Genomic DNA, 57671 nt, shown 5'->3' on the forward strand with positions numbered 1-57671 from the left:
CGTCCATCTTTCCCAGATCCAGAAATGGACTCTAACTCTGCAATAGATATATTTTCTTCTTTGGCTATGTTTTTAACTAGTGGTGAATAAAAAGAATCACTATCTGAAAAATTAACCGTTTCTGAAACTTGGGTGATTTCTTTTTCTACTTGGCTCGCTGCCGCTTTAACTTCTGGTGTAGAAGGAGCTGGTGTTTGTTCTGCTTTCGCGGAAGCGGAATCACCACTATCTTCACCTTCAGTTTCAATAATAGCTATAGTTTGCCCTACTTGAACGACATCATCTACTTGAAATAAGATCTCAACCAGTTTTCCGTCCACCTCGCTAGGCACTTCACTATCTACCTTATCTGTGGCGATTTCTAACACAGGTTCATCCATTTCTATGGTGTCGCCTACATTTTTAAGCCATGAAGTAATGGTAGCCTCTGCCACCGATTCTCCCATTTTAGGTAATTTAAGTTCAAATTTTGCCATAACTATTTAGGTACTATAACGTTTTCTATTATTTTGCAAAAATAAGAATTATAGACTTTACAATTGCCATAACAACATCTATATAGGAATATTTTAAGAATCAGTGATTAATATTTTATTGATTCTTAATTTTCTATACATATTTTATTTCACCGCGACTTGCGCTACTGTCACTGCCTATGTAAAAATCTCTATTTGGTGATAAAAATCGATGTTTCAAATCTTCAGTCTGCACCATAAAACCTATTATCTCTTGTATCGTGAGTGTCTTTATATCCCATAAAAAAGTAGAATCTCCAAAAGGACAATCCCAAACTTCAGCATGCTTCACTCTTTCGATTTTTAATGGCAAATCCAAGTCTTTGTCCTCCGTAACCAGATATAAATAATTGAGTTCTTTCGCCTTGTTTGCTAGCTTCTGCTTAGGTTTTACAGCAACCATTCCTTTAATCATCAAATCAATCGCCTTTTTCTCTAATGCAGATTGTTTGAAATACTTTTCGTAGAATAATCCCATAGCACCATAAAATCGCTCTAAATAAATTTTATCTTTAATGGTGCTTTCACCTTTAAAATGAATGACTTTTTGATCGCCTAAATAATAATTTTTATAGCCTTTTTGTAATGCGGTATAACTCAAATCGATGTCTTCACCGTACATAAAATACCGCTCGTCAAAACCACCACAATCTTCATAAACCTCTTTCTTACAAAACATAAAAGCACCAACTAGTATATCTACTTTTCCTCTATCGTTTTGACCTACCTCTTTGTAATAATAGTTGCGATCATTGCCTAGCATTTTTTGTCGTGCAACTTTAGGCGTAGGAATATGACGTTTACTTTCCGGGAGGAATTTCCCAGTACCATCGATGAGTTGAGTTCCCAGAAATCCTAGTTGAGGTTGCGCTTTCCCTTCGACAAGCTCAGGGCGGCGCGCGAAAGAAAGACATTCTTCAAACACCTCTTCTCCTACTATCGTATCAGGATTTAATATGCAAATAAACTCACCTTTTGCTTGCGCTACAGCAAGATTATTTCCCTTAGAAAAGCCATAATTTTCTTCATGCGCGATTACCTGTACTTGATCCCTAAAAACAAAATGAAGCATTTGTAAACTAGAATCGGTTGAATTATTGTCGGCTACAATAACTTCTGCATCTATATTTCTCGTTGCTCTTAAAACGCTGTAAATGCACAACTCTAAAAAAGCTGCTGCGTTGTAGTTAAGTATGATGATGGAGAGTTTCATTTATGGAACTCCATGTGATTATTGAAATTGAGTGATATGATAGCTTTCAAATTCATTGGAATTAATGATTATTCAAATACAGTAAAATAGCAGGAGCCACAAGAATGCTTTTATGGGGTTTCTCAAAAAACTGTGTAGCAAAGTCATAGTTTATCATCAAATTGATATTGATTAATTCATCCGATAATTCTTTAGTATATAAGTCTACTGTTTTTGCATAGTAATCTAGACGTTCAGATAACTGAAATTTAAGCTTTGTTTGATCCTTAAATTCAGGGACAATAATGTTTTGAGCTTCATCATAATAATTTAGCAATTCAATCGAAACTAATACTTTTTGAGCATTAATAAATACTTCATAGGGTTTTAAATCAATATCAATTTTATTTTTAGCGCCTTTTTCTAATATCATTGTTGGACTTTCAAATAACTCTTCAGTAAAGTTCAACTTTTGAAACTCCATAAAATTTCCTATTTCTTCCACAGCATAAAATCTAATTTTATATGTAGTTCTATGCATTACTTTATCTACATAAAAACCAACTTTACTAATATTAGAACCTTTTGAGTTGGTAAGATTAAATAACAAACCATATTTTGCGTCTTTACTCAATGCTCTTGACCTCCTTTTTAAAAATCTAGATCTTTCTCCTAAAATTGATATACCCTTACGTTGATTTGTAATTACGATCTCGTCCATTTCAAAAATGGACCTCTTCATATACACTACCTTATTCAATTCTTCTTTCTTGAAACCTATTGTTTCAAAATTCTTTTTTTCAAAAGAAATAGAATCAAAATCGACGCTTACTGGCAAGGATGATATGCCATCTTTACTTGTGGTATTTTTGAAGACAAATTCATTTTTTTTGTAAAGATTATAATTCACTTTTTCAATAAATTCCAGTGTACCACTGTCGATCGTTATAAATGAAGTCACTTTAGAAGAAACTAGTCCATGTGACAAAAAGAAGAAAAAAATAAATGCCTTATTCATTAATAGTAAATATAAAATTATTTAGGGATAATTGTATAATAATCATCTCAACTTGCAACATAATTTTTTTAAACTATCATCAATAAATTACCATGAATTCGACCTAATGTCATAAATAAATTCATGACCTTCAAATATTAACAAAATTGTCAATTCAAACGCAGTTGTGACTATTTGTAGATTTACTATATTTTCTCGTTTTCGACTGCGCTCAAACTGACCACTCAACTCTTTATTTATTATCTTATTGATCCATATTCAAATACGGACTTTTCTACATCAAACTCACATTAAATTAAAAAATTTTCAAGCCTAAGCCTTAACTTTTGAGCGAGTTCTCATAGGGAACACGATGTAAAATACTTCTTCCTAGTGTTACCTCATCGGCAAATTCCAACTCGTCTCCTACGGCTATTCCTCTCGCGATGGTTGATGTATTCACTTCTAGTCCATCGAGTTGTTTGAAAATATAGAAGTTGGTCGTATCGCCTTCTATTGTAGGACTAAGAGCAAAAATAATCTCTGTAACACCTTTATTTTTCACACGATCTACTAGTGATCTTACTTTTAAATCTTGTGGACCTATTCCATCCATCGGGCTAATTTTTCCACCTAAAACATGGTAGAGACCTCGATATTGGCTGGTATTTTCTATAGCCATGACATCACGTATATCTTCTACAACACAAACAATGGACTGATCGCGATTAAGACTGGAGCAAATTTCACAAATTTCTACATCGCTCACATTGTGGCAATTTTTACAAAAATTAAGATCATGACGCATTTTGAGCAATGCATCACTTAACAAGTCCGTATTTTGTTCTGGCTGTCGCATTAAATGTAACACCAGTCGCAAAGCAGTACGCTTTCCTATTCCAGGTAATTGCGATACTTGATTAACGGCTTCTTCTAAGATTTTTGAGGAGAAATTCATTACCTAAAATTATTCTGCTAGATGAATCATTGCAAAAACCGCATAATTAATCATGTCTTGATAATTGGCATCGATTCCTTCAGAAACTAGCGTGGCTCCTTCGTTGTCTTCTATTTGTTTAACGCGCAGTAGTTTTTGCAGAATCAAATCAGTTAAAGAACTTACGCGCATGTCTCTCCACGCTTCACCATAATCATGGTTTTTATCCATCATAAGCTGCTTTGTTACAGCAACATGATGATCGTATTGCTCGAGAGATACTTCTAAAGTTAAATCTGGCTGTTCTACCACACCTTTATCTAGTTGAATAAGCGCCATAATGGAATAATTGATAATTCCTATAAATTCACTTTCTTGTCCTTCATCTACTTTGGATTCAGAAAGAGTTTGTAATCCTCTAATGCGTTGAGCTTTTATAAAAATCTGGTCGGTAAGTGATGGCAATCTTAAAATGCGCCATGCGCTACCGTAATCTTTCATTTTTTTTGAAAACAAATCACGACATTGTGAGATAACGGCATCGTATTGCTGGCTAGTTTGGGACATGCGTAGTACAAATTTTGTGTAAATTTCGCATTTAAAACTCAATTAACCATATTTCATGGCGACTATAAATTGCGCAGGTACACTTATCGATCTTTCTACGCCTCATGTAATGGGCATTATAAACTGCACACCAGACTCTTTTTATGATGGAGGCAAGCTCAAAAATGATGCTGCAATCTTGAACCAAGTAGAGAAAATGCTGGACGACGGAGCTACTTTTATAGACGTAGGTGGCTATAGTTCGCGTCCAGATGGTACTGATATTTCTGTTGAAGAAGAACTTTCTCGAGTACTTCCGGTTCTTGATTTGATTACAGCTCGATTTGATATTAAAGGTTTGTCTTGTGACAGCTTTCGCGAAAGCGTAATAAAAAAAGCTATTAGCCACGGTGCAACCATTGTGAATGATATAAGCGCTGGTCATTTATCTGAAGACATGCTACAAATTGTTGGAAATTTTCAAATCCCTTACATCATGATGCATATGCGTGGTACTCCACAAACAATGAAATCCATGACCGATTATGATGATATGATTTTAGAAATTAATTATTATTTTTCTGAACGTATTGCTGCGGCAAGATCTTATGGAATCAATGATATTATTATTGATCCAGGATTTGGGTTTGCAAAAACTCGAGAACAAAATTTTGAATTGCTCTCAAATCTTAATTTACTACAAGCTCATAATGTTCCTATTCTAGCAGGTGTATCTCGTAAATCCATGATTTATAAAACTTTAAACACTACTGCTCAACAAGCGCTAAATGGTACCACAGCTTTAAACATGGTGAGTTTAATGAATGGCGCAAAGATCTTACGCGTTCATGATGTGAAAGAGGCAATGGAAACTATCAAGCTATTTAAGGAGTTAACAATAAATTAATTCTATTTTTACTACATGGAATTACCTGGATTTAGAATAATTGATTTAATAGACATTTTACTGGTTGCTGCGGTAGTTTTTTATCTGTACCGATTAGTAAAAGGAACTGCTGCTCTTAATATTTTTATAGGTATTTTTATTATATATCTTATTTACCAGCTTACCGTTTTTATGAAAATGGAGATGTTGAGTCAGGCTTTAGGCGCTGTTACAGGAGCTGGTGTAGTTGCACTTATTGTAGTTTTTCAGCAAGAAATTAGGCGGTTTTTATTGATGCTCGGCTCTACTCAATTCACTTCTAGAAAACGTTTTTTAAAACAATTGCGCATTTTTCAAGAAGAGAAAGATACTAACGACATCGTAGTCGATGAGATTGTAAAAGCTTGTAAAAAGATGAGTGCGACAAAAACTGGAGCTCTCATAGGAATTAAACGAGATGGATCCCTAGATTTCATTAAGAACACAGGTGATGAGCAGGATATTCTAGTTAACTCTTCTATTATTCAAAGTATCTTTTATAAAAACAGCACCTTACATGACGGCGCCATGATTGTGGAAGGGAACAAAATAACTGCTACAAGAGTTATTTTACCATTATCAGAAAACAGAAAAATACCTCAACGCTTTGGGTTGCGACATCGAGCTGCTTTAGGTTTAACCGAAAGAAGTAGTGCTATTGCCATTATAGTAAGTGAGGAGACAGGACAAATATCACTGGTTCAAGAAGGAGCTTTTGAAACCTACTCAGACACCAAAGAGCTGGTCAAAAAAATTAAATCATTACTCGCCTGATGGAACGACACTGTAAGAATTGTAGTAAAATGCTATATGCAAGACAAAACTTTTGTTCTAATTGCGGCTCTAAATGGGTGGATTATAGGTTAACACCTAAAAGGATCGTGACGGAAGTTTCCAATCGATATCTAGGAACGGATAATGTGTTTCTCGTTACACTTATTGCCTTATTAAAATATCCAGAAGATGTAATTGATGGTTATATCAAAGGACAGCGTAAAAAATATGTCAACCCAGCTAGCTTTTATCTAATTAGCTTGACTTTAATAGGTTTACAAATCTTTATTTTGAAACATATTGCTCCAGATACCTTAGGTTTTGGTGATTTGAAAGATGCTGAATCAGTACAAACATACGTTGGTTATTTCTACGATTATATAGGGTTATTTACTACTTTTTTTATTCCCGCTTATGCTCTTACTGGTTATTTGGTTTTTATTGATACTAGAAAATATAACTTTTCAGAACATCTGGTCTTTTGTATTTACATATTTGGGTTTATAAATATTTTGACATTTCTACTCACTCCACTAGTCATAGGATTTACTATTGACTATCAAGTGATATCCTTGATAATAACACCACTTACCATTGTTCAATTTGCATGGTACTATAAAAGATGTTTTCAATTAAACCTCGGGCAAATCGTTTTGAAAACATTGATTGCAATGATTGTATTTCAAATTATATCTGTTATATACTTAATATTTTTTGTGGTAATTATTATAGGACTTACTTTTTTAATACGGCCAGAACTACTTAAATCAATTACAATCGATTAGGACAATGGAAAGAAATTGTAAAAACTGTAACGAACTTATTTATGCTGGAAAAAATCATTGTGCAAATTGCGGTTGTAAATGGATTGAGAATCGCATTACTATGCGGCAAGTAGGCAATGATTTTGCCGACATGTACCTAGGTTTTGACACAAAGTTTGTGAGAACATTTGTGGACTTATTCAAAAAGCCAGAGGCCGTAATTTTAGGTTATATGAACGGCCGCCGTGTGAACTATATGGATGCTGTACGTTATATTTTATTATCACTTTTTGTTACTGGTATTTACACCTTTGTTCTTAAACAAACAGGTGCCATTGATAAAATAATTGACAGTCAGGCAGCAGCAACAATGGAAGCCTATATGGACATGGGAATGCCTGAACAGCAAGCCATAGAGAGTACTGCACAAGCTCAGAAATTTACCCAGCAAATTTTTGAATTCCAAGGGTTCTTTTTGCTTTTGACAATTCCGCTGCTTGCTTTTGCTGCTAGATTAACTTTTTGGGGGAAAAGATATTTTAATTTTACAGAGCAAATCGTATTTTATTTATATACATATAGTCATTTTGTGATGGCTACTACACCTATAACAATTCTACTTGTTTTCTTTGCACCAGATTATTTTTCTTACTTGGGGTTTGTAACGTTTCCTTTATTATACTTGTACAATGCTTATTGTTATAAGAAATGCTTTAACTTAAATAACGCCACGATTATCACAAAAACATTGGTCTCCATATTTATTATTATAGGAGTTTTTATTGCTTCAGGAATATTAATTGGAATCGTTGGAATTATAGTCGGACTTATTCTCAAAGCAACTGGTGTACTTTAATTCTCGCTTTTAATTGGTATGAAGAAGCATATTTAATAAATCGAAATACACAACCATGGTTAGAAACTGTAAAAACTGTAACGAGCTTATTTATGCAGGTAAGACACATTGTGCCAGCTGTGGTTGTAAATGGATTGAGAATCGCATTACTATGCGGCAAGTAGGTCACGATTTTGCCGACATGTATATAGGATTAGACACTAAATTTGTACGTACTTTTCTAGATTTATTTAGACGTCCTGAAGCAGTTATTCTTGGCTATATGAATGGGCGTCGTGTGAACTACATGGATGCTGTACGTTATATTTTATTATCACTTTTTGTTACTGGAATATATATGTTCATTATGAAAAATAGTGGCGCAATGGATGAATACCTTGCAAACACTTTGGAGCAATATTCTGGAACTGCTTATAATACACTAAATAAAGAACAGCTAGAAAGGCAACTGAGAGTTGTTAATAAAGTCATGGATTATCAGAGTTTGATAGTATTCTTGACAATTCCAATACTTGCCTTGGCAGGTCGTATCACTTTCTGGGGAAAACGCTATTTCAATTATACGGAACAGTTAGTATTCTATATGTATACTTATTCACAAATAATTATTCTCACTACCCCAATAAGTCTAATATTACTTTGGGTTTCACCAGAATTATTTACGTATTGGTCTTACGTGACTTATCCTGCAATGTTTTTGTATAATGCCTATTGTTACAAAAGATGTTTTAAACTAGATTTATCTTCAACTATTCTTAAATCTCTAGTTGGTTTTATTACAATATTAATATTGTTAGTGCTATCAGTAATACTATCAGTATTACTAGGGTTTATAGGAGCTTTAATCGCTGATAAATTAGGCTATGATGTAAAAGGTTTCTTTGAAACTAATTTTGGATAATTTAAGCTACCTCTTGCTGCAAGAATTGAACCTCATAAAGGTTTTTATAGTAACCGTTTTCCTTTTCAAGGAGCTCATTGTGTGTTCCCATTTCTACTATTTCTCCAGCGTCCATAACGATTATTTTATCGGCTTTTTTAATGGTAGCAAGTCTGTGTGCAATAACTATGGAGGTACGGCCTTCAGTGATGATATCAGTAGCATCTTGAATCAATTGTTCACTATAAGCATCTACAGAGCTAGTCGCTTCATCAAGAATCAAAATACTAGGGTTAGAAACATAAGCTCTTAAAAACGCAATTAACTGGCGTTGACCAGAGCTCAACATCACTCCTCTTTCCTTCACGTTGTATTGGTATCCGTTAGGTAAGGTCATGATAAATTTATGAACGCCTATTTTCTTTGCCGCGTCTATTACATCTGCCTCCGAAATATCAGGATTTTGAAGTGTTATGTTGTTGAGAATAGTATCTGCAAACAAGAAAACATCTTGTAGCACCACTGCTATTTGTGATCGAAGAGATGAAAGTTGGTACGCTTTCGCGGAAGCGGAATCAATCAAAATCTCTCCACTATTAATTTCATAAAAACGTGACAACAGATTTATAATCGTAGATTTTCCAGCTCCAGTTGCACCTACAATAGCGACGGTTTCTCCCGCTTGAACTTCAAAACTCAAGTTTTTTAAAACCAACTCATTCTCTACGTAACCAAAATCTACATTTTTAAATTCAATGATACCTTTTAAATCTGCTGCGATCAATTCACCTTGATCTTCTATTTGCGACTCTGTATCTATAATTCCAAAAACACGGTTTGCAGCAACCATTCCCATTTGTAGGGTATTGAATTTATCTGCAATCTGGCGTAATGGTCTGAAGAGTTTTTGAGACAAATCAATAAACATGACTATAGTACCAATTGGTACTACTAATTCTGAATTTTGAGTTCCTATATTCATTACAACTCCTATATAAACGATCAGACCTATGGTAATGCTAGAAGCCATTTCTGCAATCGGGAAGAAAATCGAGTTGTACCAAACCGTTTTTACCCAAGCATTTCTATGCTTGTCATTAATTTCTTTAAATTGCTCATATTCAATCTTTTCTCGATTAAAAATCTGCACGATTTTCATGCCTGTAACACGCTCTTGAACAAATGAATTAAGATTACTTACTTGTGTACGCACTTCTTCAAAGGCTACTTTCATGGCCTTTTGAAAAACACGCGTAGCGTAAAGAATAAATGGCATGACAATAAGAGCTATTAAGGTCAGCTTCCAGCTTGAGACCGCCATAAAGCCTAAAACAACTAACATTTTCAACAGATCAGAAATAATCACAAAAAGACCTTGAGAAAAAATACTTGCAATGGTTTCTATATCACTCACTGCTCTGGTTACTAATTTACCTACAGCACTTTTATCAAAGTATTGCATCTTGAAACCCATCATGTGTTTGAAGAGTTTGATACGTAAATCGCGTATTACTTGCTGCCCTAACCAGTTAGCATAATAAATAAAACTGAGTTGTAATAATACATCTGCAACGAGTACAGCTACCATCAGGACTATCACTCCTACAAAACCTCCATATTCAATTCCTAGAATAGTTTGAGAACCATTGAAATCCTGAGGCACGATATGATTATCAATTGCTACTTTAATCAAATACGGCATCCCAATGGCGACTACAGCAATCAAAATGGCGCTCAAAGCAACAAAGTAATAAGTTAGTTTATAAGGCTTTGTATAAGAAAGCAATCTCTTAAAAAGAGACATATTAAATGCATTACCTGTAGTTGAAGCCATATTTATTTAAGTAAATGTGCGATACTAGATCGCAATTCTTCTTCTTTTTGTGTACCGATGACGTACTGTTTATCAGCTATTTTAATGTGAAGTCCTTTAGAACCACCTACATTATAAACGGTTCCATAACTGGTCCAGATCCTGATGCCCCAGCCGCCTACAAAACCATAATCTATTACTTGAGCACTGGTCATATCTTTCCAGTAAAAGTCTTTTTTGACAAATGGAAAATAGCGCATCTGAATTTTTTCTTCAGTAATACGAGTACTTAATTTTAACGTCAAAAATAAAACCAAAATCCCTACAGCTGTTATAGTTAATATAACTTTATCAACTGTCAACTGATTTTTCAATGGTTCTGAATAATCAAAGGTTGATGCTGCTACAATTACTAGACCTATTACAATAATCCACAGCCACCATTGCTGGAACTTTTGAGACTCTTGAAAAAGTACTTTTGACTTCATAAGAAAAGCTCCTTAGGATATTCAATTTTAGTTAAAAACAAACCTGAGGCAGCTGCGCTAGCTCCTGCCTGACCTCTATCCTTGGAAGCAATGATATCATGCATACTTTCTACAGTCCTTTTACCGTAACCTATTTCTAACAAAGTCCCCACAATCGCTCGTACCATATTACGTAGAAAGCGATTTGCAGTAATATGAAATATGACTTTGTGATCTTTATATTCAAATCTGGCTTCAGTAAGATCACAAATAAATGTTTTTACATCTGTATTTACTCTAGAGAAAGATTCAAAATCTTTGTAATCTAGCAATATAGAAGCGGCTTGTTCCATTAATTTAAAATCTGGTTTTCTAAAAAGCACATAAGCTTGATTTACTTGAAAAGGATCAGGTCTTAGTAAAAAATGGTATTCATAGGAACGCTTTGTAGCATGAAAGCGCGCGTGTGCAGTTTCTTGTACTGGCCTGATATCATAAATAGCGATGTCTTTTGGGATCCAGCGGTTCAACCTATAAATTAAATGCTCGAGATCTAGTTCGCCATCATAATTAAAATGAGCCACCATAAAAGCCGCATGTACTCCGGTATCAGTTCTTCCTGCTCCTTGAATACGTATGTTCTCGCGTAGCATTTTTTTTAGCCCATCTTCTATTACCTCTTGAACAGAAATGCTTTGAGGTTGTTTTTGCCAGCCGTGATATTTAGTACCATCATAAGCCAATTCCATAAAATAACGTGAAGTTTCTTGCATTGGAACAAAGATAAGAGGAATGAATTTGAAATCGAACTCGAACTTAAATTTTCAAAAAAGATGAAAGACGAATATTCAAAGTTGCGGATTTAAGCCCGCAACTTTGAATATTATGATGACAGTCAAAAAGTCGGTAGTCATAGGTCACAAGAGTTCTCGAAGAGAACGCGAGCAGTCGGTCGTCAAAAACTGAAGGACTCAGAGACTCAAAAACTAAAAGACTAACCAACTATCTTTGCAAAATGAAAATATTACTTCTTTCAGACACTCATAGTCACATGGATGATTTCATCCTTAAATATGTCCAACAAGCCGATGAAGTGTGGCATGCTGGCGATATAGGCGATCTTAAAGTTACAGATCAAATTGCAGCTCTTAAACCCTTGCGAGGCGTTTGGGGAAATATAGACGACGATAACGCAAGAATGCAGTTTCCAGAGCACAATCGGTTTACCTGTGAAGGAATGGATATATGGATCACGCACATAGGCGGTTATCCTGGCCGATACAACCAGCGTGTACGACCAGAAATATATGACAATGCGCCTGATATTTTTATTTGTGGACACTCACATATTCTCAAAGTGGTCAACGATAAAAAGATCAATTGCCTGCACATGAATCCAGGTGCTATAGGTATGCATGGATTTCACCAAAAACGCACGATGTTGCGATTTGAGATTAATGATGGTAAGATTAGTAATCTAGAAGTTATTGAAAAGGACCGTAAATAATTATCATTAATAAAGTTCATATATGATCTCTTAATTCAAATTTCTGGTTGTTATCAAAAAAGTGGTGAAATAAAATCCGCTTTCGCGAAAGCGAGAAAAAAAGAAAAACTTCCTTAAAAAACAAAATCCTGCAAGGTGGCGCCTTGCAGGATTTCTCACTAATATTACTAAGATTTTTGCGTTTATCGTAATCTATCTGCAGATTTTACGAGTTGTTCATCCTTTCTTATTGCCTTGTTAGCCAAGACGATTAAAACGATAGATAGGATAGGAATGAACATCCCAATGCCTTTCTCAGAAACCGCCGTTTCTCCAGACATCATTAGCGATTGATATACATAAACTCCTAGTATAAAAAGGTTTAATAACAAATTTAATCTGTTAACCACAGTTTGCAACTGTCTATTCTTATATAAGAATATCGCAATTAACGATAAAACTGCACTTAAAACAAATATACCATAATACAAGCTACTATCCATTCCCACAAACTCATTTCCTTCTCCATCTATATAGAACTCCACGATCCATATAAGGACTCCAGAGACCAATGCAGCGATAAATAAATATATAGTTTGAATACGTTGTATCATATATGCTATTTTACAAAAGCAAAGCAAAAATATAACAATAGCTGCAAAAAGAACAACAGATATTAATTTTTTAGTGTATAATTGCAGTGCATAACAGAGTAACTTACTCTTTATAGGTTACCTAGCAGTTCAAAATTTTTCTCATAATTTTTGAACTTTAAATTTCCCCTGAAAACAAATTATACATTTACTAAAGTTATATGTTTCAAATAGCTGATTTAAAATCAAAAAAACTTCCTGAATTACAGGAAATCGCAAAAGGTCTTAATGTTCCTAAAATTAAATCATTACGCAAACTAGACCTGGTCTATAAAATACTAGACCTGCAAGCAGAAAATCCAGAGGTTGTAAAAAGTCTCGATATAGAAGCTACTCCAGAAACGGATAAAAAAGAGGCTCCTGTAAAAAAAGTAGCTCCTAAAAAACTTGCGGCAAAAAAGGAAAGAAAACCTAGAGCTCCTAAAAAAGAAACTTCAAAAGAATCAAAATCTGATGAGAAAGATGATTTTGTAATTACCGAAGAAACATTAAAAGGACGCAAAGACCCTAGTAGGCCTAATCCTAGACCTAGAAAAGAAAAGAAATCTTCTAAAAGCAAATCAAAGGATCAAACAGATTCTCAAAAAGACGCCCCAAAGGAGACTACTGATTCCAAAGATAATTCTAGCAACGACAGTTCAGATAAAAACGACAACCGTAACAGCCGTCAAAAAAATACACGCAGCAACAGTAATCAGGCAAACGTTCCTAAAGGAAACAAAGACACGCGCAACCGTTACCGCGATCCTGATTTTGAATTTGATGGAATCATAGAAAGTGAAGGTGTTCTTGATATGATGCCAGATGGATATGGTTTCTTGCGCAGTAGTGATTACAATTATCTAGCCAGTCCTGATGATATCTACGTATCACAATCGCAAATAAGACTTTTCGGTCTTAAAACTGGTGATACAGTTCTAGGTATGGTACGTCCTCCTAAAGAAGGAGAAAAGTACTTCCCATTAATTAAGATTTCTCAAATTAATGGTCTGGACCCTAAAGTAGTGCGTGATCGTGTTTCTTTTGAGCACCTTACACCTCTTTTCCCAGAAGAAAAATTTGACCTTGCTGGTAGACGTGCTAGTATTTCTACACGAGTGATGGATCTTTTTGCCCCTATAGGAAAAGGACAGCGTGGGATGATAGTAGCACAACCTAAAACAGGTAAAACCATGCTACTTAAAGATATTGCAAACGCGATAGCAGCAAATAACCCTGAAGTATATCAGCTTATCTTACTAATAGACGAGAGACCGGAAGAAGTAACAGATATGCAACGCAATGTAGACGGTGAGGTAATTGCCTCTACATTTGATAAAGAAGCACATGACCATGTAAAAGTGGCTAACATTGTTCTAGAAAAAGCAAAACGTATGGTAGAATGTGGTCACGATGTTGTGATTTTACTAGACTCGATTACACGTCTTGCTCGTGCTTATAATACAGTTCAACCTGCAAGTGGTAAAGTACTTTCTGGTGGTGTAGATGCAAATGCTTTACATAAACCTAAACGTTTCTTTGGTGCGGCTCGTAATATTGAAGGTGGTGGATCTTTATCTATCATCGCAACAGCATTGACAGAAACTGGTTCTAAAATGGACGAGGTAATTTTTGAAGAATTTAAAGGAACAGGTAACATGGAGCTTCAACTGGATAGAAATATATCTAACCGTCGTGTGTTCCCTGCTATTGATCTTACTTCTTCATCTACACGTCGTGATGATTTATTGCTAGACGAGAAAACAATGAAATTCATGTGGATTTTACGCAAGTATCTGGCTGACATGAATCCTGTGGAAGCAATGGAGTTCATTTCTCAAAAGATCAAGCAAACTCGTAATAACGAAGAATTTCTTGCTACGATTAACGATGATTAAATTTATATGATACTTTAAAAGCCTCTATCTCATGAGGCTTTTAATGATATCGCTTTCGCGAAAGCGGATGCTCAACAATTTATAATACCATACGAACTCATTAGAACCTAAGTATTTCTTATCAACTGGAAGTAATTCCTAACAATAAAGACCACAATTCTAAGTTCAACATAACGTCACATTTTTAAAAATGAATTTTTTTCTAATACCATTATTTCTGATTATAAGTTATAGTACTATAGCTCAGGAAACCGATAGTGTAAAAAGTATCGACGCCCAATTTGAAACATTAATTACCGAATCAAATAATTTTAAAGAATTTAAAGTTATCAAACAACGGTCGATTAATGAACTACGTAGAAACACTAATGAGCATTTAGATCAATTAAATGATAAAATAAGCTCGTTAGAAAATTCTATAGCGACTAAGGACGGCCGCATTGCCTCTTTAGAACAAGAATTGCAAGAAACTAATGCTAGTCTAACTGGAGTAAATGCCGAAAAGGATTCCATGAATTTTTTCGGAATTCAAACTAATAAAAGTGTCTATAATACCGTCGTTTGGTCCATTGTAGGAGTTTTAGGTTTTCTTTTTGTGTTGATGAGTATGCGTTTTAAAAGCAGTAATTCTACTACTAAAGCTGCTCAAAAACAATTACAATCTACCGAAGAAGAGTTAGAGGAACTAAGACGTAAATCTATTGAAAAAGAGCAAAAATTAGGACGACAACTTCAAGACGAAAGAAATAAGTTATCTAAGTTAAAAAGCGACAAATAGATTTTTATTGTGAACAAATGAGATAGCGATGGTCTTCAGGATTATCGCTTTTTTTGTTCACTCCTTTTTCACTCTAAATACAAAATCGTTAAACATATCTCAACTCACAATTTTTTAAGAAGTTCTAGTTGACATCAGTGCTATATTAAAAGAAAATAATATCAATGGAAACTATAAAAACTGAGAAATACTTAAACGACTTACTAGAAAAAACCTATGATGCGCAACGTGGTTATGCAAATGCTGCAGAAGTCACTGAGCATGTGCAGTTAAAAAGATGGCTAGCACAACAAGGTGCAAGACGCACAGAATTTGCTGCCTCTTTATCTGGGGAAATTAAGAATATGAACAAGGAACCAGATAATGATGGATCAATGAAAGGAGATTTACACAGGAGCTGGATGAATATTAAAGCTGCGTTAAGTCTCAATACAGATGAAGCGATTCTAGAAGAATGTATAACTGGAGAAAAAGCTGCTGTAGAAGAATACAATGAGGTATTAGAACATAAATCTGAATTACCACAAACAGTTGTATCTATCTTAGAGGCACAAAAAGACGAAATTAAATCTACCTTAAACCAGGTAAAATCACTGGAAGATATTGCAGAATTTAAAGACCTGTAATTTTATATAACAGAATTTGAAAACCGCCTCAATGGCGGTTTTTTTATTGCCTAATATTCTTGAATGCTTTGAATACCTTGTAAGATTAACTATTATATTTACATCGATCATACTTAATAAATAACTTTGTATATGAAACTATCTAACCTTATGACAGCGTTTTTTATCGCTTTTATATTTATCTCTTGTAACGACCTATCTAAAGATGATGCTACAACAGATACTGAATCCAATGCTATCTCGATTCCGTTTGAAAAACATACCTTAGAAAACGGCCTTACTGTAATTTTTCATGAAGACAAGTCCGATCCTGTCGTAGCTGTTGCATTAACTGCTCATGTAGGAAGTGCTAGAGAAAAGGAAGGAAAAACTGGCTTTGCTCACTTATTTGAACACCTATTATTTCTAGAATCAGAAAACCTAGGGAAAGGTGGACTTGACGCAATGAGTGCTAGAATTGGAGGTTCAGGAGCAAATGGTTCTACAAGTCGTGATGTTACCAACTATTATCAAACGGTTCCTAAAGATGCATTAGAAAAAATGATTTGGGCGGAAGCAGATAAACTAGGATATTTTATCAATACCGTTACTGAACCAGTTCTTGCTAAAGAGAAGCAAGTAGTAAAAAATGAAAAGAGACAAAGTGTTGACAACAATGCTTATGGTCACGAATCTTATGTTGTAGGGAAGAATTTGTATCCAGAAGAACATCCTTACAATTGGCAAGTAATAGGCTCGTTAGAAGATCTTCAAAATGCATCGCTTCAAGATGTCAAAGATTTTTATAAAGACTGGTACACTCCTAACAACGCAGTTCTAACCATTGCTGGAGATTTTGACAAAGCTCAAGCTTTAGAATGGGTAAAGAAATACTTTGGTGAAATCAAAAGAGGTAAGGAAGTCGATAAACCTTCTATAGAAGCAGTTGTACTTAAAGATTCAAAATATTTGTATCATGAAGATAACTTTGCTCAAACTCCTAGATTGAGTTTTACATGGCCTACAGTTCCTAATTATCATGAAGATTCTTATGCTTTAGAAGTATTAGGTAATTATTTAAGTAGAGGTAAAAAAGCTCCTTTAAATCAAATTGTAGTTGAAAAAGACAGAGTAGCAGATCAAGCTTATGCGTTTAACTATACATCAGAACTTGCAGGTCAATTTGGAATCGTTGCGCGAGCTTATGACGGTGTTGATCTAGATAGCGTGAAACGAAGTATTGAAAAAGCATTATCTCTTTTTGAAGAGAATGGCATTTCTCAAGACGAATTAGATAGAATAAAGACAAGCAAAGAAACCGACTTTTATCAAGGCTTATCTAGTGTTTTAGGAAAAGGCTTCCAGTTGACCCAATATGAAATACTTGCAGGAGATGCAGGTTTCTTAGCACAAGACATGAAGAATATGCAAGCGGTTACTTTGGAAGATATTACTAAGGTTTATCACAAATACATAAAAGACAGCAATTATATAATGACCAGCTTTGTTCCTAAAGGTCAAGTAGAATTAGCAGTTAGCAACTCTCAAAAGGCCGATGTAGAAGAAGAAAAAATTGTAGAAGGTGCTGAAGAAAGTTTTGATGCAAGTATTGTTGCAGAGTATGAGCGCAGCCCATCAAGTTTTGATAGAAGTATTGAACCAGCTTATGGAGATGCTCCTACCCTAGAAATTCCAAATGTTTATAAGGAACAGCTGTCATCAGGTATTGAAATACTTGGAATAGAAGACAAAGAAGTTCCTTTGATCCAATTTCAATTAGATATGAAAGGCGGCATGCTATTCGAAGACATCGATAAAATAGGTGTATCAAACATGCTCGCTCAACTTATGAATAAGGGAACCGCAACTAAAACTCCAGAAGAATTAGAAGATGCGATTGAAAAATTAGGGGCAAATATTACAGTACGATCTAGTGATGAAAGTATCTCAATTAATGCAAGTGCCTTATCAAGAAATTATGAAGAGGTAATGAAAATCGTTGATGAAATATTATTAGAACCTAGATGGGATAAAGAAGAGTTTGAGCTTATAAAAAAGCAAACTATTAGTAGGATTCAGCAACAAAAAGCGAGTCCTCGTGCGATAGCTAGTAACGAGTTTGCAAAACTCATATATGGAAATCAACATCTCCTTGCGCAGAATAACCTAGGTACCGAACAGAGCGTTGCAAACATCACAATAGAAGACCTGAAAGATTATTATAACAGCTATTTTACACCAAAGTTAGCTAGTTTTAAAATTGTAGGTGATGTGGAAAGTTCTAAGGTGGTATCTTCATTGGAAACTATTAATAGAAACTGGAATCAAAAAGAAGTATCTCTTCCACAAATTCAGCCTTTTCCAGAATTAGAATCTTCTCAAGTATACTTTTATGACGTACCTAATGCAAAACAGTCTATTTTAACTATTGGTAATCGTTCTATTCCATCGACAGATAACGATTCGTATAATGTGGACATCATAAATTACCGTTTAGGCGGTGGTGGATTTGCTTCTCAACTTACGCAGCAACTTAGAGAAGATAAAGGTTACACTTATGGTGTTAGATCTTCATTTAACAACTCTCCTACCACAGGTACATTTACAATATCCAGTGGTGTAAGGTCTAATGTTACTTATGAGTCTACCGCATTAATCAAAGAGATTTTATCAAATTACGGCTCTAATTTCTCTGAGGAAGACCTAGAAGTTACAAAAAGTTATCTGATCAAATCTAGCGCTAGAGCTTTTGAATCTCAAGGCGCAAAATTGAGAATGCTCTCTAATATTGAAGAAAATGATATGCCCATCGATTATGCATTGACAAGGCAAAAAGTAGTAACAGATATCACTCTACCTGAAATAAAAGAATTAATCAACGAATATATTAATTCAGATAAGATGGTATATTTAATAGTAGGTGATAAAAAGACTCAATTTAATAAGCTTGAGAAACTTGGTTTTGGAAAACCTACTTTACTCAATTAAAGTCTTTTCCATAAAAAAAATGGCATTCCTTTTAAAGGAATGCCATTTTTATTTAAGCCTTAATATTACTTAGATGGCAATAATACTTTATCGATTACGTGAACAACGCCGTTAGATTGTTTCACATCTGCAACGGTTACAGTTGCTGTTCCTCCTAAAGCGTCTTTGATAGTTACTTTTCCATCAACTAGCATTGCAGTTAAGTTTTTCCCGTTTACCGTTGTGAAAGAGGTGCTACCTTTTCCATCTTCGATCATTTTCAAAAGATCTCCAGCCATAACATTTCCAGAAACTACGTGATAAGTAAGAATACCACTCAATTTCTCTTTGTTTTCAGGTTTTAATAAAGTCTCTACAGTTCCAGCTGGTAATGCCGCAAAAGCATCATTTGTAGGTGCAAAAACTGTGAAAGGTCCTTCACTATTTAAAGTTCCTACTAATCCTGCTGTAGAAACCGCAGTCACTAATGTAGATAGATCTTTACTAGTAGATGCATTTTCAACAATAGTCATGTCAGGATACATCATTGCACCGTTAATGCTCACTGCAGTTGCGTCGCGTTCCATCTTTTCTTTTTCTACCATCGCAAGAGAGTCTGCTTTTTTTGCTTCCATTTCTTGCTCCATTTTCATTTGTTCAGCTTCTTTCTCAGCAGCTTCATCTTTACATGACACCATAAATAATGATGCCGATAGGGCTAAAACCCCAATTTTTTTGATAAGTTTCATAATTGATTTATTTTATTTCAACTAACTTAATGATAAAAGAATCAAGGAAATAAATAATAACGTTACTTTATAATTTGATTATTAAAACATTAACTATAAACTAGACTAACCGCAATTAAATCCTCAATAAGTTAAACAGAATGAGCACCTATTTCATCTAAAAATTAGCTTCTCTTTGTCCTTAGCACCTTTTTCTAAGTTCGCTTTCGCGAAAGCGAAAACTCAATTTCATTTACTTATAATAATTAGCATCTTATCATATCGAACTATAATATTTAACTAATAAATGTTATATTATTGCTAATTTGATATATTTATGCTAAATTAATATAGTTATGAAAATTTGCCCTAGTTGTTCCTCTGAAAATCAGATCAAAAGTGGTGTTGTTAATGGTAGACAACGTTATAAATGTAAAGATTGTAATTACAATTTTACCGTAGATAAAATTGGTAAAAAGATAGACGATTACTATGTAAATAAAGCATTACAACTCTATCTTGAAGGCTTGACATATAGAGAAATAGAGCGTATTCTAGGAATTTCGCATGTGAGTGTACTCAATTGGGTGAAAAAGTATAATATAAAAAGACCTAGCAACACAAAATATCATCCTACATATAAGATTCTAAACGCTACAGAGCTAGGTGAATACTTCTCAAACTCTCAAAACATTAAAGGTGCAGGAGCTGTAGTTACAGAGCTTGGAGATAAATTTATGTTGATACAGTGGGAACGATTTAGAGACTAGAACTATATCTATTACCAAATAACTATATTAAATTTTAATTAACATAAGAATTTGTTGAGGTTAGCATCACGAAAGAAAACGATTTCGTAACAACTAACCTTAATTACAAACTCTTATGAAAAACAAGTATTTATTTTTACTTCCATTCTTCTTCCTAGCAGCCTGTCTAGGATTTGCTCAAGGTTCTACAGAGTATACTGGCGGAATGAAGGTAAATCTCAACGAAGACGGCTCAAAATACTTCCGTATAATATCATGGGCACAATTCTGGGCACAGCATTCAGATAATGAAACACTCAATAGTTTTGGGAATGAAGAAAGTGACTTAAACTTTTCCATTCGTAGGGCTCGTGTACTTATGTATGCTCAAGTGTCTAAAAGATTTTTGATTCTAACGCATTTCGGTCTTAATAGTCAGAATGCGAGTAATCTTCATCCAGTAGGTAAAAGCGATAGTTCTCAATTGTTCTTTCACGATGTTTGGGGAGAATGGTCACTTAATGACAATCACGCTGTAGGTGGTGGATTGCATTACTGGAATGGAATTTCTAGATTAAATAATCAGAGTACGTTAAACATGTTAACTCTTGATAATAATCGTCAGAGTTGGGCAACTATAGGTTTGAGTGATCAGTTTGCTCGTCATATGGGAGTTTATTTCAAAGGAAAATTTGATAGATTACAATATAGAGTATCAATTAATGAAGCACTCACAAATGGTCTAGACGTGGGAGGAATACCAGGGATAAACAACGCTACTTACAACGGTCGTGAAATTTTAGGAGGTAAGGACGCAGGAAAAAACTTTGCAGGTTACTTTGACTATCAATTATTAGATCAAGAGAGCAACTTTTTACCATACAAAGTAGGCTCTTATTTAGGTAGTAAAAAAGTTTTTAATGTAGGAGCTGGTTTTTTCTATCACCCTAACGGTAGTGTATCGCTAGATGGAAATAATAATTTTCAAGGTGAAGATGTTGCCATTTTTGCTGTAGATGCATTTTATGATGCACCTGTAGGAGATAAAGGGGCAGCTATCACCGCTTATGCAACTTACCAAAACAATGATTATGGTACTAATTTCACACTAGGTCAAACTTACGAGACTGGCTCAATGCTTTATGCACATGTAGGTTATGTACTACCTAGTAAAAATGATAGGTTAAAACTTCAGCCCTACTTGTCTGTATCTTCTCGCAACATCGATGCTATAGATGATAACGCAAATAGATTTGGTATAGGCGGCAACCTTTATTTCAGCGGTCATCATTCTAAATTATCACTGGAATATGCTAATCAAAAATATGGAAATCTAGATGCAGTTGGGACAGTTACCCTACAAGCAATGATTTACCTATAAAACTTTAAAACTATAAATTATGTCAAATAAACAATCTAATGCAACAGCCTACTGGAAAGAGAACATTAAGTACCTCTTCATTCTACTCGGCATCTGGTTTGCCGTTTCTTACGGTGCTGGAATTTTATTCAAGGATGCTTTAAACGAGCTCAGGCTCGGTGGTTTCAAACTAGGGTTTTGGTTTGCTCAACAGGGATCTATCTATGTTTTTGTGATACTCATATTCGTTTACGTACGTATCATGAACAAGCTGGATAAGAAATACGGATACGACGAAAAATAACAGCGGTTAAATTTTGAAGTTTGCGCTTTCGCGAAAACGAGATCACAACAATTAAATCAACTAACTATAAATCTACTGCTCTATTCAAGAGTAGTCACTTAAAGAAAATATTATGAATGTTCAAATGTGGACTTATATACTCGTAGGAGTAACTTTTGCCCTTTACATAGGGATTGCGATATGGACTCGTGCCGGTTCAACAAAAGAATTTTATGTTGCAGGTGGTGGCGTTTCTCCTCTTGCAAACGGTATGGCTACCGCTGCCGACTGGATGAGCGCTGCGTCATTTATCTCTATGGCGGGAATCATTGCTTTTGCCGGTTATGACGGCTCCGTTTACCTTATGGGATGGACTGGTGGTTACGTATTATTAGCTTTATTACTGGCACCTTACCTAAGGAAGTTTGGAAAATTTACAGTACCTGATTTCATAGGCGATCGTTACTATTCTAAAACAGCTCGACTAGTAGCGGTATTTTGTGCCTTATTGGTTTCATTTACTTATGTAGCTGGTCAAATGCGTGGTGTAGGACTGGTTTTCTCCAGATTTCTAGAAGTAGAAATTAATACCGGTGTGATTATAGGAATGATTATCGTACTGTTTTATGCGGTACTCGGCGGAATGAAAGGAATCACATACACGCAAGTAGCACAGTATTGTGTATTGATTTTTGCCTTTACTGTTCCTGCGATATTTATTTCTATCCAAATGACAGGAAATCCTATACCTCAACTAGGAATGGGAAGCACACTAGCTGATGGTTCTGGAACTTATTTATTAGATAAACTTGATGGATTAAGTACGGATCTTGGTTTTGCTGCTTATACCGATGGGTCTAAATCTCTAGTAGACATATTTGCTATTACACTAGCCTTAATGGTAGGAACAGCAGGATTACCGCACGTTATTGTACGATTCTTTACCGTAAAACGTGTAAAAGATGCTCGTAAAAGTGCTGGATGGGCTTTATTGCTTATTGCTATTTTGTATACAATGGCGCCAGCTGTAGCGGTGTTTGCTAAAACAAATATGATAGACAGCGTAGTAGGTAAGTCTTATGCAGATCAGCCAGACTGGCTCAAGAATTATGAGGAGCTGGGTTTAATTGCTTGGACTGATAAGAATGGTGATGGAATTGTGCAATACAGTCCAGGAAACGCCTTTACTAGCAAAAAACCAGAAGAAATCTATGATGGAAAAAACAGAACAGCATTAGGTTCTAGAGCGACTAAAAGTGTCGATAACTCAAATCCTAACGAGTTGTACATTGATAATGATATTATGGTGCTGGCAAATCCTGAAATTGCAAATCTACCAGGTTGGGTGATTGCACTCGTTGCTGCTGGAGCACTTGCCGCAGCACTATCTACAGCTGCTGGATTATTATTAGTTATCTCTTCATCTGTTTCTCATGATTTAATTAAAAAGGTTGTCAACCCTAATATTTCTGAAAAAGGTGAATTAATTGCTGCACGTTTAAGTGCTGTAGGAGCTGTTTGTGTTGCTGGATATTTTGGAATCAATCCGCCTGGATTTGTTGCAGCTACGGTTGCTTTAGCTTTTGGTCTCGCAGCGGCTAGTTTTTTCCCATCTATTATTTTAGGAATATTCTACAAGCGCATGAATAAAGAAGGAGCAGTTGCCGGTATGGTAGTAGGTATAGTTACCATGCTTTTATACATGGTAAAATATAGATTAGGATGGTTTGATGAAGCTCTACCAGGTAAGGATGAATGGTGGTTCGGCATCTCTCCAGAAGGCTTTGGTACGATCGCTATGCTCATAAACTTTGTGGTAAGTCTAGTAGTATGTCATTTCACATCGCCACCACCACAAGAGGTTCAGTATATTGTAGAAAATATACGTATCCCTAGCGGCGCTGGAGAAGCTACTGGTCACTAACATTTCCGCGCAGGCGGAAATCCCACGAAGGTGGGAATCTAGAGTAGGCGGAAATCCCACGCAGGTGGTAACCTAACTTGATTGGATATCTCAATAACGATGCAGTCTGAAGATTTTAAATGAGTAATCAGAATCCATAGATATCCATGATTTAATTCAAGCTGCACTTTCCCTAGAAGTGCAGTTTGTTTTTATCTCGCTTTCGCGAAAGCGAAATAACTAAAGATTAATCATTAAATAGTATCTTGAGAGTCAATTTTAAGGATTAAAATTTTGAATAGAAGATTACCTTCTTGAATTTAAAAACCCATGCAGTCTAGCTGGAATTAAAATGAAAAAAAGACACCAACAAAAACTTGTTATTCTATCTATAGGACTAGTAATTTTCTTGAATGTACCCATCATATTTATATTTAATAGTGAGTTCTCAATTTTAGGAGTACCAGTCTTATATGCGTACATTTTTTTAGTGTGGTTGTTGAGTGTAATTATAACTTTTACAGTGATTAAAAGATATGCCTAGCTACGCCATCATATTAGTGATTGTGGGATATTTATCGCTCTTATTTGCGATAGGGATCTGGGCAGACCGTAGGTCAAAATCTAAATGGGTGCATAATCCATGGGTCTATGCCTTGTCTCTTGCAGTATATTGCAGTGCTTGGACCTATTATGGTAGCGTGGGAATTGCAGCCACCAGTGGTGTAAGCTTCTTAACGACCTATCTAGGTCCAGTGATCGCTTTGCCATTATGGATATTAATTTTAAAACGAGTAGTTCTTATTTCAAAGCAGTATCAAGTCGCCAGTATTGCCGATTTTATTTCGCTACGTTATGGAAACAACCGTTCTATAGGTGCGATAGTAACTATAATTTGTGTTGTTGCTGTTTTACCTTATATCGCCTTACAATTAAAAGCAGTTTCAGAGACTTTTGATATACTCTCAGACAGCTCAAAAAGCACCAGCATTTTTACAGACAGTACTTTTTACATAGCGGTACTGCTTGCGGTGTTCGTGGCGCTTTTTGGAACTCAAACTACTGATGCCTCTCGCAGGCGCAGCGGTCTTGTTTTCACAGTTGCCGTAGAAAGCTTGCTGAAGCTGGTTTTCTTTTTGATCATAGGTATTTATATTACCTTTTACTTGTTTGATGGAACGACCGATATTTATGAACAAGTCTCAGCTTTAGATGGTTTTGAAAATCTAGCCACCTTTTCAAATATGGAAGCCAGTATCAACTGGTATTTTATGATCGCGCTATCGTTTTTTGCGATATTCTTATTGCCTAGACAGTTTCAAGTTAGTGTGGTAGAAAACACCTCAACAAATCATTTGAAAAAAGCAAGTTGGGTATTCCCTTTGTACTTATTGCTCTTTAATGTATTTGTAATTTTTATCGCATGGGCAGGAAAATTATTGCTTTCTGGAGATGTAAACCCAGATTATTATACGCTGCATTTGCCGCTAGAACATGGTCATCAACTTTTAGGATTAATGGTTTTCTTAGGTGGTTTATCGTCCGTGATTTCTATGGTAGTAGTAAGTGCTCTTGCTTTGAGCACCATGATCAGTAATAACCTCATTATTCCATATGGGTTTTTAAAAGTGCTTAATAAGAGTAACCCTAGCAGCAATGCGCGTAATATTAAAAATATACGTAGAGTTTCTATTTTCATCTTGATTATAGGCGCTTACTTTTTCTATGTGAACTTTAATATTCAGTTGTCACTCTTTAGTATAGGGTTAATTGCTTTTGTGATCATAGCACAACTCGCACCTGCCTTTTTTATAGGCTTGTTTTGGAATCGTGGTAGTGCTGCGGCTGCAAAAATGGGAATCCTTGCTGGATCATCAGTTACTTTTTACACACTTGCATTACCTTTTATAAACGAAGTTTTTGTAGAAGGTAGCACCTTAGTAAGCAATGGGCCTTTTGACATAGTACTTTTAAAACCTTATGAACTTTTTGGACTGGATTTTATGCCGCCAGTAACCCATGCATTTTTTTGGTCGATGGTTTTTAATGTGATGTTCTATTTGATTTTCTCAGTGATCAAAAAAGGTAATTACAGAGAGCGTAATTATGCTGAACTTGTTGTTAACGCATCAAGTTATGGAGATTTACAAGAAAACGCCTTTGTATGGCGTGGAGAAGCTTATGTATCTGAAATAAGAAAAGCACTCACACGATTTTTAGGAGAGAAGCGCACGGCTCGAGCACTCGACATTTTCTATCGCAAGTATGATCTGAATCCGCAAGAAGAAAAAGCCGATGCTCGTCTGGTCAACTTTTCAGAAAAACTACTCACTGGTTCTATAGGTGCTGCCAGCGCTAAGCTCATGATAAGCAGTGTGGTAAAAGAACAACCAGTAACCTTACCAGAAGTACTTAAAATCTTAGAAGAAAGTAAAGAAACTATAACTGCAAATAAACAACTACAACAACAATCCCACGATTTAAAAAGGCTTACAAATAATCTTCAAGAAGCAAATGAAGCACTTGTAGAAAAAGACCGTCAGAAAGATGAGTTTCTCGATACCGTAGCACACGAACTTAAAACACCTACAGCTTCCATAAGAGCTGCTAGCGAGATCCTTGCCGATGCTGATGATATGCCGAAAGAACTAAAGCAAAAATTCCTTAACAACATTGTCAATGATGCCGATAGACTGGCGGTTTTGATTACTAATATTCTAGATCTTGAAAAATTATCCAGCGGTCGTGAAATTATGGATAAAAGGGAACACTTGTTAAAAAACACTGTAACTAAAGCAGTGGATGGCATCTATCAACTTGCGCTCAAAAAAGGTGTTCAGATTGAAGTAAATGAAGTAGAAAATATAAGCATGTTTTACGATGAAGACCGCATTCTACAAGTCTTTACAAACTTACTATCTAATAGTATCAAGTTTGTACCTGAAGGCAGCGGCTTGATTACCATTAACACTCGACATAACAGCGATAAAGTTATCATGTCGTTTGAAGATAATGGTAAAGGAATCCCGCCAGAAGATATGCAGTACATCTTTGAAAAGTTTTATCAATCTAATGATCAGAATGTTAAGAAGCCTATCGGCAGTGGTATGGGACTCGCCATAAGCCGTCACATTATAGAAAGTCATAATGGAACCATTAACGTGGATCCTGATTTTAAAAGAGGAGCCCGATTTATAGTAGAATTAAAAACAGCAGGAAAATGAAGAAGATTTTAATAGTAGATGATGAACCTAACATAGTGATGTCACTGGAGTATGCCTTTCAAAAACAAGGTTACCACGTGTTTATCGCTAGAGATGGAAGTGAGGCGCTGGTTATCATGGAACGCGAGCATCCAGATGTTGTTATTCTCGACGTGATGATGCCACAGGTAGATGGTTATGAAACCATTAAAATGATAAAGGAGAATCCCGCTTTCGCGAAAGCGAGAGTCATCTTCCTATCTGCAAAAAGCAAAGCAGCCGATATAGAAAAAGGTCTCAATCTAGGTGCTGACCAATATTTTACGAAACCATTTTCTGTAAAAAAACTCATTACTGCGGTAGATCATTTAATAAGAATATAGTTATGGATTACAATTCATTTTATCAAAAAAGCATAAATGCTCCTGAAGGTTTCTGGCAAGAGCAAAGCAATGCCATAGAATGGTTTCAAAAACCAAAAAACATCTTATCTAAAAATACAGACGACTATTATCACTGGTTTCAAGACGGAAAAACAAACCTGAGCTATTTATGTATTGATAAACATATTAAGGATGGTTACGGAGAACAAAATGCTATCATTTATGATAGTCCAGTAACTGACACTAAAAAGTTCATCACTTTTAATGAGTTGCATCAAGAGGTTTCCAAACTCGCTGGTGGATTACAATCTTTAGGATTAAAAAAGGGTGATACTTGTCTCATTTATATGCCTATGATACCACAGGCTATTTATGCCATGCTAGCTTGCGCTAGATTAGGAGTTATACATTCAGTGGTATTTGGTGGTTTTGCGCCTCATGAGCTTGCTATACGTATAGATGACTGTAAACCTAAAGCAGTCATAACAGCTTCTCACGGTATAGAAATTAAACGTATCATACCTTATAAGCCTTTTGTGGACCAGGCGATGGAAGAATCAAGTTTTAAACCTCAAAATGTGATTCTTTATAATAGAGATAACGCACCATTGAGTGTTGTTAAATCTTATGATATTGATTACTCGGAGCTTGTAAAAAAATCAAATCCTGTCGAACCAGTAGAGTTAAATTCCACACATCCATCTTATATTCTATATACCTCTGGAACCACGGGAACACCTAAAGGAATCATAAGAGACACTGGAGGCTATGCTACCGCATTAAAGTTTTCAATGAAATATGTCTATGGAGTTGAAGAAGGGGAAAGATATTGGGGAGCAAGTGATGTAGGTTGGGTAGTAGGTCATAGTTACATTGTCTATGCGCCACTTATTAATCGCAATACAACTATTTTGTTTGAAGGTAAGCCTATCAAAACTCCAGATGCCAGTACTTTCTGGAGAGTAATAAGTGAACATCAAGTGAGTGTCATGTTAACCGCACCTACCGCTATCAGAGCGATTAAGAAAGAAGATCCTCATGGAGATTTTATTAAAAAATATGATTTATCTTCTTTAAAATACCAGTTCCTCGCTGGAGAGCGTTGTGATGCTGCCACATTAAAATGGACACAAGACCAGCTCAAAGTTCCAGTTATCGATCACTGGTGGCAAACAGAAAGTGGCTGGCCCATGCTTGCCAACATGGCTGGTGTAGAATTACTACCTATTAAATCTGGTAGTGCTGGAAAACCAGTTTGTGGTTATGATATTCAAGTTTTAGATGAAAACGGCAGTCCAGCTGCAGCAAATACCGAAGGATATATAGCTGTTAAATTACCATTACCTCCTGGAACTCTACTCGATATTTGGGAGAATACCCAACGATTTAAAAAAGGGTATTTAGAACGTTTTCCAGGATACTACTTTTCTGGTGATGGTGGTTATAAAGATGAAGATGGTTATGTTTTTATTACTGGTCGTGTAGACGATATCATAAATGTTGCAGGACACAGACTCTCCACTGCCGAAATGGAAGAAATCGTCTCCAGTCATGCAGACGTAGCAGAGTGTGCCGTTTTTGGAATCCATTGTGATTTAAAAGGACAGCAACCTTTAGGTCTTGTTGTCTTGAAAACGAATCACGTTCATTCTATGAAGGATATTCAAAATCAAATCGTCCAAAACGTACGACAAGAAATAGGAGCTGTAGCCTCATTTAAAAATGTGCTGATTGTACAAAGATTACCTAAAACACGCAGCGGTAAAACCTTAAGAAAATTGCTGCGCAATATTGCCGACGAACATGAATATAAAATACCATCCACTATAGACGATGTCTTGATCATAGACGAAATAAAGAGTGTTTATCAAACACACTTCATAGGAATACACAATCAAAATAAACTGATAAATTAATAATTATGAGTAATTACCACATAAAACATTTAGAAGAATACTGGCAAGTTTATAGAAAGTCAGTGCGCAATCCAGAGAATTTTTGGGAAGAAATAGCAGAGGAACATTTTTTATGGAGAAAGAAATGGAACAAAGTCCTGAGTTGGGATTTTTCAAAACCAGAAGTAAAATGGTTTGAAGGAGCGCAACTTAATATCACAGAAAACTGTATCGATAGGCATCTCGCCACTCGTGCAGATAAAACAGCGATTTTATTTGAACCTAATGACCCAAATGAAGGTGCTCAACACATAAGCTATAGAGAGTTGCATGAACGCGTTTCTAAATTTGCAAACGTACTTAAATCACAAGGAGTAGAAAAAGGCGATCGAGTTTGTATCTACTTGCCTATGATTCCAGAACTGGCTGTATCAGTATTGGCATGTGCTAGAATAGGCGCGATTCATTCGGTGGTTTTTGCCGGTTTTAGTGCTACGGCATTAGCTACTCGTATTAATGATTGTGATTGTAGAATGGTTATTTGTAGCGATGGAAGTTACCGTGGTAAAAAAACCATTGACTTGAAGTCTATTGTAGATGAAGCGCTAGAGAACTGTCCTGGCGTGACTACAAATCTTGTAGTTAATAGAACTGGTGGAAAAGTCACCATGAAAGAAGGACGAGATACTTGGATCCAACCACTTCTTGATGCGGCCGATGCGACTTGTAAAGCAACCATCATGGATGCTGAGGATCCGTTGTTTATTCTTTATACTTCTGGTTCTACCGGAAAACCCAAAGGAATGGTGCATACCACAGGTGGTTACATGGTTTATGCAGCATACAGTTTCAAAAATGTGTTCCAGTACCGTGAGAATGATGTGTATTGGTGTACGGCGGACATTGGTTGGATTACAGGTCATAGTTATATCGTTTACGGTCCATTGGCAAATGGTGCCACTACGGTAATGTTTGAAGGAGTTCCTTCTTATCCAGATTATGGACGTTTTTGGGAAATTGTAGAAAAGCACAAAATCACTCAGTTTTATACAGCGCCTACTGCGATTAGAGCACTTGCCAAAGAAAACCTAGACTACGTAGAGAAATATGACTTATCTAGTTTAAAAGTATTGGGAACTGTAGGAGAACCTATAAATGAAGAAGCGTGGCACTGGTATAATGATCACGTAGGTAAAAAGAACAGCCCGATTGTTGATACTTGGTGGCAAACAGAAACTGGCGGAATCATGATCAGTCCGATTCCTTATTCCACGCCTACCATTCCTACTTTTGCGACCTTGCCACTACCAGGAATTCAGCCAGCATTAATGGACGAGCATGGTCAAGAAATTATAGGAAACCAAGTAGAAGGAAGATTGACCATAAAATTCCCATGGCCATCAATGGCACGTACGATTTATGGAAATCACGAGCGTTATAGAGATACGTATTTCAGCGCTTATAAAAATATGTACTTTACAGGAGATGGAGCTCGTCGCGATGCTGTAGGATATTATAGAATCACCGGTCGTGTGGACGATGTCATTATAGTAAGCGGTCATAACTTAGGAACCGCACCTATCGAAGATGCTATTAATGAACATCCAGCTGTTGCAGAAAGTGCTATCGTAGGATTCCCGCACGATATTAAAGGAAATGCGCTTTATGGTTATATCACCTTGAAAGAGACTGGCGAAGATCGTAATCAAGATAATCTGCGCAAAGAAATCAATCAGTTGATTACAGACCGTATAGGCCCTATAGCAAAGCTGGATAAAATTCAGTTTACTAACGGATTGCCTAAAACGCGCAGCGGTAAAATCATGCGACGTATTTTGAGAAAAATAGCCGGTAAAGACACCGGTAATATGGGAGACACGAGTACACTTCTCAATCCAGAAGTAGTACAAGAGATCATGGATAATGCTTTGGTGTAATTTTTTGATAGTTTTAATCTCGCTTTCGCGAAAGCGTAATGACTAATCAGAAGTTTATGCTGCATTTATTGCGGTACGAAAGCGTGATGCCTAATTAGAAGTTTATATAGCAGTTAATCGAAGTTTTAAAGTAGCATCATAACTAAATTTATACAAACTAAAAACCTGCCTTTATCAAAGAGGCAGGTTTGTTTTTAAGCAGCACATTTTAAAAACAATATCTTTACCATCCTTAACTATGGAATCTATGAATAAAACCGAACGTATTTTAAACGCTGCTCTTGCTTTAATAGTAGAACGCGGATTAGAACGTACACCTATGTCCATGATAGCTGAGCGTGCTGAGGTAGGAATGGGAACAGTTTATAAATACTTTGCAAATAAAGAGGCTATTGTTAACGGCATTTATGTGAAAATAAAGGAAGAAGAAGCTACTACGGTTTTTGTAAATCATAAGGTTCAACAAAGTGTTCATCTCACCTTTTTAGATTATTATGGTCGCATGATAGACTATTTTTTGAGTAATCCTTTGAGATTTGACTTTATAAGTCGCTATGCCTTTTCTCCTATTATTAAACAGGATACCCAAGTAACAGCTATGGCGCAGTTTTACCACTTTGATGACTTATTCAAACGCGGTCTGGACGAGGGATTATTTAAAACTATTCAAGCAGAGCATATAACTTTTTTTGTTTTTAGTGCAATTGCTTACTGGATGAAAGCTGCTGGAGAATTAAAGATAAAAATAGACGATTCTTATAAAGAGACCTTGTTAAACATGGCTTGGGATTCTATAAAAAAGTAACTGCTTTTTTTTTAACTTATACTGAATGAATATTCAGTCTATTACTTTTAGATTTGACTTTAATCAAAAATTTAATAAATGAGTAACATGAATTTAAAAGATAAAGTAGTTTTAATAGCTGGTGGCGGGAAGAATCTAGGCGGTTTATTAAGCCGTAATTTTGCAGAAAAAGGAGCGCACATAGCGATTCATTATAACAGCGATAGCTCAAAAGCAGAAGCAGAAACAACGCTAGCCGATGTAAAAGCTCATGGCGTAAACGCTTTTTTATACCAAGCAGATTTAACACAAGTAGATAATATCACAACATTCTTTGAGCAGGCCAAAGAAAAACTAGGTGGCATAGACATAGCGATCAATACGGTAGGAATGGTTATGAAAAAGCCTTATCAAGATACTACAGAAAAGGAATATGACACTATGTTTGATGTAAACGCAAAAGTGGCCTATTTCTTTATTCAAGAAGCAGGGAAACACTTGAATGATAATGGCAAAATAAATACCATACTTACATCTCTTCTTGCTGCTTATACGGGAATGTACTCGCTTTATGCTGGTTCTAAAGCATCTGTAGAGCATTTTACAAGAATGGCTTCTAAGGAATTTGGAACTCGTGGAATTTCAGTAACCGCGGTAGCTCCTGGACCTATGGATACTCCATTTTTCTATGCTCAAGAAACGGAGCAAACGGTTGCTTACCACAAGTCAGCAGCTGCTCTAGGTGGATTAACAGACATTAAAGATATCGCCTCTTTTGTAGAGTACTTAGTTACTGACGGCTGGTGGATTACTGGTCAGACTATTTTTGCAAATGGTGGTTATACCACTAGATAAATCATAACTATAAGCCCAGTAACTCTTGAGATTATTGGGCTTTTTTATAAACATGAAATTATGGTTACAAAAATTATAGGTGGAATATTAATCCTAATTATACTCGCTATGGGCGTAAAACAAGGACTGGCCATGTTTCAAGGCAAACCAGAAATGCTGGAGATGTTCAGTAAATTTGGTTTTAATAAAACCGGTGTAATGCTTATGGGCTGTATATTGCTCTTAAGTGTTGTTCTTATTGCGATACCTCAAACTTTTGTTTATGGTAATTTTTTAATGGCAGGCATCATATTATTTTTGTTGTGCTTTCAATTATCTTTAGGAAACATAAAAGGAGCTGCGATGGAAATACCTTTTTTACTTTTAAATCTAGTGGCTATATATTTTAAGCATCCTTTAGGTAAGTAATGATAAACTTTCTATTTTTCATTTTTTGCACCATATCATTAGCGATCTGTGCGCAACATCAAAATCAAGAACCTCAAAAAGAACTAAACAAAACAACCATGCAAGACAACTCTAATTCCACACCAGAAAGCACTATAAAATCCCTTATCGATGCTATGGAAGCAAACGATGGTGATAAAATACGTTCCTTATTTCATGATAACGCGTCTCAAGCTTATGGTGATGGACCTTCAAAATCAGGAAAAGCATTTTTTAAATGGCTGGATAGTGATATTATAGACCGCAAAGGCCATGTAGAAGGAGCACATTTTACAACCACAGGTAACGAAGTAGTTGTTACTGGTCAATACAGTAGTGAAGGTTATACTAACAAGGCTAATTTTTTATTCTTTGTTAAAGAGGGAAAAATCATGAGCTGGCAAATGCGTTATTAATAATAAAGCATATCTTAAGTGTCAAATTGCTTATCTGTTTAAATATGTATTTTGAATAAAACGTTTCAAGTAGCTCAGAACTATAAATATGAAATTTTACTAGTAGCGCTCTTAGCGCATCTTTATATAGGTGTTATTCTGATAGATATGTCATTTTACACAAAGGTAATTTGGCCGCTGAATATGCTTATTCTAGGAGTTGCTAGCATAGGCGTTTTTATGGAAAAAGGACGTGTTAGAAATACCATCAAAAATATTTTATTGATATTAGTAATACTGTTACCTATTAGCATTCCCTTTTTAGGTACGGCTCCTTATTTCATGCCTGTTTTGAGCCTGGTGTATACGGTCTTTTTTGGATATATCTTTATCGAAATATTGAGGTTTTTAATTAAGCCTAGCTATATCAATACAGATATTTTATCTGCATCTGCTTGTGGTTTTTTCTTAATCATTGAAGTAGCGGTATTTCTATTACAAGCTGTTTTCTATATGGATACCTCCTCTATAAAAGGCTTAACTACTGGAGCGCCAGCGCTAGTCTATATGGATTTGGTTTACTTTAGTTCTATAACAGTAACTTCTATTGGTTTTGGGGATATTACGCCTATTGCTCATACCACTAAACTATTAGTTTCTGTTTTAGGTGTTTTCAGCCAATTTTACTCTGTTGTTTTAATAGGTATCCTTATCAGCAAATTTGTGTCTAAAGAAGATCAAAAGTAATTCCTTTATAATAATACAATGTCATGCACGCAGGTAGTCATTTTAGAATAAGAACGTTTTTGTACTGGACCAGAAGAAATATCCTTTGGTTAACCATTTTAGCTGTCATTCCTACCGTTTTATATGCGCTTTTAGATTTTCACTGGTTAGCTATTCCTTGGCAACCAGTTGCACTTGTAGGAACGGCAGCAGCATTTATTGCTGGTTTTAAAAACACGCAAACCTATAACCGGTCATGGGAAGCACGTAAAATATGGGGTGCTATTATTAACGATAGCCGTACGTGGGGTTTAATGGTTAAGGACTTTATAGTAAAAGAAAACATTACAAAGGAAGAATTGCATCCTATCCATAAACGAATAATTTACAGACATTTTGCTTGGTTAACCGCACTGAGATTTCAATTGAGAAAACCAGAAGCTTGGGAAAACACAAACAAATCTTATTTTAAAGAGTTTAGAAAACATTATAGCGTTCCAGAATGGGAAACTAACTTAGAGGACATCATGCGTCCTTTTCTAACGGAGAAAGATTTACAGTATGTACTTAAAAAGAAGAATAGGGCGACTCAATTACTAAGCTTACAATCAGCCGACCTAAGAGAACTACGTGGTGAAAAATTAATAGATGCTTATCCTTATGTAAGTCTAGAAGGACTTCTCAAAGAGTTTTTTACACATCAAGGTAAGGCAGAAAGGATTAAGAAATTCCCTTATCCACGACAGTTTGCATCGATCAATATGTTTTTTATAAGGCTTTTTTCACTTTTATTACCTTTTGGCATGTTAGATGAATTTGCACAATTAGGAGACTATGGAGTATGGTTAACTATACCATTTAGTGTTCTCGTAGGCTGGGTTTTTACCAGTTTAGAACAGGTAGGTGAAAGCACAGAAAATCCATTTGAAGGTGGTGCAAATGATATTCCTATGGCAGCCCTTTCCAGAACTATAGAAATAGATTTAAGAGAAATGCTAGAAGAAACAGACTTGCCACCAGCGGTAACTCCTGTAAATGAAATATTAATGTAAATAAAATACAATATGAGTACCAAAGATTTAAATACCGTTCAAAAATACTATCCGCAAGCAAACGCCACAGAAAAAATGGTAAACGGAATGCTTAATTTAATCGAGAAAGATTATGGGTTAAAACCTCATCAATTAATGCATGCAGACAGTTTGTGTTGCGATGATGTGAATGCCATTCAATATCCAGCAAGGGCTCATGAAATGTTAGGACCTTTTAACTTAGGAGGACTAGATGGTTACCCATTTGCAGGTCTTACAGGTATGGGCGCATTTGCACATCATGTTCCAGAAGATGGCGCCATCGTAATTTTTTATGCACCTCATATAGGTATTACTAAAGATGGTAAAATAGGTGAAATAAATCGCTATGGACAAAGTAATAACTCATCCTGTTGCGGTGCTGCTCAAGCAGGTTTAGGAAAATTAAGAAATGATGAGATCAAGAAAGATGAAATGCGTGAAAATGATTTTCAGCAAAGTACGATAGAACAAATTTTATGGAATGAGAAAGAGAGAATTCTAAAAGCTGATATTCAAATTAAAGAAGCTACCGAAGTTATTTATGAAGCTATAGATAAACAAATTTCTTATCTTATTTCTAAAACAGATTACCCATGTAATCACTTATTTCAAATAGGCGGAATCTTTATTAATGGCGATAGAGATATGGGATCATTTTCTACTTTCAAACGTTTTGAGCACCACGATCTTAAATCAAATATTAAAACAGACCTATTAGAAAAAGTTTCAAGTTTTTAGAGATTTTAAATTTCTATAGAACCTTTTTTAAGATCCGCTTTCGCGAAAGCGGAATTATCATAAAACCTTTTCATAGAACAGATCTACGGAAAGGTTTTCCTATTTAGGGAATAATATATCATTACTAAAGAAGTATGTTTATGTATTTAACTGAGTCTTGATCGTAAGTTTGTACCATCAAAAACCAGTTAAAATATAACATCATGAAAACAATAAAATATATAGCTCTACTATTACTAGTATTCACTTCTTATCATTCAACATCACAAGTATTTATAGGCAAACTAGAAGAAATATACGTTGGGTACGAACAGGTTGTAAAAAATGATTTTGATTCTATTAATAGCAACATAAGTAATAGTGAGAACTTTAAATTTAAGAAAGCATTGAAAGATGCGAGACGCTCTCAAGACACTTTAGAATTAGTCAGCAATAAGACTAAATTACAAATTAGTCAGGAAGAATATTTAAAAACAATAAGAAAGGCGGCAAATCGCAGTAATGATTCTACTGAGTTTATTTCAAGAATAGTATCTGAATTTCCAGAGCTCAAAAAGTCAATAATAGTAAATCAATCTTTTGAACAATTGTATGAAATAATAAGACCAGACACTTTTAATGGAAGACTTGATGCCTTACCAGATGTTCTTTAAATTCTATTTCTAGTACGTATCTTTAAGGAAAAAAACATGGACGCAATACAATATGCACTCAAAGAAAATGAATCTCAAAAAAAATATTACTTTGAAATAGAGGAACATGTCGCCTTTATAGAATATATCAAAGCTCAGGGGAACATTTACCTTACTCATACTGAAGTCCCAAAAGAGCTAGAAGGACGTGGGATTGCAAGTAATTTGGTCCTAAAAGTTCTGGAAGAAATCGACCAAAATGAATGGCGATTGATACCTCTTTGCCCATTTGTAGCCACCTATATCAAAAGACATCCTGAATGGAAAAAGCTTGTTTATCGAGGAATCAATATTGATTAATAGCTCAACTGGTAGTACTTTCTATAATTTAAAACACCTAGCAAACAAAGGTTTGACTAGGTGTTTGTAGTTAAGTATCTCATTAGGGGAAAGAAGCTCAACTTATCTATTTTAATTATTTATGGCCAATATAAGCCAAGCTATTTCTGAATTTTGATCGAAGATAACTTTTTTGTTTTTTGTTTGAAAATGAGTACTACTTTTAATTCGTAGGCTTAAAAACATCTTGGCGTTTACTCCATTCCTAAATGGCACTGTTAATTAATGTAGGTTACAACTTTGATAAAGGGAGAAAGCGGTAAACGCTTTTTCCTGGATCATAGCTTCCATTATTTCCAAGATAACTACCTAATTATCAGTAAATATAATGGTTTTTAATGGAGAAAATATCACAAGAACATAACAATTATCTCATATCCATTTTTGAATCAGTTAAAGCGTAGTAACTTTATCACAAATACTTAAAATATGAAAACGTTACAATCGATAATTCTTTTAATGGTTTGCATAAGCATCAACTCTTGTAATAAACAACAATCAAATGAACCTCAACAAAACGATGAAGAAGCCATAGCAGCTGTAGAAAATGTGATCCAAAATCTATTTGATGAAGTCTGGGCTGGTTATGATGAAAATGCAATTACCAAATATCAAACCGATGATTTTTTATTATTAGAACATGGTGAAGTATGGAATAACGACACCATAGCAAACTGGTGCAAAGAAGCGCAAACTAGAAACTCTGAATATGAACGTATCAATAATTTCAAACGCATAGATGCGAGAGGTAATGGAGATAAACTATGGCTAGCATATCACAACTACGGGACCTTCAAAAAAGATACTATCATGTTTGAAAGAGCATGGCTAGAAAGTGTCGTTGCTGTTAAAGAAGACAGTATTTGGAAATTAGAATTAATGCATTCTACAAGACAGCCTGTAGAATAATCATTTTAGAAACACATTGCATATTCTTAAGCTTTGTAGGCTTTTCAAGCCTTTGCCGTGCAAATGTCGGGCTTAATTACCTTTAAATATTTTGAAACCGCTTCCCTTCTCCATTAATATTGTGGCATCAATAACCCATAAAATAGTTAAATTATGAATCAGCCAGAATTAGGAAATTACATTGCAGCTTTAAGAAAAGAACAAGGACTTACTCAAGAAGAACTTGTAGAAAAGTGCAATATCAATGTACGCACCATACAACGTATTGAAAATGGAGATGTAACTCCACGCAGTTACACGGTAAAAAATATACTAGAGGCTCTAGGAAAGTCATTTGACGAAGTGTACCAAGGAACTGCTTCAAACAATAATACCACTCAAGTAAATAACAAAACTGCAAGTGTAAATTACACTTATAATCGCAATAAGCTACTATTATCTGGTGTTGCAGGAATAGTGTTATTCATTTGCTATCAAATGATGACTATTAATGACGTTATTCACTCATTTACTTTTGAGAACCTCCTACCCTATTCTATTTATAGTGTTTTTGGTTTTACAAGTATTATTGCGGGATTACTATTATGCCAAGGTATTTACCATATGGGTAAAGTGAGAGAAAATAGCTTGCTGAAAATTGCGGCTATACTTGCTGCAGTACTGTACACCTGTTCTACGGCTTTTCTACTTTTCTTTATTGATTATGAAACAGACTTTAATAGCTCTACTGATATTATTTTAGGAATTGCAGTGGTTGTAATGACAGGAATAGCTTACATCATGTTGGGCGCTGGATATCTAGCGCAACGTAAAGAAGAAACAGGAACAGATAGATACATGGGCTTTATTGCATTAATTGCTGGTGGGATGACTATAACAATTATCCTTGCTCCTATTGCTATTTTATTCATGATCGTATTTGATATTTTTCAAATTATTTATTTGATCAAATATGCCGATAAAAGCAAAAAGTCCCAACTAGGTAACTAGTTGAGACTTTTTATTTATTGATGTGAACTTCTAGTCAGATGAAGAGTTGTTTGCTTCTTGTCTCACCATTTCTAATTTATTATTGAACTCTAAGGTTCGTATCGGGAACGGAATGTTAATATTCTTACCGTCAAATGCTTTCTTCAACCCTATTACCGCATCGCTTAAAGCTTGATGTTTTTGTTTTGCTTTAGTGGCATCTGTCCAAAAACGAAGCATGAAATTGATACTGCTATCGCCAAATTCGTTATAGAAAAACTCAACTTCTTCGTCACCCTTTTGCTCAAACATATTGTTTATGGTATCGATAGCTAGTTTTTTTACCATTTCTAAATCACTTTCATAACCTACACCACAATTAAGTGTAACTCTTGTGCGAGGTGTTAGCGTCCAGTTTTTCATTGGATTATCAATGATTGTTTTATTAGGAATAACTACCAGATTATTATCTGCCTCTTTGAGTATAAATTTGTCTAATTGCACTTCCATTACTTGACCAGTGTAATCAGTAGTTTCAATCCAGTCACCTACTTTAACTTGTTTACGGAAAGAAAGCACAATACCACTAATGACATTAGATAGCGATCCTTGTAAAGCAAGACCTATTACAAGTCCAGAGATACCAGCACCAGCTATAATCCCTTGCACTGCATCATTGAGCTGTAATACGCTCATCGCAATAAAAATACCACCGAGAACGACCAAAATAGCTACTGCTTTCCCAGCTAGACGTTTAACGCTCTCTTGAGTTTTATTTGCCATGAGTTTACGTACGCCTCGATCCACATATTTTGAAACAAAATAAGCTATAATAAGAACTATAATTGCAATACCTAAATTAGGTAGCATGGTAATAAATGAATTATACCAAGAGGCCAGTTGATCCCATATTAAGGCTCCACTATCTTTAAGCTCCGTTCCTGATTGTTTTACTGTTTCAGCTGTATTTTTTACCGCTTCTTCGGTTTGTTGCATATTTATCATAGAAACAAATTTAACTTTTCAAATACGTTTTGTACTCATTATTAACAGCCTTTAACGATTATATGTAATATTTAAGATAATTTTATTTTTATTTCATCTAAAGTTAAACCCTTATTTCAATTACAATTATTAACTATTATTATCTCGCTTTCGCGAAAGCGGAATACTAAAGAGGCTTACTTTACATCCTCAAACTGCGATCTCATTCTGCTTATAATTTCTTCTAATAACTAAAACATACTTTATCTTTAGAAAATAGAAAGTACCTATTTGATAGAGTATCACACTGACATCATTATTAAATAACGGCCTTTTATATCATTTCAAAACACTAATCCATTAGTAAGTAAACGATGAAAAAAATATTCTTGATAATATTTCTAATGGTATCACTCATTTCTTGTAAACAAAATAGTGGTTCCATACTAGAGACTTTTGAAACCTTGAGCGCACCTGAAGAAGCTTATGAAATCGACACCACTTCTAAAAATCAAGAACTGCTGCTTCTAGTGCAAGATAGCGCTATGGAAAACCCTGATAAGTTTGCGGGAGCTTTTAATCAATCTGTAGACTTTCATGATAAAACAACCGCACTAACCGCTCAAATCAATGAAGTAAAAGATGTGATCTATGATTTTATAGGAGAAACAGAAAACTTTTCAAATAAAAATAAAACTGCAGATTCCCTACTTTTTAATGGTGATCAATTAAGTGAAACTGGCCTTATTCTAAAGACCGCAATGAATAATTATAAAGTAAGCACAGGCGACCAATTATATTTTTATCCCGAAGCCGAAAAAGCAGCAAAACAAATAATCAATACTAAAATTAATAAAGAAGAACCTGATGATAATTTAGATTCTTTTGTTTACCGTTTCAAAGGTCTACCCAGCATAGAAGTATTGACAGAATTGAGCTTGATGCAACAACAAGTCTTAAAAGTTGAAACACTTTTTCTTGAGGCTCTACTTAAAAACCCATTGGAATAAATCTCAATTTTTGAGTTCCATAAAATTTTAATTTGGCTTCGATTAAACATCAAGTAAGTCCATTAATACTATCTTTGCAAAATGGAACATAAAGCAGGATTTGTAAACATCGTAGGTAACCCTAATGTAGGTAAAAGCACCTTGATGAACGCATTAGTAGGAGAACGTTTATCGATCATAACTTCAAAAGCACAAACAACGCGTCACCGTATTTTAGGAATTGTAAATGGTGATGATTTTCAGGCTGTTATAAGTGATACACCTGGTATTATTAAACCGGCATATAAACTTCAAGAAAGCATGATGGAGTTTGTAAAAAATGCCTTTGAAGATGCCGACTGTATACTTTACATGGTAGAATTAGGTGAGAAAGAACTTAAAAACGAAGCTTTTGAAAAGCGTTTAACCTATGCCGAAGTTCCTGTTTTTGTACTTATCAATAAAATAGATAAGGGTCAACCTAATCAGCTAGAAGAAGCTGTGGCGCACTGGAAAGAAAGACTGCCTAACGCAGAGATTTTTGCAATAAGCGCTTTAGAAAACTTTGGTGTTCCACAAGTTCTAGAACGTATCGTAGAATCATTACCTGTCTCACCAGCATTTTATCCTAAAGACGCTTTAACTGATAAACCAGAGCGCTTTTTTGTAAATGAGAGCATTCGTGAGAAAATCTTAATTCACTACAAAAAAGAAATTCCATACTCTGTAGAAATTGATACCGAAGAGTTTTTTGAAGATGAAGACATCATCAGAATACGATCTGTCATCATGGTAGAACGTGAGACGCAAAAAGGAATAATTATAGGTCACAAAGGAAGCGCTATAAAACGTGTAGGAACTGAGGCTAGAAAGGATTTACAAAAATTCTTTGGTAAACAAGTTCATATAGAGCTTTATGTAAAAGTGAATAAGAACTGGCGTAGTGATGAGAAACAGTTAAGACGCTTTGGATACAAAGGAGACAATAAGTAACAGGCAAAAGACTATTACAATTTTTGGAATATAAAAACAGTATTTTTCTCAATAAAAATGCTGTTTTATTTTGCAATAAACTTAAGGCTGCACTCTTAAGTTTACGGCAGCTACTAGATTCTCTACCGTTGCATGATCATTCCCACCAGCTGGCTCAATTGTTATATTGAGACTACTGGCATTTGCCATTATCGTAGGATCAAGTATTTTCTTAGAGTCCTTTTTTAAAACCGCTAGAGAAATCATCTCTCCATCGACATCTGCCCAAAGCTGGTAATCATGATCTTTATCTAGACTTGGTAAATTATTGATTTCTACTTCACCTCTATCTGTACTTTTATTATAATATGCCGTTGCCAGAAGTGTTTGCGCTTTTTGATTTCCTTTTAGGATGTATTTATCCGTATCAGCTGACTTTAAATAAGCAATTTCATCTTCAAGCGAGCTCATTTCTTTAGTCGCAAAAGAAACCTGCTTCAAAAGCTGCGATTGCTCTTCCTCAATAGTTGATAATTGCGTCTCTAATGTAGTATTCTGGTTGTTCACATAAAGAAAACCTGCTATACCTATCAAACCTATAAATATCGCTGCAAGATTTAACCAACTAAAAGAAGATGCTTTTCGATTTGCAGCTTCAGCAGGAGTAGTTGAACGGTCAATGGATTTTAAAACCTCGCTCTTTAGATTTTCTGGTGGTTGTTTTTGATATAGTTTACTCACTACTTGCAACTCTTCTTGTAGCTTATCGTAGGCAAATTTTATTTCTGTATGTTTTTCAATGAAAGACTCTACTTCTTCTGATTGATATGGCTCAGTAGCGCCTATAACATATTGCTCGAGTAAACCTGAGTCCAAAAAATCTTGTATGTTTTTATCTTCCATCATAATAAACAGCTTACTATAATTATAAAAAGCCCTATATTAATAGTACGTAATTCTTTTAAAGCATTACGTAATCTCGTCTTTAATGTTCCTAAAGGTAGGTTTAAGTAATCTGCGGCTTCCATATGAGTCATTCCTTTAAAAAAAATTGTTTCTAGAACTTCTCTATATTTTTTATCTAACCTATTGATCTGTGCATTAATTAAATCTCTATCCTCCTTGTCAATTCCGTCTTCATTAGGATATACGTCTCGATTTTGGATTTGGATTTCTTTATCACTTTTCCTTTTTGATTTCCTTAATGCATCTAGCGCCGTGTTGCGAGCAATTTGAAAAAGCCATGTAAATAATTTTGCTTTTTCTGGATCGTAGACATGAGATTTATGCCATACCTTAATTAATGTTTCCTGTAAAACATCACTCGCCATAGCTTCATTTCTAGTGATCTTAAGAATCACACCATAAAGAGGAGCTGCATATTGATCATAGATTAGTGAGATCGCGCGCTCATCTTTCTCTTGTAATAATTCTATAATATGCTTTTCAATAAAAGTCACTAAAATTCTTTTAACGTTTTTTTATCACTCGCCTAAAATCCAAATGGAATAACCAAGCGTACAACTTTATGATCGATCAAATAAACGAAAATTAAATTTAAAAAATTAACAAAATGAAACTTACTCAAATTTTTACCGCATTATTATTTTTAGGCTTTACTTCTCTTGCAACTGGTCAATGTCATAGTAAAAAACAAGTCAGCAACAATCATGACAGCCACAACAACCATGTTGTGGTAGTTAACAACTGGTCCTATCATGATAATGGCGACATTATAGACATTGCATTATCAGATAAGAAATTCAGCACACTAGTCGCTGCTGTAAAAGCTGCACAGCTCGTAGAGGTATTAAAAGGCGATGGACCTTTTACAGTTTTTGCTCCTACAAACTCTGCATTCAATAGATTACCTGATGGAACAGTTGATAACCTGTTGCAACCTAAAAACAAAAAGCAATTACAAGCAGTTCTTACCTATCACGTACTTTCAGGAAAAGTTACCGCAAGCGATATCATTGAATCCATAAAAAGAAATGGCGGTGGTTTTATGACCAAAACTGTTCAGGGAGATCCACTTTATGCAAGTTTACAAAACGGGCAAGTGATTCTTCAAGATGCACAAGGTCGTAAAAGTATCATAACCGCAACAGATATTGAAGCAAGTAACGGTGTAGTTCATGTTATCGATACAGTGATTCTACCTAAAAAATAAAACACACCTCATTCATTTAAGAAGTCTCTTTCCGTTTCTTGCGGTTAGAGGCTTTTTTTGTGTTTCGCTTTCGCGAAAGCGAGATCACAAACATCCTTTTTTAAACCTATAATAAGCAACCTATAAATTGATGCTCATAAACTGTAACAACTACGACCTATAAGACACTAACACTTCAAACCGTAAAAATTCAATCACATGATTCTCAGTTTAAAGAATGTTTCCAAGACCTACAGCAATGGTGTTAAAGCACTTGATGATGTAACTATAGATATAAACGCTGGAATGTTCGGCCTTTTAGGACCTAACGGAGCTGGAAAGTCTTCTATGATGCGTACGATAGCTACCCTACAATCTCCTGACTCTGGAAGCATACATTTAGATGGTCTAGACATTTTGAACAATAAAATTGAATTCAGACGTACTTTAGGTTATTTGCCACAAGAATTTGGCGTGTATCCTAAGATGAGTGCGCACGATTTGTTACATTATTTTGCGAGCCTTAAAGGAATTACCAATAAGTCAGAGCGCAATGCTCTCGTAGATAAAGCCCTAGAAGTTACAAACCTAAGCGATGTACGTTATAAAAACGTGGCAGGATATTCTGGCGGTATGAAACAACGTTTTGGAATTGCTCAACTATTATTAAACGATCCTAAGTTGATTATAGTAGATGAACCTACCGCAGGTCTTGACCCAGCAGAGCGTCACAGATTTTTAAACGTATTGAGAGAAATAGGTACCAATCACATAGTTATATTTTCTACACACATCGTAGATGATGTAAAAGAACTTTGTACAGACATGGCGATTCTAAATGGTGGTAAAATACTAGCTCAAGCAACACCTAAACAAATGGTCGCTGCACTCGCTGATAAAATATGGACTACTACTGTGGAAAGAGAAGCTATTGAGCAAATGCAAAACGACTTTAATGTGATTTCTTCTAATTATAATGAAGATAACAAGCTCAATGTGCGTGTTTACGGTGAAGTGTCTCCAGGCGACGCTTTTGTAAAGACAGCTCCATCTTTAGAAGATGTTTACTTTACTACCTTGAGTAATGATAGATTCATCGCCGAAACTGAAATCGCATAATTATGTTCTCAACTATTTATATTCACGAGGTAAAAACCTGGTTTAAGAAACCACTTTTTTACATTTATGCAGGAGTTTTATTTGCGCTTTCTTTGTTACTAAGTGCTACTGCTGTAGGAGTTTTTGATAGCGATAATGTTACCGTTACTAGTGCCATAAAATTAAATGGTGCTGTAGGTATTTATGGACTGTTAGGCCTTTTTGCGGTACTCACATATCTTTTAATTCCATCTATTATAGGAGGAACAATACAGCGTGACTTTAAAAACAACATGCACAATGTCTTGTATTCTTATCCACTGACCAAATGGAATTATTTGCTTGCTAAGTTTAGCGCAGGTTTCACAATGACATTATTAGTTATTATAGCCAGCTTGTTAGGTCTAACGTTAGGTTTTTACCTACCAGGAGCAAATGAAGAGCTCGTAGGTCCTTTTAAAATAATGAATTACTTGCAGCCATTTTTACTTTACATTATTCCTAATGTATTCTTCTATGGGGCGATTGTATTTGCTATTACAGCGTTCTTGCGTAATATCAATATTGGATTCATGTTTGTACTGGTGATGGTCATCCTTCAATTTGCAGCGCAAAGTAGTGTAACTACTATGGACGATCCTTATTGGGTGGAGTTAATGGAGCCTACTGGAGATAGTGCTACTTATGCTCAAATAAAATACTGGACACCAGAGGAGCAAAGTACACAATTGATTCCTATAGAAGGAACTTTGCTATACAATCGTTTGATTTGGTTAGGTATCGCTTTAATAGTGTTTTTTAGCATACTGTTTGCTTTCAATTTTTCTCAAAATCCTTCGAGTATATCACTTGCTAAAAAGAAATCGCAACGTGTTACTAAAAGGAACTTTGGTACAATCACTAAAGTAGTAATGCCTCCAGCAACACAAGATACCTCATTCTTGGGACAATTAAAAACTGCTTGGGTTATTGCAAAATCTGATATCTCCTACATTGTAAAGGGCTGGCCATTTATAATTATAGCAACAGTTGCTTTTGCTTTCTCGCTGCTAACAATGTTGATTACAGGCCAACAATATGGAACTGATATTTTGCCTAAAACTTGGGTAATGTTACAATTTGCTGGAGGAATCTTCAGCACCTTTGCTTATTTACTCATATATCTCTATACAGGATTAATCATGGACCGCGCAAAAGCGGCTCATATTCATCAACTTATAGACGCAACACCTACTAAAAACTGGACGATGCTGCTATCCAAGTTCATCGCAATGATTGTTATGGTGGCTACTTTATTGCTCATTGTGATTTTGAGTGGTATGATTATTCAGGCCTATAATGGTTTCTTTGAGTTTGAATTACCGTTGTACTTATTTGATTTATATGTAATTAATATCTGGGACTTTATTCCATGGATCCTGATGTCCATTTTAATTCATACTCTTATTAAGAATAAATGGTTGGGATTAATCACTTTATTAGTTTTGGCTTTAGGAATACCACCGCTTTTAAATGCTATAGGCGTTGAACAAAGCCAGTTTGTTTTCAATCAAGGAGCTGGATCTCCTAGCCCGAGTGATATGAACGGTTATGGAAGTGGCCTCGCTCGATATTTTACTTATAGATTGTATTGGATTCTTTTAGGAATCGCTTTATTCGCGCTGTCCGTGCTATTTTACCGCCGTGGTATGGGGACAAATATCAGTGAACGTTTCGCTTTCGCGAAAGCGAGATTATCAAAATCATTAGTTTCTATAATGGCAATATCTCTCGTGGGATTCTTTGCAATAGGTGGTTATATATGGAAGGTGAATAACATTGATAACGAGCCTATTTCTGGTAAAGAACAAGAGGAATTACGTGTTAACTATGAGAAAGAATTAAGTAAATATTCCAAAGTACCTCAACCTCGATTAGTTGCTGTGAATACTTTTATGGATATTTTTCCAGATACCAGAGATTTTAAGGCAGGAGCTACTTATACTTTAATTAATCAAACTGAGTTTGCAATTGATACCTTGCATGTAAATTATCCTGACCGTCCTACTGAGATCAATCTTGATCGTGAAACAGATATTGTATATGATCAAGAGGATTATGACTATAGAATGTATGAGTTTAGAAGTCCATTACAACCAGGTGACACCTTAATAATGAAATTTACTACACAAAATGAGCCTAATACGTTCTTTGAGAATAATTCTCCAGTAGTAGATAATGGTACTTTCATAGATAATTTCATTTTTCCATCTATCGGTTATAATGAGCAAGGAGAAATACGTAATACTCAAGTACGATTAAAATACGGCTTACCGCCTAAAGATCGTTTGCCATATCCAGACGCTCCAGGAGCGAGAGATAACAATTATATAGGAGGCAACAGTGACTGGATCGATTTTGAAGCTACCGTGAGTACATCTAGCGATCAAATTGCAATTGCACCAGGTTACCTCATCAAAGAATGGGAAAAAGATGGACGTAAGTATTTCAATTATAAAATGGACTCTAAAATCGTAAATTTCTACGCATTTTTGAGTGGTCGTTATGAAGTGAAACGAGAGGAGCACGAAGGTGTAAAACTTGAAATCTATTACCATCCAGATCATGTCTACAACGTAGACCGTATGATGAATGGCCTTAAAGACGGACTGGATTATTATAATAAAAACTATACTCCTTACCAGCACAGACAGGCGCGTATTATTGAGTTTCCAAGAACTGGTGGAGGATTTGCTCAAGCTTTTCCTAATACCATACCTTTTAGTGAGGCAATAGGTTTCATAGCTGATGTTGATACTGAAAATAATGAAGGAGTTGACTATCCTTTTAGTGTAACCGCACACGAGCTTGCTCACCAGTGGTGGGCGCATCAAGTTATAGGAGCAAATGCAAAAGGAGCTACATTACTTTCTGAAAGTTTATCTGAATACAGTTCTTTGAAGGTTCTTGAAAAAACTAATGGTAAAGAGCAAATGAGACGTTTTCTTAAAGATGCTATGGATGGCTATTTACTCGGTAGAACTGTAGAACAAATCAAAGAAAACCCATTGATGTATAATGAAAACCAACAGTACATTCATTATCAAAAAGGTTCTCTAGTACTTTATGCCATGAGTGATTATCTAGGAGAAAAGAAATTTAATGATGTGGTAAAGCGTTTTGCAGAAAAGTACCAATTTAAAGGTGCGCCTTATCCTGTAGCAACTGAATTTGTAGACGACATAAGAGCGGTAACGCCAGATTCACTTCAGTATTTAGTTAATGATATGTTTGAAACAATAACCTTGTATGACAACAGTGCTAGAAAAGGAACTTATCGAGAATTGCCTAATGGTAAATATCTAGTTACTCTAGACGCTCGAGTCATCAAATATAGATCTGATGAAAAAGGGAAGTCTGTATATAAAAATAGAGCTGGTGACAGCATTTCATTTACTCCTAAGGATAGGAAAAGAGCGCTTCAATCTTTACCATTAGCTGATTATATAGAAGTTGGCGTTTTTGGTGAAGAAAATGAAGAAACTGGAGTGAATAAAGTACTTTATTTAAAGAAACTAAAAGTTACTGACATTCCTAACAGCTTTGACATTGTTGTAGATTCAAAGCCAGTAGAAGCAGGAATAGACCCTTTCAATAAGTTGATTGATAGAAATAGTGATGATAATCGCATTGCTTTGAGTGAAAATACTTCTGCAAATAAAGAAGATTAAATTCTTTTATTTGATATTGAAAACGCCATCCTTTGAGATGGCGTTTTTGTTTTAACAAACTTGTGCATTAAATAGGCTTTTTGCATACTATCTTTAAACCTATGAAAGTATTACTCACAGGAGCAAACGGTTATATTGGAGTTCGATTACTTTACGAACTGCTTAAAGAAGATCACAAGGTCGTTTGTGCGGTGCGCAACGCTGCAAGACTTTCTGTTCCGCAAGAAATTAAAGATCAAGTCGATATTATAGAATTAGACTTTTTGAAGCTTCAACCAGATCAGGAATTGCCCAAAGACATAGATGCTGCTTATTATTTGATTCATTCGATGACGTCAAGTACTGACAATTTTGATCAAATGGAAGCAGATAGCGCTCATAGCTTTGTGGAACTGATCAATAAAACCAACTGTAAACAGGTGATTTATCTCTCTGGGATAGTTAATGAAGATCAATTGAGTAAACATTTGCTTTCGCGAAAGCGAGTAGAAGATATACTTTACACTGGTAATTATAATCTCACCGTTTTACGAGCAGGAATAATCGTAGGTAGCGGAAGTTCTTCTTTTGAAATTGTAAGAGATTTATGTGAAAAACTTCCAGTAATGATCACTCCAAAATGGGTAAATACAAAAACCCATCCTATAGCCATACGTAACGTGATGAGCTTTTTAATAGGTGTTTTAGGGAGAGAAGATTGCTATGACCAAAGTTTTGATATAGGTGGTAAAAGTGTCCTTACTTATAAAGAGATGATGACCGGTTATGCTAAAAACAGAGGTCTAAAACTCTATATTTTTACCGTACCAGTGATGACTCCTAAGCTGAGCAGCTACTGGCTGTATTTTGTAACCAGTACCAGTTATAAACTGGCTCAAAACCTTGTCGATAGTATGGCGATAGAGGTAATTGCTTCAGAAAATGATCTAGCGCAACGACTTGATATCGAGCTCTATGATTACCAGCAAGCACTGGATATGGCGTTTGCAAAAATTGAACAAAATCAAGTGGTGAGCAGCTGGAAAGACTCTATGGTGAGCGGTAGGTTTAGACGCAGCTTAAATAAATATAAAAAAGTTCCTAGTTATGGATGCCTCAAAGACGCACAAAAACTAGAAACAGATGATGCTAATGCTGCTCTGGAACGCATCTGGTCCATAGGCGGTAAAAATGGTTATTACTACGCTACTTTTCTCTGGAAAATACGTGGTGCTTTAGATAAACTATTTGGTGGTGTAGGATTGAGACGTGGTCGTACCAATTCAGATAAGATTTATGCTGGTGATGCACTGGATTTTTGGCGCGTTCTTGTAGCAGACAAAGAAGAAAAGCGATTATTACTCTTTGCCGAAATGCGCGTTCCAGGAGAAGCCTGGTTAGAATTTGAAATAGATGAGAATGACGTCGTGCATCAAACAGCTACTTTTAGACCTCGAGGAATTTGGGGAAGACTTTACTGGTTTTCTATGTTGCCATTTCACTATTTCATTTTTGCTGGAATGTTGAGGCATATTGCGACTGGGAGATGAATAAGAATTTGAACTTGAACTTGAATTTGAACTTGAACTTGAACTTGAATTTAAAAAAATATCATTATCTAACCTCTATGGCTTAATGCAATAAAAAAATGAATACCAAAACACTATAGCATCTTTAATTAAAATATACTTCATGAAACCATTTTACTTTCTTCTCATTTCGTTCTTCATATTAATAGGATGTTCTTCTAGCAAACACAACACAAAAGACAAAGAACTAGACAAGGTTTATAAAATGATGCAGGGCAGCTATGATAGTAGTTTACAAAGCAAAGTTGATTCTAGTTATTATGATATTTCTTTAGAAATGCATCCCGTATGGAAAAATAGTGGTGAACGATGGTTATATGTAGAGCAAGCTCTTACCTCTCAAAAAGACCAACCTTATAGAGTTAGAATGTATCGATTACTGCGTAATGATAACAATGAAATAATAAGCGAGGTCTATACCATTCCTAATGAAAAGCAATACTACGGTAAATTCAAAAAGCCTAAAGCTTTTAAATACTTAACACCTGATTACTTAGAAAAAAGAGAAGGTTGTGAGGTTATTATTCAAAAAGAAGAGAATGGTTCTTATACTGGAAAGACTGGAAAAAGCACTTGTTTAAGCACCATGAGAGGCGCCTCTTATGCAACTAGTATCGTTGTTATTAATGACAACCAAATCATTTCATGGGATCGTGGTTTTGACAAAGATGGAAATCAAGTTTGGGGAGCAGAAAAAGGCGGTTACATTTTTATGAAAGGTTCATTGAGAGATCTAGATTTTGGAGATATCAATTTAGATTAATTTTTACAAAATAGATGAAATAGAAAAAGGAGCTTTGAAGCTCCTTTTTCTATTTGTTCCCTGTATCAAAATCACATCAGTTCTTAGGCAAAAACACCTCAGCCATCATACATCTTACAGAGCCGCCACCTAAGGTTTCTATCGTAGAAATAGATGGATGGATGATCTCGTTGTATTTCTCAAGCTTAGTTATTTGATCTGGATGCAAAGAATTATAGGCTTGGTCACTCATTACTAGTAAACGATCGCCATTTGAATTATGAACTTGCATCATATTTCCAGCAAATGAGTTGACTTGAGCTTCGGTAATAGTAATCACCTCTTTACCATCTTCCTTTAGATGTTTTAGAACGTTTTTACGCTCCTTTTTGTCATCGATACAGTCCAGACAGATTACAGCATAATTCTCGCCTAGAGCCATCATAACGTTTGTATGATAAATAGGTAATCGCTTCTCTTCTACTGTTTGATATGCGGTAAAAATTACTGGTGTAAACTCAAAGTCTTCACAAAACTCGATCATGAGTTCTTCATCTGCGCGTGGTGAAATACTGCAATAAGCCTTTTTGTTCACACGATCAAGAAGTAAACTACCTGTTCCTTCTAAGAAAAAACCTTCATCTTCGGCACTTGTATAATCTACTATATTTTCAATTTTAAAACCTTCTTCTTCGATTCTATTGAGTACTTCTGGTCTTCTTTCTAAACGCCTGTTTTCGGCAAACATTGGATATAATGCCACATCACCATTTTGGTGCGTAGAAATCCAGTTGTTTGGGAAAATAGAATCTGGTGTATCATTTTTATCATCATCAGATATGATAATAACATTGATGCCTTTTTGTTGTAACGCTTTCGCGAAAGCGTCAAACTCATCTTGCGCTTTTTGATTTTGATCTAAGATCTTAACGCCATCGTCTTGATAATAATTATTAACAGCAGTTTGCTCGTTCAAACGGAACTGAGTAGGACGCACCATAAAAACGGTATCGGTAATTTGTTTCATTTAATCTCTAATTAAGGGAAGTGTAGAACATCTAAGAAGGCCTTCTTGCTTAGAAATTTCAGCATAAGGAACTTCTTCTACGGTAATTCCTTGACCACGCAGCCAAGTGTTTAATCTGGTAAAATTCTTTTCTGAAATTACTACATCTGGTGCAATAGAAAAGATGTTAGAATTCATAGCATACATCTCTTCCTGTGTAATCTCAAAACAGTTTTCCTTTCCAAAAAAGTCTACCAAATACTGGTACTCTTCTTCTTGTAAGAAACCATTTTTATGAATAATGCATTTATTCTTTCCTACGGGCTGGAAACAGCAATCCAAGTGTAGCGCATTGTTATAAGGATCTAGGTTGTCTTTTCTCAAATTAAAAGAAACGACTTTTTTATTGGGAAAGGTTTCTTTTAACCAGTCTATGGCTTCTACGTTAGTGCGCGCAATGATATAATCTGCATAATCTTCACCTCTATAAGTTCCTACAAAAATATAGTCGCCATGAAGCATCACATCGCCACCTTCAATATGAACTTCTTCTGGTGGACGAATTACTTGATCAGGATTTATTTGATCAATCACGTATTGAATTGCCTCTATCTCCTCTTCTCTATCTGGAAGGATATTTGCCTTTACAAAAGTATTATCAATTACAAAGCCTATGTCTCTAGCAAAAATCTGGTTGCAATCTTCTATGTGTTTGGGACGATATACTTTTACATTATATTTCTCTAGAACTGCATTTACTGCAGCCATTTCTTCCATCATGTCCTCATTTGTAGGGTATTCTCCTGCCAGGATGTATTTGCGAGATTTTGGATCATAAGCATCTTCTACAGCTGGAACCGGACCATTACTAGCTGCTGTACCTAAAATGACCGCACGTAATCGCGAGGTCTCGTCACTTACGTTAAGATTAAGTCTATTCATATTGCGAATTTAGGAATTAAGACCATCAAATTATACAAAAAAATCAATGGTTTGAGATACAAAATAATATTGTTTTTAATGGCTTTAAGTAATTGTCAGTCTCAGTTAAGAAGTGATAAAATTCTTCTATTGCAGAGAATAACTGCCATTTAAGTTGAATTTGTAAACATTAATACAAATTAAAGTTAGCTACATTGTAAAGTTGTTAAGAGCTATGTGATTTTATAAATGAATTTTATACTCCAGGATCAATTCAAAATAACTTTTAATGACTTGAAACATCAAATATCTTATGAACAATACTCACTTCACGGATAATCTTTTGAAAATAAATAAGATATAAGTAGGAAAATTATGATCCCTAGCAAATTTTAATTAATTTTAAAACAAATAATAACCAACTATGTCTCTCAAACTACAAATTACATTTTCTTTTTTTTCTCTCACTATGTACTAGATATTACTGCAAATGAAATCCAACTAGATATCAGTGCGTATACTAATGGTTTTATACCATTGCCTTAGTTTGCGACGGTGTTATTATAGATGCATCTACCTTATTAAAACAATAAATTAATTAAATCAACACTATTATGAAAAATTGCATCTTTTTACTTAGCTTGTTTCTATTCATATCGTGTAACAATGACGATGATGTTTCAGAACCTGAAATCCAAACTGGGCCTATAAGTTTTGTTGAGATTGGAAGAGGTAAATTGAATGGTTTCGGATCAGAAGGTATTTTAAAATCTAATCTTATAATTGATAATTCAACCGATTGGATAAACCTAATAAATCAAATGGATTCTGATGTTATTATTAGCCGTTTAACAGAAACTAATATCGATTTCAATAATTATACGGTTATCGCAGTGTTTGATGATGTATTTACCGAAGTTTATTTTATTGAAATAACAAGTATGATCGAAAATCAAAATGATATTACAGTAACTACTGTATTAGATGGCGGTGGTTTTACAGCGGTGTCACAACCTTTCCACATCGTTAAAATCCCAAAAACTACCAAGCCTTTTGTGTTTTTGTAATACCTGAAAAACTCGCTTATGAAAAATTACCTCTTTTTACTTAGCTTATTTCTATTCATCTCTTGTAATAATGACGATGATGTTTCAGAGCCTGTAATTCAAACTGGACCTATTGCTTTTACAACTATTTCACAAGAAGTTTTAAGCGGCGACGAAGGAGTTGTCCAATCTAACTTAGTAATTAATAATGCATCTGATTGGATCGCCTTAATGAATCAGATGGATTCCCCAAATATTATAAGTCGATTTACCGAAACTAACATAGATTTTAATAATTATACTGTAGTAGCAATGTTTTTAGATGTAAGAGGTAATGTGTGGAGCATTACTATTACTGATATCATGGAAAATCAAAACGATATAACAGTTTCTTCAGAAGAGTTTGGTGGTTATTTTTTACAAGAATCTCAAGGTTTCCACATCGTGAAAATCCCAAAAACCAACAAACCTTTTGTGTTTTTGTAATAATTGAACATCTTGTTTATGAAAAATTACCTCTTTTTACTTAGCTTGTTTCTATTCATCTCTTGTAACAATGACGATGATGTAAATGAAGAGCCTGCAACTCAAACTGGACCTATTACTTTTACAACTATTTCACAAGAAGTTTTAAGCGGCGACGAAGGAGTTGTCCAATCTAACTTAGTAATTAATAATGCATCTGATTGGATCGCCTTAATGAATCAGATGGATTCCCAAAATATTATAAGTCGATTTACCGAAACTAACATAGATTTTAATAATTATACTGTAGTAGCGATTTTTCTAGACGCAAGACCTTATAGATGGTTTGTAGAAATAACGAGTATAACAGAAAATCTAAATGATATTATTGTTACGTCAGAAGAAAGTGGCGGCAATTTTCCAGCAGTATCTCAAGGTTTCCACATCGTAAAAATCCCAAAAACCACCAACCCTTTTGTGTTTTTGTAATACTTGAAAAACTCGCTTATGAAAAATTACATTTTTATAATTGGTTTATTTCTCATCATCTCTTGCAAGAGTGACGATGATATTTCAGAGCCTGCAATTCAAACTGGACCTATTGCTTTTACAACAATTTCACAAGAAGTTTTAAGCGGCGACGAAGGAGTTGTCCAATCTAACTTAGTAATTAATAATGCATCTGATTGGATCGCCTTAATGAATCAGATGGATTCCCAAAATATTATAAGTCGATTTACCGAAACTAACATAGATTTTAATAATTATACTGTAGTAGCAATGTTTTTAGATGTAAGAGGTAATGTGTGGAGCATTACTATTACTGATATCATGGAAAATCAAAACGATATAACAGTTTCTTCAGAAGAGTTTGGTGGTTATTTTTTACAAGAATCTCAAGGTTTCCATATCGTTAAAATCCCAAAAACTACCAAGCCTTTTGTGTTTTTGTAGTAATTAAACATCTTGCTTATGAAAAATTACCTCTTTTTACTTAGCTTGTTTCTATTCATCTCTTGTAATAATGATGATGATATGAATGAAGAGCCTGCAATTCAAACAGGACCTGTTGCTTTTACAACAATTTCACAAGGACGTTTAAATGGTAACGAAGGAGTTGTTCAATCTAACTTAGTAATAAATAATGCGTCCGATTGGATCGCCTTAATGAATCAAATGGACTCAGGTTTTAATAATTTCACTGGGGATTTTACTCAAACTAATATTGATTTTAATAATTTTACAGTAATTGCGATATTCGAAGATGTCTTACCAGAGTTTTATCTTTTAGAAATAACGAGCATCATAGAAAATCAAAATTATATAGAAGTTACAACTGTTATTGATGGAGGTGGTTTTACCTCATTGTCACAACCTTTCCACATCGTGAAAATCCCAAAAACCGCCAAGCCTTTTGTGTTTTTGTGATACTAACTTATTGTTTGTGAAAAGTTTTTTTAGCCCAATTTAAACATTAACTATTTGAATAAAAGTTAAAGTTCTTATTTAAATACTGTCAATAAAAAAACCTCTTTAAAAGTTATTCTAAAGAGGTTTTTAATATTAAGCAATCTGTAAAAGGTTTTATCTTTCAGACACTTCTTTAAAAGCTCTATGGTTTTCACCAGTGTACACCTGACGTGGTCTACCGATAGGTTCTTTATTCTCACGCATTTCTTTCCATTGTGCGATCCATCCTGGAAGACGTCCTAATGCAAACATTACGGTAAACATTTCAGTAGGAATTCCCATAGCACGGTAAATAATACCAGAATAGAAATCTACGTTAGGATATAGTTTACGATCAACAAAATAAGGATCATTTAAAGCTTCTTGCTCCAGTCCTTTTGCAATATCTAAGATAGGATCTTCAACACCTAAAGCTCCTAGAACATCGTCTGCAGCAACCTTAATGATCTTTGCACGTGGATCAAAGTTTTTGTAAACTCTATGACCGAAGCCCATCAAACGGAAAGGATCTTTCTTATCCTTTGCTTTTGCCATGTATTTTTTAGTATCTCCACCATCTTCTTTGATAGCTTCTAGCATTTCAAGTACTGCCTGATTAGCACCACCATGAAGTGGACCCCAAAGAGCATTAATACCTGCGCTTAAACTTGCAAATAAACCAGCGTGCGAAGATCCTACGATACGCACTGTACTTGTAGAACAGTTTTGCTCATGATCTGCATGAAGGATTAATAATTTATCTAATGCATTTGAAACAACAGGATCAATTTTGTATTCACTATTAGCTTTCTTGAACATCATCTTTAGGATGTTATCCACATAGCCTAAGTTGTCATCTCCATAATCTAGAGGTTGTCCAGTGCGTTTTCTTAATGCCCATGCAACAAGAACTGGGAATTTACCCATGATCTTTACAATAGCATTATACATATCTTCTTCACTATCTACGTTTACAGATGATGGATTAAATGCCATTAAAGCACTAGTCAAGGAAGAAAGAACACCCATAGGATGCGCCGATTTAGGAAAACCATCTAAGATTTTCTTCACGTCTTCATCTACATGAGACTGAGCTTTTATATCATTATGAAATTTTTCTAATTGCGTAGCAGTAGGCAACTCACCAAAAATCAACAAATAGGCAACTTCAAGGAAATCGGCTTTATCAG

At 35.1% G+C, this 57671-nt stretch carries 57 protein-coding genes (2 of these 57 only partly in view); 41 read left to right on the plus strand and 16 right to left on the minus strand.

Annotated features, from left to right (window positions below):
• The 5 genes from DDD_RS02130 to DDD_RS02150 form a co-directional block, all read right to left on the minus strand.
• Positions 1-476, minus strand: the 5' portion of a protein-coding gene (locus tag DDD_RS02130; protein WP_015361078.1) for a dihydrolipoamide acetyltransferase family protein. Its footprint begins 862 nt before the window's first position; 476 of the gene's 1338 nt are visible here — the first part of the coding sequence; it begins with the start codon at positions 474-476; the stop codon falls past the left edge of the window.
• 133 nt (positions 477-609) lie between these two features.
• Positions 610-1728: a glycosyltransferase family 2 protein gene (locus tag DDD_RS02135; RefSeq protein ID WP_015361079.1), complete on the minus strand. Its 1119-nt coding sequence runs from the start codon at positions 1726-1728 to the stop codon at positions 610-612.
• 61 nt (positions 1729-1789) lie between these two features.
• Positions 1790-2725, minus strand: a complete 936-nt coding sequence (locus DDD_RS02140; protein WP_015361080.1) for a hypothetical protein — start codon at positions 2723-2725, stop codon at positions 1790-1792.
• Positions 2726-3044: 319 nt separating this feature from the next.
• A complete protein-coding gene (gene recR / locus DDD_RS02145) occupies positions 3045-3662 on the minus strand; it encodes a recombination mediator RecR (RefSeq protein ID WP_015361081.1) in 618 nt (205 codons plus the stop codon).
• A 9-nt stretch (positions 3663-3671) separates the two neighbouring features.
• The gene (locus DDD_RS02150) at positions 3672-4208 is read right to left on the minus strand and encodes a DUF1599 domain-containing protein (protein WP_015361082.1); all 537 of its coding nucleotides are present in this window, start codon (positions 4206-4208) and stop codon (positions 3672-3674) included.
• A gap of 55 nt (positions 4209-4263) precedes the next feature.
• On the opposite strand from DDD_RS02150, the gene folP reads away from it, so the two are divergent.
• From folP to DDD_RS02175, 5 genes are read left to right on the plus strand one after another with little or no spacing between them, the layout of a single operon-like run.
• The gene (gene folP, locus DDD_RS02155; RefSeq protein ID WP_015361083.1) at positions 4264-5094 is read left to right on the plus strand and encodes a dihydropteroate synthase; all 831 of its coding nucleotides are present in this window, start codon (positions 4264-4266) and stop codon (positions 5092-5094) included.
• A 15-nt stretch (positions 5095-5109) separates the two neighbouring features.
• On the plus strand, positions 5110-5886 hold the full coding sequence (gene cdaA, locus DDD_RS02160; protein ID WP_015361084.1) for a diadenylate cyclase CdaA: 777 nt from the start codon (positions 5110-5112) through the stop codon (positions 5884-5886).
• Between the two features lie 29 nt (positions 5887-5915).
• A complete protein-coding gene (locus tag DDD_RS02165) occupies positions 5916-6671 on the plus strand; it encodes a DUF3667 domain-containing protein (RefSeq protein WP_158441673.1) in 756 nt (251 codons plus the stop codon).
• Between the two features lie 4 nt (positions 6672-6675).
• Entirely contained in the window at positions 6676-7506 is an 831-nt protein-coding gene (locus tag DDD_RS02170) for a DUF3667 domain-containing protein (protein WP_015361086.1), read from the plus strand.
• A 55-nt stretch (positions 7507-7561) separates the two neighbouring features.
• Entirely contained in the window at positions 7562-8407 is an 846-nt protein-coding gene (locus tag DDD_RS02175) for a DUF3667 domain-containing protein (protein WP_015361087.1), read from the plus strand.
• A gap of 1 nt (position 8408) precedes the next feature.
• Here the strand turns inward: DDD_RS02175 and DDD_RS02180 are convergent, their stop codons facing one another.
• From DDD_RS02180 to truA, 3 genes are read right to left on the minus strand one after another with little or no spacing between them, the layout of a single operon-like run.
• Entirely contained in the window at positions 8409-10220 is a 1812-nt protein-coding gene (locus DDD_RS02180) for an ABC transporter ATP-binding protein (RefSeq protein ID WP_015361088.1), read from the minus strand.
• Positions 10221-10222: 2 nt separating this feature from the next.
• Positions 10223-10687, minus strand: a complete 465-nt coding sequence (locus DDD_RS02185; RefSeq protein ID WP_015361089.1) for a hypothetical protein — start codon at positions 10685-10687, stop codon at positions 10223-10225.
• Entirely contained in the window at positions 10684-11439 is a 756-nt protein-coding gene (gene truA / locus DDD_RS02190; protein ID WP_041566859.1) for a tRNA pseudouridine(38-40) synthase TruA, read from the minus strand. Before truA ends, DDD_RS02185 begins: the two co-directional genes overlap by 4 nt.
• A 242-nt stretch (positions 11440-11681) precedes the next feature.
• Here truA and DDD_RS02195 point away from each other — a divergent pair, with 242 nt between their 5' ends.
• Positions 11682-12173, plus strand: a complete 492-nt coding sequence (locus DDD_RS02195) for a metallophosphoesterase family protein (protein WP_015361091.1) — start codon at positions 11682-11684, stop codon at positions 12171-12173.
• A 182-nt stretch (positions 12174-12355) separates the two neighbouring features.
• Here DDD_RS02195 and DDD_RS02200 read toward each other — a convergent pair whose 3' ends face one another.
• The gene (locus tag DDD_RS02200; RefSeq protein WP_015361093.1) at positions 12356-12766 is read right to left on the minus strand and encodes a DUF4293 domain-containing protein; all 411 of its coding nucleotides are present in this window, start codon (positions 12764-12766) and stop codon (positions 12356-12358) included.
• Positions 12767-12966: 200 nt separating this feature from the next.
• Here DDD_RS02200 and rho point away from each other — a divergent pair, with 200 nt between their 5' ends.
• The 4 genes from rho (at position 12967) to DDD_RS02220 (ending at position 19053) form a co-directional block, all read left to right on the plus strand.
• Positions 12967-14682 (plus strand): transcription termination factor Rho, encoded by a 1716-nt coding sequence (gene rho / locus DDD_RS02205; RefSeq protein ID WP_015361094.1) that lies wholly within the window; start codon positions 12967-12969, stop codon positions 14680-14682.
• Between the two features lie 190 nt (positions 14683-14872).
• The gene (locus DDD_RS02210) at positions 14873-15460 is read left to right on the plus strand and encodes a hypothetical protein (protein ID WP_015361095.1); all 588 of its coding nucleotides are present in this window, start codon (positions 14873-14875) and stop codon (positions 15458-15460) included.
• Between the two features lie 164 nt (positions 15461-15624).
• Entirely contained in the window at positions 15625-16086 is a 462-nt protein-coding gene (locus DDD_RS02215) for a ferritin-like domain-containing protein (protein WP_015361096.1), read from the plus strand.
• A gap of 132 nt (positions 16087-16218) precedes the next feature.
• Entirely contained in the window at positions 16219-19053 is a 2835-nt protein-coding gene (locus tag DDD_RS02220; RefSeq protein WP_015361097.1) for a M16 family metallopeptidase, read from the plus strand.
• Between the two features lie 65 nt (positions 19054-19118).
• On the opposite strand, the gene DDD_RS02225 is transcribed toward DDD_RS02220, so the two are convergent.
• On the minus strand, positions 19119-19781 hold the full coding sequence (locus DDD_RS02225; protein ID WP_015361098.1) for a fasciclin domain-containing protein: 663 nt from the start codon (positions 19779-19781) through the stop codon (positions 19119-19121).
• A 335-nt stretch (positions 19782-20116) separates the two neighbouring features.
• On the opposite strand from DDD_RS02225, the gene DDD_RS02230 reads away from it, so the two are divergent.
• From DDD_RS02230 to DDD_RS17190, 19 genes are all read left to right on the plus strand, one after another.
• Positions 20117-20530: an IS1/IS1595 family N-terminal zinc-binding domain-containing protein gene (locus DDD_RS02230; protein WP_015361099.1), complete on the plus strand. Its 414-nt coding sequence runs from the start codon at positions 20117-20119 to the stop codon at positions 20528-20530.
• A gap of 115 nt (positions 20531-20645) precedes the next feature.
• Positions 20646-21890: a hypothetical protein gene (locus tag DDD_RS02235; RefSeq protein WP_015361100.1), complete on the plus strand. Its 1245-nt coding sequence runs from the start codon at positions 20646-20648 to the stop codon at positions 21888-21890.
• Positions 21891-21909: 19 nt separating this feature from the next.
• Positions 21910-22173 (plus strand): DUF4212 domain-containing protein, encoded by a 264-nt coding sequence (locus DDD_RS02240; RefSeq protein ID WP_015361101.1) that lies wholly within the window; start codon positions 21910-21912, stop codon positions 22171-22173.
• 112 nt (positions 22174-22285) lie between these two features.
• A complete protein-coding gene (locus tag DDD_RS02245) occupies positions 22286-24076 on the plus strand; it encodes a sodium:solute symporter family protein (protein WP_015361102.1) in 1791 nt (596 codons plus the stop codon).
• A 515-nt stretch (positions 24077-24591) separates the two neighbouring features.
• Positions 24592-27279, plus strand: a complete 2688-nt coding sequence (locus tag DDD_RS02250; RefSeq protein ID WP_015361103.1) for an ATP-binding protein — start codon at positions 24592-24594, stop codon at positions 27277-27279.
• Positions 27276-27641 (plus strand): response regulator transcription factor, encoded by a 366-nt coding sequence (locus DDD_RS02255; RefSeq protein WP_015361104.1) that lies wholly within the window; start codon positions 27276-27278, stop codon positions 27639-27641. Before DDD_RS02250 ends, DDD_RS02255 begins: the two co-directional genes overlap by 4 nt.
• A gap of 2 nt (positions 27642-27643) precedes the next feature.
• A complete protein-coding gene (locus DDD_RS02260; RefSeq protein WP_015361105.1) occupies positions 27644-29557 on the plus strand; it encodes an acetate--CoA ligase in 1914 nt (637 codons plus the stop codon).
• A 5-nt stretch (positions 29558-29562) separates the two neighbouring features.
• The gene (gene acs, locus DDD_RS02265) at positions 29563-31473 is read left to right on the plus strand and encodes an acetate--CoA ligase (RefSeq protein WP_015361106.1); all 1911 of its coding nucleotides are present in this window, start codon (positions 29563-29565) and stop codon (positions 31471-31473) included.
• 247 nt (positions 31474-31720) lie between these two features.
• Positions 31721-32278, plus strand: coding sequence for a TetR/AcrR family transcriptional regulator (locus tag DDD_RS02270; protein WP_158441674.1), 558 nt, complete (start codon positions 31721-31723; stop codon positions 32276-32278).
• Positions 32279-32356: 78 nt separating this feature from the next.
• The gene (locus DDD_RS02275) at positions 32357-33112 is read left to right on the plus strand and encodes an SDR family oxidoreductase (RefSeq protein ID WP_015361108.1); all 756 of its coding nucleotides are present in this window, start codon (positions 32357-32359) and stop codon (positions 33110-33112) included.
• A 60-nt stretch (positions 33113-33172) separates the two neighbouring features.
• A complete protein-coding gene (locus DDD_RS02280; RefSeq protein ID WP_015361109.1) occupies positions 33173-33520 on the plus strand; it encodes a hypothetical protein in 348 nt (115 codons plus the stop codon).
• A gap of 98 nt (positions 33521-33618) precedes the next feature.
• Positions 33619-33954, plus strand: coding sequence for a nuclear transport factor 2 family protein (locus tag DDD_RS02285; protein ID WP_015361110.1), 336 nt, complete (start codon positions 33619-33621; stop codon positions 33952-33954).
• A gap of 51 nt (positions 33955-34005) precedes the next feature.
• Positions 34006-34680: an ion channel gene (locus tag DDD_RS02290; RefSeq protein WP_041566861.1), complete on the plus strand. Its 675-nt coding sequence runs from the start codon at positions 34006-34008 to the stop codon at positions 34678-34680.
• Between the two features lie 23 nt (positions 34681-34703).
• Positions 34704-35711, plus strand: coding sequence for a bestrophin family protein (locus tag DDD_RS02295; RefSeq protein WP_015361112.1), 1008 nt, complete (start codon positions 34704-34706; stop codon positions 35709-35711).
• Positions 35712-35723: 12 nt separating this feature from the next.
• Positions 35724-36470, plus strand: a complete 747-nt coding sequence (locus DDD_RS02300; RefSeq protein WP_015361113.1) for a hypothetical protein — start codon at positions 35724-35726, stop codon at positions 36468-36470.
• Positions 36471-36673: 203 nt separating this feature from the next.
• Complete coding sequence (locus tag DDD_RS02305) at positions 36674-37123, plus strand: hypothetical protein (RefSeq protein ID WP_015361114.1); 450 nt, start codon at positions 36674-36676, stop codon at positions 37121-37123.
• A 36-nt stretch (positions 37124-37159) separates the two neighbouring features.
• Complete coding sequence (locus DDD_RS02310; protein WP_015361115.1) at positions 37160-37462, plus strand: GNAT family N-acetyltransferase; 303 nt, start codon at positions 37160-37162, stop codon at positions 37460-37462.
• 468 nt (positions 37463-37930) lie between these two features.
• Positions 37931-38410, plus strand: a complete 480-nt coding sequence (locus DDD_RS02315) for a nuclear transport factor 2 family protein (RefSeq protein WP_236613389.1) — start codon at positions 37931-37933, stop codon at positions 38408-38410.
• A gap of 153 nt (positions 38411-38563) precedes the next feature.
• The gene (locus DDD_RS17190; RefSeq protein WP_015361117.1) at positions 38564-39400 is read left to right on the plus strand and encodes a helix-turn-helix domain-containing protein; all 837 of its coding nucleotides are present in this window, start codon (positions 38564-38566) and stop codon (positions 39398-39400) included.
• 30 nt (positions 39401-39430) lie between these two features.
• Here the strand turns inward: DDD_RS17190 and DDD_RS02325 are convergent, their stop codons facing one another.
• Positions 39431-40384, minus strand: coding sequence for a mechanosensitive ion channel family protein (locus DDD_RS02325; protein WP_015361118.1), 954 nt, complete (start codon positions 40382-40384; stop codon positions 39431-39433).
• A gap of 353 nt (positions 40385-40737) precedes the next feature.
• Between DDD_RS02325 and DDD_RS02330 the strand changes: the two genes are divergently transcribed.
• Together DDD_RS02330 and era are read left to right on the plus strand one after the other, a co-directional pair.
• On the plus strand, positions 40738-41373 hold the full coding sequence (locus DDD_RS02330; RefSeq protein WP_083892367.1) for a hypothetical protein: 636 nt from the start codon (positions 40738-40740) through the stop codon (positions 41371-41373).
• Between the two features lie 81 nt (positions 41374-41454).
• On the plus strand, positions 41455-42345 hold the full coding sequence (gene era / locus DDD_RS02335) for a GTPase Era (RefSeq protein ID WP_015361120.1): 891 nt from the start codon (positions 41455-41457) through the stop codon (positions 42343-42345).
• A gap of 81 nt (positions 42346-42426) precedes the next feature.
• Here the strand turns inward: era and DDD_RS02340 are convergent, their stop codons facing one another.
• Together DDD_RS02340 and DDD_RS02345 are read right to left on the minus strand one after the other, a co-directional pair.
• A complete protein-coding gene (locus tag DDD_RS02340) occupies positions 42427-43230 on the minus strand; it encodes an anti-sigma factor (protein WP_015361121.1) in 804 nt (267 codons plus the stop codon).
• A complete protein-coding gene (locus tag DDD_RS02345) occupies positions 43227-43784 on the minus strand; it encodes an RNA polymerase sigma factor (RefSeq protein WP_015361122.1) in 558 nt (185 codons plus the stop codon). The genes DDD_RS02340 and DDD_RS02345 overlap by 4 nt, the downstream gene beginning before the upstream one ends.
• 113 nt (positions 43785-43897) lie before the next feature.
• Here DDD_RS02345 and DDD_RS02350 point away from each other — a divergent pair, with 113 nt between their 5' ends.
• The 5 genes from DDD_RS02350 to DDD_RS02370 all read left to right on the plus strand — a co-directional run bounded on the left by DDD_RS02350 (position 43898) and on the right by DDD_RS02370 (position 51615).
• Entirely contained in the window at positions 43898-44497 is a 600-nt protein-coding gene (locus DDD_RS02350; protein ID WP_015361123.1) for a fasciclin domain-containing protein, read from the plus strand.
• A 198-nt stretch (positions 44498-44695) separates the two neighbouring features.
• Positions 44696-45595, plus strand: a complete 900-nt coding sequence (locus DDD_RS02355) for an ABC transporter ATP-binding protein (protein WP_015361124.1) — start codon at positions 44696-44698, stop codon at positions 45593-45595.
• 2 nt (positions 45596-45597) lie between these two features.
• Entirely contained in the window at positions 45598-49284 is a 3687-nt protein-coding gene (locus DDD_RS02360; RefSeq protein ID WP_015361125.1) for an ABC transporter permease/M1 family aminopeptidase, read from the plus strand.
• 101 nt (positions 49285-49385) lie between these two features.
• Positions 49386-50813 carry an SDR family oxidoreductase gene (locus DDD_RS02365; protein ID WP_015361126.1) on the plus strand — a complete coding sequence of 476 codons (1428 nt, stop codon included), beginning with the start codon at positions 49386-49388 and terminating at the stop codon, positions 50811-50813.
• A gap of 142 nt (positions 50814-50955) precedes the next feature.
• Positions 50956-51615: a chromophore lyase CpcT/CpeT gene (locus DDD_RS02370; RefSeq protein WP_015361127.1), complete on the plus strand. Its 660-nt coding sequence runs from the start codon at positions 50956-50958 to the stop codon at positions 51613-51615.
• A gap of 76 nt (positions 51616-51691) precedes the next feature.
• On the opposite strand, the gene ctlX is transcribed toward DDD_RS02370, so the two are convergent.
• Together ctlX and DDD_RS02380 are read right to left on the minus strand one after the other, a co-directional pair.
• Positions 51692-52621 (minus strand): citrulline utilization hydrolase CtlX, encoded by a 930-nt coding sequence (gene ctlX, locus DDD_RS02375; RefSeq protein WP_015361128.1) that lies wholly within the window; start codon positions 52619-52621, stop codon positions 51692-51694.
• The gene (locus tag DDD_RS02380; RefSeq protein WP_015361129.1) at positions 52622-53542 is read right to left on the minus strand and encodes a dimethylarginine dimethylaminohydrolase family protein; all 921 of its coding nucleotides are present in this window, start codon (positions 53540-53542) and stop codon (positions 52622-52624) included.
• 593 nt (positions 53543-54135) lie between these two features.
• Here DDD_RS02380 and DDD_RS02385 point away from each other — a divergent pair.
• Genes DDD_RS02385 through DDD_RS02405 form a run of 5 tightly spaced genes read left to right on the plus strand, consistent with a single transcriptional unit; the run spans position 54136 to position 56460 of the window.
• On the plus strand, positions 54136-54588 hold the full coding sequence (locus DDD_RS02385; protein ID WP_015361130.1) for a hypothetical protein: 453 nt from the start codon (positions 54136-54138) through the stop codon (positions 54586-54588).
• 18 nt (positions 54589-54606) lie between these two features.
• On the plus strand, positions 54607-55053 hold the full coding sequence (locus DDD_RS02390) for a hypothetical protein (RefSeq protein WP_015361131.1): 447 nt from the start codon (positions 54607-54609) through the stop codon (positions 55051-55053).
• Positions 55054-55071: 18 nt separating this feature from the next.
• Positions 55072-55521, plus strand: coding sequence for a hypothetical protein (locus DDD_RS02395; RefSeq protein ID WP_041566862.1), 450 nt, complete (start codon positions 55072-55074; stop codon positions 55519-55521).
• An 18-nt stretch (positions 55522-55539) separates the two neighbouring features.
• Positions 55540-55986 carry a hypothetical protein gene (locus tag DDD_RS02400; RefSeq protein ID WP_015361133.1) on the plus strand — a complete coding sequence of 149 codons (447 nt, stop codon included), beginning with the start codon at positions 55540-55542 and terminating at the stop codon, positions 55984-55986.
• Between the two features lie 18 nt (positions 55987-56004).
• Entirely contained in the window at positions 56005-56460 is a 456-nt protein-coding gene (locus tag DDD_RS02405) for a hypothetical protein (RefSeq protein WP_015361134.1), read from the plus strand.
• Between the two features lie 156 nt (positions 56461-56616).
• Here the strand turns inward: DDD_RS02405 and DDD_RS02410 are convergent, their stop codons facing one another.
• A protein-coding gene (locus tag DDD_RS02410) for a citrate synthase (protein ID WP_015361135.1) crosses the window boundary here: on the minus strand, positions 56617-57671 show its 3' portion. The gene runs 232 nt beyond the window's last position; 1055 of the gene's 1287 nt are visible here — the last part of the coding sequence; its start codon lies off the right edge, out of view; the stop codon is at positions 56617-56619.

It is taken from the genome of Nonlabens dokdonensis DSW-6 (genome assembly GCF_000332115.1).
Taxonomy (GTDB): Bacteria; Bacteroidota; Bacteroidia; order Flavobacteriales; family Flavobacteriaceae; genus Nonlabens; species Nonlabens dokdonensis.

Excerpts from the sequence above, each read along its gene's own strand:
- DDD_RS02135 (WP_015361079.1), bottom strand. The coding sequence starts at position 1,728 with ATGAAACTCTCCATCATCATACTTAACTACAACGCAGCAGCTTTTTTA.
- DDD_RS02140 (WP_015361080.1), bottom strand. The coding sequence starts at position 2,725 with ATGAATAAGGCATTTATTTTTTTCTTCTTTTTGTCACATGGACTAGTT.
- recR (WP_015361081.1), bottom strand. The coding sequence starts at position 3,662 with ATGAATTTCTCCTCAAAAATCTTAGAAGAAGCCGTTAATCAAGTATCG.
- DDD_RS02150 (WP_015361082.1), bottom strand. The coding sequence starts at position 4,208 with ATGTCCCAAACTAGCCAGCAATACGATGCCGTTATCTCACAATGTCGT.
- folP (WP_015361083.1), top strand. The coding sequence starts at position 4,264 with ATGGCGACTATAAATTGCGCAGGTACACTTATCGATCTTTCTACGCCT.
- cdaA (WP_015361084.1), top strand. The coding sequence starts at position 5,110 with ATGGAATTACCTGGATTTAGAATAATTGATTTAATAGACATTTTACTG.
- DDD_RS02165 (WP_158441673.1), top strand. The coding sequence starts at position 5,916 with ATGCTATATGCAAGACAAAACTTTTGTTCTAATTGCGGCTCTAAATGG.
- DDD_RS02170 (WP_015361086.1), top strand. The coding sequence starts at position 6,676 with ATGGAAAGAAATTGTAAAAACTGTAACGAACTTATTTATGCTGGAAAA.
- DDD_RS02175 (WP_015361087.1), top strand. The coding sequence starts at position 7,562 with ATGGTTAGAAACTGTAAAAACTGTAACGAGCTTATTTATGCAGGTAAG.
- DDD_RS02180 (WP_015361088.1), bottom strand. The coding sequence starts at position 10,220 with ATGGCTTCAACTACAGGTAATGCATTTAATATGTCTCTTTTTAAGAGA.
- DDD_RS02185 (WP_015361089.1), bottom strand. The coding sequence starts at position 10,687 with ATGAAGTCAAAAGTACTTTTTCAAGAGTCTCAAAAGTTCCAGCAATGG.
- truA (WP_041566859.1), bottom strand. The coding sequence starts at position 11,439 with ATGCAAGAAACTTCACGTTATTTTATGGAATTGGCTTATGATGGTACT.
- DDD_RS02195 (WP_015361091.1), top strand. The coding sequence starts at position 11,682 with ATGAAAATATTACTTCTTTCAGACACTCATAGTCACATGGATGATTTC.
- DDD_RS02200 (WP_015361093.1), bottom strand. The coding sequence starts at position 12,766 with ATGATACAACGTATTCAAACTATATATTTATTTATCGCTGCATTGGTC.
- rho (WP_015361094.1), top strand. The coding sequence starts at position 12,967 with ATGTTTCAAATAGCTGATTTAAAATCAAAAAAACTTCCTGAATTACAG.
- DDD_RS02210 (WP_015361095.1), top strand. The coding sequence starts at position 14,873 with ATGAATTTTTTTCTAATACCATTATTTCTGATTATAAGTTATAGTACT.
- DDD_RS02215 (WP_015361096.1), top strand. The coding sequence starts at position 15,625 with ATGGAAACTATAAAAACTGAGAAATACTTAAACGACTTACTAGAAAAA.
- DDD_RS02220 (WP_015361097.1), top strand. The coding sequence starts at position 16,219 with ATGAAACTATCTAACCTTATGACAGCGTTTTTTATCGCTTTTATATTT.
- DDD_RS02225 (WP_015361098.1), bottom strand. The coding sequence starts at position 19,781 with ATGAAACTTATCAAAAAAATTGGGGTTTTAGCCCTATCGGCATCATTA.
- DDD_RS02230 (WP_015361099.1), top strand. The coding sequence starts at position 20,117 with ATGAAAATTTGCCCTAGTTGTTCCTCTGAAAATCAGATCAAAAGTGGT.
- DDD_RS02235 (WP_015361100.1), top strand. The coding sequence starts at position 20,646 with ATGAAAAACAAGTATTTATTTTTACTTCCATTCTTCTTCCTAGCAGCC.
- DDD_RS02240 (WP_015361101.1), top strand. The coding sequence starts at position 21,910 with ATGTCAAATAAACAATCTAATGCAACAGCCTACTGGAAAGAGAACATT.
- DDD_RS02245 (WP_015361102.1), top strand. The coding sequence starts at position 22,286 with ATGAATGTTCAAATGTGGACTTATATACTCGTAGGAGTAACTTTTGCC.
- DDD_RS02250 (WP_015361103.1), top strand. The coding sequence starts at position 24,592 with ATGCCTAGCTACGCCATCATATTAGTGATTGTGGGATATTTATCGCTC.
- DDD_RS02255 (WP_015361104.1), top strand. The coding sequence starts at position 27,276 with ATGAAGAAGATTTTAATAGTAGATGATGAACCTAACATAGTGATGTCA.
- DDD_RS02260 (WP_015361105.1), top strand. The coding sequence starts at position 27,644 with ATGGATTACAATTCATTTTATCAAAAAAGCATAAATGCTCCTGAAGGT.
- acs (WP_015361106.1), top strand. The coding sequence starts at position 29,563 with ATGAGTAATTACCACATAAAACATTTAGAAGAATACTGGCAAGTTTAT.
- DDD_RS02270 (WP_158441674.1), top strand. The coding sequence starts at position 31,721 with ATGAATAAAACCGAACGTATTTTAAACGCTGCTCTTGCTTTAATAGTA.
- DDD_RS02275 (WP_015361108.1), top strand. The coding sequence starts at position 32,357 with ATGAGTAACATGAATTTAAAAGATAAAGTAGTTTTAATAGCTGGTGGC.
- DDD_RS02280 (WP_015361109.1), top strand. The coding sequence starts at position 33,173 with ATGGTTACAAAAATTATAGGTGGAATATTAATCCTAATTATACTCGCT.
- DDD_RS02285 (WP_015361110.1), top strand. The coding sequence starts at position 33,619 with ATGCAAGACAACTCTAATTCCACACCAGAAAGCACTATAAAATCCCTT.
- DDD_RS02295 (WP_015361112.1), top strand. The coding sequence starts at position 34,704 with ATGCACGCAGGTAGTCATTTTAGAATAAGAACGTTTTTGTACTGGACC.
- DDD_RS02300 (WP_015361113.1), top strand. The coding sequence starts at position 35,724 with ATGAGTACCAAAGATTTAAATACCGTTCAAAAATACTATCCGCAAGCA.
- DDD_RS02305 (WP_015361114.1), top strand. The coding sequence starts at position 36,674 with ATGAAAACAATAAAATATATAGCTCTACTATTACTAGTATTCACTTCT.
- DDD_RS02310 (WP_015361115.1), top strand. The coding sequence starts at position 37,160 with ATGGACGCAATACAATATGCACTCAAAGAAAATGAATCTCAAAAAAAA.
- DDD_RS02315 (WP_236613389.1), top strand. The coding sequence starts at position 37,931 with ATGAAAACGTTACAATCGATAATTCTTTTAATGGTTTGCATAAGCATC.
- DDD_RS17190 (WP_015361117.1), top strand. The coding sequence starts at position 38,564 with ATGAATCAGCCAGAATTAGGAAATTACATTGCAGCTTTAAGAAAAGAA.
- DDD_RS02325 (WP_015361118.1), bottom strand. The coding sequence starts at position 40,384 with ATGATAAATATGCAACAAACCGAAGAAGCGGTAAAAAATACAGCTGAA.
- DDD_RS02330 (WP_083892367.1), top strand. The coding sequence starts at position 40,738 with ATGAAAAAAATATTCTTGATAATATTTCTAATGGTATCACTCATTTCT.
- era (WP_015361120.1), top strand. The coding sequence starts at position 41,455 with ATGGAACATAAAGCAGGATTTGTAAACATCGTAGGTAACCCTAATGTA.
- DDD_RS02340 (WP_015361121.1), bottom strand. The coding sequence starts at position 43,230 with ATGATGGAAGATAAAAACATACAAGATTTTTTGGACTCAGGTTTACTC.
- DDD_RS02350 (WP_015361123.1), top strand. The coding sequence starts at position 43,898 with ATGAAACTTACTCAAATTTTTACCGCATTATTATTTTTAGGCTTTACT.
- DDD_RS02355 (WP_015361124.1), top strand. The coding sequence starts at position 44,696 with ATGATTCTCAGTTTAAAGAATGTTTCCAAGACCTACAGCAATGGTGTT.
- DDD_RS02360 (WP_015361125.1), top strand. The coding sequence starts at position 45,598 with ATGTTCTCAACTATTTATATTCACGAGGTAAAAACCTGGTTTAAGAAA.
- DDD_RS02365 (WP_015361126.1), top strand. The coding sequence starts at position 49,386 with ATGAAAGTATTACTCACAGGAGCAAACGGTTATATTGGAGTTCGATTA.
- DDD_RS02370 (WP_015361127.1), top strand. The coding sequence starts at position 50,956 with ATGAAACCATTTTACTTTCTTCTCATTTCGTTCTTCATATTAATAGGA.
- ctlX (WP_015361128.1), bottom strand. The coding sequence starts at position 52,621 with ATGAAACAAATTACCGATACCGTTTTTATGGTGCGTCCTACTCAGTTC.
- DDD_RS02380 (WP_015361129.1), bottom strand. The coding sequence starts at position 53,542 with ATGAATAGACTTAATCTTAACGTAAGTGACGAGACCTCGCGATTACGT.
- DDD_RS02385 (WP_015361130.1), top strand. The coding sequence starts at position 54,136 with ATGAAAAATTGCATCTTTTTACTTAGCTTGTTTCTATTCATATCGTGT.
- DDD_RS02390 (WP_015361131.1), top strand. The coding sequence starts at position 54,607 with ATGAAAAATTACCTCTTTTTACTTAGCTTATTTCTATTCATCTCTTGT.
- DDD_RS02395 (WP_041566862.1), top strand. The coding sequence starts at position 55,072 with ATGAAAAATTACCTCTTTTTACTTAGCTTGTTTCTATTCATCTCTTGT.
- DDD_RS02400 (WP_015361133.1), top strand. The coding sequence starts at position 55,540 with ATGAAAAATTACATTTTTATAATTGGTTTATTTCTCATCATCTCTTGC.
- DDD_RS02405 (WP_015361134.1), top strand. The coding sequence starts at position 56,005 with ATGAAAAATTACCTCTTTTTACTTAGCTTGTTTCTATTCATCTCTTGT.